The sequence below is a fragment of the Acidocella sp. MX-AZ03 genome (assembly GCF_027626035.1).
In the GTDB taxonomy this organism is placed as follows: domain Bacteria; phylum Pseudomonadota; class Alphaproteobacteria; order Acetobacterales; family Acetobacteraceae; genus Acidocella; species Acidocella facilis.
Map to the genome: position 1 here is coordinate 500,537 of NZ_CP110774.1, position 55,059 is coordinate 555,595.

Here is a 55,059-nt window from a genome sequence, read left to right on the forward strand (position 1 = left end):
CGCTGGCATCCCTTACAGGCTGCGTCGAGAGTCCTGGCGGTTATGGGTACGGCCGTCCGGATGGCGGTTATTATTCGTCCGGCGGCTATTACCAACCGGGTGGCTATTATTACGGCCAGCCCGGTTATGTGTCCGGCGGCGGCGTCTTCATCGGCGGCGGCGATCATGATGGCGGCTGGCATGGCGGCGATCGCGACCATGATGGTGGCTGGCATGGCGGGCCGGATGGGCGTCCTCCGCCGGGCGGCTGGCATGGTGGCGGCCAGGATGGCGATGGGCATGGCGGCCCTGGCGGTCGGCCCGGAGGCCCGCCGGGCGGTCCGGGTGGCGATCATGGCGGTGATCACGGCGGCGGCCCCGGGCATGGCGGTGGACCCGGTGGCGGCGGCCCGGGCGGGGATCATGGCGGCGGGCCGCAAGGCGGCGGCGCCCACGGGAATTCTTTCTTTGGCTTGACCAATCACTAGAGTATCAAGCTTTTAGCTTGATGCTCTAGGTTTTGTTTTAGCGAGCAATTTCATGTGTTTATCTTGACGCTGGCGCGTCAACCTAAACACATATTGCTCTAACGGGGTGCTGCTCTGGGAGAGGAACCATGCGCAAAATGCTGTTGCCACTATTGGTGCTGGCCGGGCTGTCTGGCTGCGTGATGTATGGCGGGGGCGGTGGCCCGAACGGCCAGCCCTATGACCTGAACCAGCCGCCGCCCAACCCGCCCCCGCCGCCTTATCCCGGGCCGGCGCAATAAGCGCGCGAGGAAGGCTTCAGCCCTTTTCCGGGTGACAAAAGCCTGACACAGAGCGATATATGTTTAGAGCCTCACGCTTTTTGCGTGAGGCTCTAAGTTATGTTTTAACAAGCAATTTCATGTGTTTATCTTGACGCTGGCGCGTCAGTCTAAGCCCATATCGCGCGTCAGAACATAAAGAGAGCGAGCGGGTGTAAACCCATCTCGCTCTACGCCGCCTGTTTGCGCACGCCCCGAACACCGTCGGCCAGGGCCCGCACATCGCGCAGCACGGCCTCCTTGCTCTCCTTGCACAGCGTGTCGATCAGCGCCGAGGCGACGATCGCGGCATCCGCATGCGCCACCACGGTGGCGGCCTGCTCGGGCGTGCGCACGCCAAAGCCCACCGCGATCGGCAGGTCGGTGGCGGCGCGCAGGCGGGGGATATCGCGCGCCAGATCCGCGGCCGAGGCGGTGCGGGTGCCGGTGATGCCGGTGATCGAGACGTAATAGACAAAGCCCGACGAGCCTTCGAGCACCTGCTTCAGCCGCGCATCGGAGGTGGTGGGGGCGATCAGGCGGATGATATCCAGCGCGTTGGCCTTGGCATCGTCCAGGATCAGGTCGGCTTCCTCGGGCGGCAGATCGACGATGATCAGCCCGTCCACCCCGGCCTGCGCGGCATCGACGCAGAATTGCGGCACGCCGTAGGAGAGGATGGGGTTGAGATAGCCCATCAGCACCAGCGGGGTGTAGCTATCGGTGGCGCGGAACTCGCGCACCAGGCCCAGCACGCCTCTCAGCGTCGCCCCGGCCTTCAGCCCGCGCAGCCCGGCGGCCTGGATGGTCGGGCCATCGGCCATCGGGTCGGTGAAGGGCATGCCGATCTCGATGATGTCCGCGCCATTGGCGGCCATGCCCTGGAGCAGCGCCAGGCTGGTCGCGCGGTCAGGGTCGAACGCCTCGACGAAGGGGATCAGGGCGCCGCGGCCTTCTTTGCGCAGACCCGCGAATACACCGGCGATGCGGCTCATAGGCTTGTTCCCAGATGTTTGGCGACGGTGAAGATATCCTTATCCCCACGGCCGGAAAGGTTGAGCAGGATGATCTGCTCCTTGCCCATCTCCGGGGCGATCTTGGAGATATGGGCCAAAGCGTGGGCGCATTCGAGGGCGGGGATGATGCCCTCGGTGCGGGCGCAGAGCTGGAAGGCGTCCAGCGCCTCGCTATCGGTGATGCCGACATATTCGACGCGCTTGATGTCGTGCAGCCAGCTATGTTCCGGGCCGATGCCCGGATAATCCAACCCGGCGGAGATGGAGTGGGCCTCCTGGATCTGCCCGTCATCATCCTGCAGCAGATAGGTGCGGTTGCCGTGCAGCACGCCGGGGCGGCCCATATTCAGGCTGGCGGCGTGCTCGTGGCTATGCATGCCCTTGCCGGCGGCCTCGACGCCGATGAGGCGCACATTGGGCTCGTCCAGGAAGGTATGGAACAGGCCGATGGCATTCGAGCCGCCGCCGACCGAGGCGATGGCGATATCCGGCAGGCGGCCTTCGGCCTGCATCAGCTGCTCGCGGGCCTCGGTGCCGATGATGGTCTGGAAGTCGCGCACCAGCTCCGGGTAGGGGTGCGGGCCGGCGGCGGTGCCGATGATGTAGAAAGTGTCGTGCACATTCGCGACCCAGTCGCGCAGCGCATCGTTCATCGCGTCCTTCAGCGTGCCGGCGCCGGATTTCACCGGCACCACCTCGGCGCCCAGCAGCTTCATGCGGAACACGTTGGGCTGCTGGCGCTCGACGTCGGTGGCGCCCATGTAAACCGTGCAGGGCAGGCCGAACAGGGCGCAGACCGTGGCGGTGGCGACACCGTGCTGGCCGGCCCCGGTTTCGGCGATGATGCGGGTCTTGCCCATGCGCCTGGCCAGCAGAATCTGGCCGACGCAATTATTGATCTTGTGCGCGCCGGTATGGTTCAGCTCTTCGCGCTTGAAATAGATTTTCGCACCGCCCAGATGCGCGCTCAAACGCTGCGCATGCCAGAGCGGGCTCGGCCGCCCCACATAATGCGTCAGGTAGTAATCCAGCTCTTTCTGGAATTCCGGGTCGGATTTTGAGGCGCGGTAGGCGCTCTCCAGTTCCAGGATCAGCGGCATCAGGGTTTCGGCGACATAGCGGCCGCCAAATTCGCCGAAGCGGCCGCGTGCGTCGGGCCAGGCGCGCAGGCTGTTGGGGTGTGGTCGTTCATGCCTCTCTTCTAGCGCAGCCGGGCGGCAGTTAAACAGGGCCGAGCCGGCGGCGCGGGGTAAAAAATCATGTCGTGAAGACAGGCCGGACATGAATTCGGCGCGCCAGGGCATCGATCCTGCTTGATCGGGCGGAGGGCAGGGTTTACGTATAAAGTATGAATTGAGAATTATTCTCAATTATCGTGCGAAAAGGGTAGCGCATGTACGAGCAGGCGACCGGAGATAACCATTTTCTTGCCGACGTTCAGCGTTTGCGCGCCACCGCGCAGGCGATGATGGCCAGCGGGGCGGAGCCGGTGGGGCTGTTGCAGGCGGCGATGTCGGCCGAGATCGCCTGCGTGCTGCGCTACAGCTTGATCGCGATTTCCGCCGACGGGCTGGAGAATGAGTGGGTGGCCACCGAATGCGCGGCCCAGGCGGCGGATGAGCGCGACCATATGACGCGGCTGGCGGCGAGGATCACCGAGCTGGGCGGCAAGCCGGATTACTACGCCGCCGGGCTGGCGACGCGCCACATGGCGCCGGAAGCCGCCAAGGGCTGCCTGCCGCGTCTGTTCGCGGAGAATCTGGCCGCCGAGCAATGCGTGATCGAGCTGTACCGGGAGCTGTCCGGGCATTTCGCCGGGCATGATCCGAAGACCCAGGCGCTCCTCAATGAGATCATGGCGGATGAGGAAGCCCATACCAGCGATATGGAAGATCTGCTGACGACGCAGCTGATCTGAAAAAATCGGATTGAGTGACAAAAGGCCGGATCGCCCTGAGGGGCGTCCGGCCTTTTGTCTTGGTGGTCCTTTTTTGAATCTCTTTTTTAAATTTTCAAAAGTTTTTGGGGTTGTGGGGACTTTTTTCAAAAAGTCCCCACAGCGTTCGGGGAGGGCACTGGCGTTGCCACCGCCCCAGACGTTTTTGCCGCCATTTTTGAAAAAAAGGCGGCACCCAAAAAACTTTTAGCCCTCGCCCTGCGGGCGCTCAAACGCGTCCTTGCCGTCAAAACGCTGCAGCTTCTCGATATGCATCCAGGAGAATTTCGCGCCGATGCGCTGCACCAGATAGGAGATCTCCGGCTGGCCCTCGCCGGTATTGCCGGCCAGCGAGATCGGGTGCTTCAGCATGAAGCGGGCGGCGAAATGGTCGACCAGGAAGGTCTGGCCGCCCGTCGGCGGATAGACGGTGACGCCACGGTTGGAAATGCCGGTGAGGGTGAAGGGGCTGTATTCGGAAATCTGCTCCAGCGTCTTGCCCAGCGTCTCGGCGTCCTGGTCGGTTTCCAGGAACACGTCGATGCCGACCAGCTCGCGGGTGGAGGGCTCCATATGCGCGGTCAGCTTCGGCCAGGCGGTGAGTTCCAGCTTCTTGTAGGTGCGGGACTTCATCGCGGAGGTGCGGCCGAGATTGGCGATGACCTGATCCGTATAGGCCTTGGTGCCGACGCCGTGGCCGCGCGGGGCGAGGTCCCCGGTGAGGTTGCGGCCCTCGGCCAGGGTGACGAACAAGGCCTGCTCGACTTTCTCGGCGACATCGAAGGCGCCGATATGGCGCAGCAGCATGATAGAGGCGGAGAGCAGGGCGGTCGGGTTCGCCATGTCCTTGCCGGCGATGTCCGGGGCGGAGCCGTGCACGGCTTCGAACATCGCCACCTGGTCGCCGAGATTGGAGGAAGGGGCGATGCCCAGACCGCCGACCAGACCGGCCGCGAGGTCCGAGATGATGTCGCCATTCATGTTGGAGGTGACGATGACGTCGTAAGTCTCCGGGCGGATGACCAGCTGGTGGGCGCAGTTATCGATGATCACCTGGCTGGCCTTGATGCCGGGATATTCGCGCGCCACCTTCTCGCCCATGCGCTTCATCATGCCCTCGGTGAGCTTCATGATGTTGGCCTTGTGGGCGACGGTGACTTCCTTGCGCTCTTCGGACAGCGCCACGCCGTAGGCGGCGCGGATGATGCGCTCGCAGCCGGCGGCGGTCATCAGCTTCAGGCACTGGGCGACGGTGCTGGTCTGCATATGCTCGATGCCGGCGTAAACGTCCTCGACGTTTTCACGCACGATCACCATGTCGATGCCGCGGCCGGAGAACGGGGTCTGGATGCCGGGCAGCTCGCGCACCGGGCGGATATTGGCGTAGAGCTCGAAATATTTGCGCATCGTCACGTTGGCGGATTTGCCGCCATAGCCGATGGGGGTTTCCAGCGGGGATTTCAGCGCCAGCTTGTTGGCGCCGATGGAGTCCAGCGTTTCACGCGGCACGCCGGTGACCACGCCGCGCTCGAACGCCTTGGCGCCGGCCTCGGCGAAGTCCCATTCGATCGGGGCGTTGGCGGCCTCCAGGATGCGGATGGTGGCGTCCATGACCTCGGGGCCGATGCCGTCCCCCGGCAAAGCTGTGACTTTGGTCTTCGGGGTGGTCGAACCGGTTGCGGTCATGTCTTGGCTCCTGTTTTCTGGATGGCGGCCTTATAGCCTTGTGTTGCGGCGCGGCATATACGTGCCGATGGCATTTCGGATATGGGCTATGGGCGATCCTGGTTAACGCCCCGTGATGATAAACCCACGCGCGGCGGGCGGATAGACGAAGCCTGGCGGCGGCGGGGCCGGGCCGGCCTGGCCGCACCAGCCTTGGCCGCGGGTCCAGGCGCAGATCATCAGCGGGTGTTTGCCGGGAAAGAAACGGTCGCGTACAACGCAGCGATCGCGGGTGAAGCCGGGCGGGATGGGGGTGTCCTCAGGGGCTATGATCGCATCGGCGCGGGCCGCCTCCTGCATGCTTGTGAAATCGGTGCTGGTGAAGAGCGGCGTCATCGGCACGAAATGGCTGTTGACGATGCCGACCGCGACCAGGCAGGGATGCCGCGCCGCGAGGGCGCTGTAGAGGCTGGTGGCGCTGCTATCTTCCAGCAGCGCGTAGGCGGTCACCGGCGAGAGCAGCAGGCCGGAGAGCAGCGCCAGCACCAGCTTCCGGGACAGCGGCCGCTCCGCCAGTCCGACGCCCACCAGTGGCACGATCAGCGCGATGGCCGGGAAGATGAAGCGCAATTCCTTATGGCCGAGCAGATTATGTTCGACCAGGATCACCATCGCCGCCAGAGCCAGCATCGGCAGCCGGCGCGCCCCGCGCCGGGCCAGCCAGGCGATGGGGATGATGGCCCAGAGCCAATCCTCCAGCAGATGCAGCGCATAGAAGCTGACCGGCTCGCCGCCGAAACTCCCGGAAGCGACGCCGAGCACGGCGTTGAGATAGATGTTGAGCCAGAAGGAGCGGAAAGGCTGGCCCCAGGTGAGCCAATCCAGCCCCCGGCGAGAAGCACCGGCAGGCCAGCGGCGGCGAGCGCCAACGCCCAGCGCCGGGGGCTGCGCCCGCACAGCATCAGCCCGATCAGCGCGATCGCCGGGGCGAGCTGTTCGCGCAGCACGAAGCTCAAGCCCAGCAGCGCGCCGGCGGCGAGACTGTGCGCGCGCGCCTCGCTCTGGCGGGCGCGGGTGGCGAAATAACAGGCCGGCACCAGCGCGTAGGCGCTCAGCGATTCCTCCAGCGGGTGCGGCGCCATCAGCCAGAGATCCGGCCAGAGGGCGGCGAGGCCGCCGGCGATCCAGCCGCCGCGCGCGCCATGGAACATCCGGCCCCAGCCATAGGCGCAGCCGACCAGGCTGAGCGAGGCGAGGCAGAGCAGGATCTTGTCGAGGATGAGCCCGGTGATGGGGGCGCCGCCGAGGGCTTTCACCAGCCAGATCGGCCCCGCCAGCAGGCCGGGAAGCAGCCAGGAGCGCATGCCCACCTGGAATTCCCAAGGCACCGGCCCGTGCCCATAGACCAGCCGATGCGCCTGGCCGAAATATTGGATGATCTCGTCCGGGGCGACGATATCCTGGCCCCAGATCGCCAGAGGCAAGCGCAGCGCCAGCGCCAGGGCCAGGACGCAGCCGAGCGGATGGGCGGCGAGGCGTGATCTCATGGCGGCCGGATCCGGAAGGGCTGGGCGGCGGCGGGGAAAGCGAGCTGCAAGGGTGGTACATCGCCAGAGACGGGCAGCGTGGTCTCGGTGCGGGTCCAGGCGCAGATACGCGGATTGGTTGGTCCGGCAGCGCCAGGGTCGCGCGTGACGCAAAGCAAGCGGGTGAAGCCGGAGGGTACACGGGTTGAGCTTGCGGCGGTGACGATGGCATCGGCCTGCGCCGCGCCTTGCGCGTCGGTGAAGGCGGTGGCGGCGAAGAGCGGCGCCAGCGGCATGAAATGCGTGTCGGCATATTCCACCGCGATCAGCCGGGGATGGCGTGCGGCGAGGGCCTCATAAAGCGCGAAGGCGTGGCGTTCGGCACTGAGGGATTGGCCGAAGAAGGGGCTGAGCAGCGGGCCGCTTAGAAGCAGGGTGGCGATGAACAGGGAAATATATCCGCGCCGCAGCCCCGCCAGGCCGATGCCAGCCAGCGGCACCAGCAGGGCGATGGCCGGGAAGATGTAGCGGAACTCCTTATGGGAGATCAGGCTATGTTCCAGGATCAGTGCCACCGCCGCCAGGCCCGCGGCGGGGGCGAGCCGGGCCCGCGCCAGGCCAGCCAGAGCAGCAGCGGCAGCGCCCACAGCCAGTCCAGCCCCAGCCCGGCAATGTAGAGCAGCGGTGGCGATGGGGTGAATAAGCCACTGGCGCTGCGCCCCAGGGCGAGGTTGAGCGCGATATTGAGCCAGAAGGAGCGGAAAGGCTGGCCCCAGCTCAGCCAGTCCAGCCCGCCGACCAGAAACACGGGAAGCGAAGCCGCCCCCAGCCCAAGTACCCAACCGTTCAAGCTTTGGCCGCATAGCGCGATGCCGATGATGGCGATGGCCGGGGCGAGCGGTTCGCGCAAGGCGAAGCTCAGCCCGAGCAAAAAACCCGCGATGAGCAGATGAGACGTGGTGCGGGCAGGCAGGCGAGGCAGGCGGCGGGGACCAGGCAATAGGCGGCCAGCACCTCTTCCAGCGGGTGCGGGGCCATCAGCCAGAGATCCGGCCAGAGGGCGGCCAGCCCCCGGCGATCAACCCGCCGCGTAAGCCCTGCGCCATCCGCCCCCAGACGAAGCCGCTCCAGACCAGGCTGAGCGAGGCGAAGCAGAGCAGCACGCGCACCAGCACTACGCCCGCATAAGGCGAAAGCCCGGCCAGCTTCGCCATTTCCATCGGCCCGGCGAGCAGGCCCGGCAGCAGCCAGGAGCGCAAGCCGACCTGATATTCCCAGGGTACCGGCCCCTGGCCATAGACCAGCCGATGCGCCTCGCCGAGATATTGCGCGATTTCATCGGGCGAGATGAAATTCTGGCCCCAGATCGCCAGAGGCAAGCGCAGGGCCAGGGCCAATAGACAGCAAACCAGGAGCGGGCGCGCATGCAGCAGGCTGCGCCCGGCTGCGATCAACCCGGCACGCCTTTGGTGGTGGAGTATTCGAAATGCAAAGCCGTGTCTGGGTTCACGATCGGGTAGATCGCATGCGCCGCCATTGCCCCTTCGGCGAAGCCTTGCAGGATCAGCTTCAGCTTGCCGGGATAGGTGCAGATATCGCCCACCGCGAACACGCCGGGCAGGGAGGTTTGCATGTTGTAGGGCGTCACCGCGACATGGCTTTTTTCCAGACCCAGGCCCCAGTCATTGATCGGCCCCAGCTCCATCGCCAGCCCGAAGAAGGGCAGCAGCACGTCGGCGGGCAGATGCTTGGTGGCGCCGTCCAGGTCGGCGACTTCCACCGCCTCCAGCGCGCCGCCCGCGCCGTGCAACGCGTGGAGCTGGTAGGGGATCACCATCTCGACCTTGCCTTCAGTGGCCAGCGCATCGAGCTGGGCGGTGCTCTCCGGGGCGGCGCGGAATTTCGGGCGGCGATGCACCACGGCGATGCTGGCGGCGATGCCTTGCAGGGCCAGCGCCCAATCCACCGCCGAGTCGCCGCCGCCGGCGATGACCACGCGCTTGCCGCGCAAATCCTCGCGCTTCTTCACATAATAGCGCACGGCCCCGCTGGCCTCATACGCCTCCAGCCCGTCCAGCGGCGGGCGGTTGGGGCCGAAGGCGCCGGCGCCGGCGGCCAGGATCACGGCTTTGGCCTTCACCTCATCGCCGGCGCTGGTGGCCAGGGTGAAATCCCCCGCCGCCCCGGAGAGGCCGGTCACCTGCCTTCCCAGCAGCTTCGCGCAGTTGAATGGCGCGATCTGCTCTTCCAGCTTGGCGATCAGCGCGCCGCCCTCGATGCCGGGATGGGCGGGAATGTCGTAGATCGGCTTTTCCGGGTAGAGGGCGACGCATTGGCCGCCCAGCTCGTCCAGCGCGTCGATCAGCACGCAGGACATTTTCAACATCCCGCATTCGAACACCGCGAACATGCCGGCCGGGCCAGCGCCTATGATCGCCACATCGGCAGAAATCCGTTCCATGCGCTCTGCTTTGCCCCGGCCCCTTTTCCAATCAAGCCGGTCCCGGCAAAACAATGCAGAGACCATTTCCAAAGCCACTCTGGCGGCCGGCAAGCGGCGTGTTTCTGCGCGCCGGTGCTCACGTACTTAATGTACGCTGCGCGCCGGTGCTCGAAACCCACCACTTGACGACTCACCAGAGTGACTTTTGAAACGGTCTCTTATGCGCCTGAAGCTGAAGGACGAGTCGGAGACGCAGAGCCTGGGGGAGAAGCTGGCCGCGGTCGCGCGCGCCGGGGACGTGCTGCTGCTGGAAGGCCCGCTGGGGGCGGGCAAATCCAGCTTCGCGCGCGCCTTCATCCGCGCCCGGCTGGGGATGCGCGGCTGACCGTGCCCAGCCCAACCTTCACGCTGGTGCAAACATACGACGCCCCGGACGGCACCCAGATCTGGCATTATGATCTCTGGCGGCTGGATGGTCCGGGGGGCTTGAGGAGCTGGGCTGGGACGAGGCGCTGGAGGGCATCGCTCTGGTGGAATGGCCGGAGCGGCTGGGTGAGCTGACCCCGCCCGGCGCCTGGCACCTGCGGTTTTCGCTGGATGGCGACGGGCGGATGGTTGAGATTGCAGGGGATGTGAGAGGTTTCGATGCGACCTGATACGGCCGTGATTTTATGTGCGGGGCTGGGCGAGCGGATGCGCCCGCTCAGCGATTCCATCCCGAAGCCGCTGCTGAACCTCGCCGGGCAGCCGATCCTTGCCCACACCATGGCCCGGCTGCGCGATGCCGGGGTGCGCAAGGTGATCGTGAACGCGTTTCATCTGGCCGAGCAGATCGAGGCGTTTTTCGATCGCTATGAGGGGGTGATCGTGCGGCGCGAGGAGAGCCTGCTGGAGACCGGCGGGGCGCTGGCGGCGATGGCCGCCGAAGCGCTGCTGCCGGATGCGCCCTTCTATATTCTCAATGGCGATTCCTATTGGGTGGACGGCCCTTCGGCGGCGCTGCCGCGTCTGGCCGCCGCGTTCGATCCCAGGCGGGAGGATGCGATGCTGTTGCTGGCCCGCTCGGCCGGGACCATCGCCGAGACCCGCTTTGGCGATTTCGTCTGGGACCGTGAGGCCGGGCTGCGCCGGCGCGAGGAGCGGGAGGTGGCACCTTATCTCTATTCCGGCATCCAGATCGCCACCACGGCGCTGCTGCACAGCGACAAGGTCGAGCGGTTTTCGATGAACCGGCTCTGGGACGAGGCGCTGGCGGCGGGGCGGCTGAATGCCATCGTGCATGACGGGGTCTGGCTGCATATGACCACGCCGGAAGATATACTCCGCGCCGAGGAGCTGCTGGCGGCGCGGGAAGTGGGTAATTCCACGTGAGCTTGCGGATCGGCGCCTTTGCGCCGGAGGCCGCGTTTCTGCCGTCTCTGGCCCGGCTCTGGCTGGCGGAAGGCGGCGCGCATGAGGGGCTGATCATCCTGCCCAGCCGGCGCGCGGCGCAGGCGCTGGGGGCGGCGTTTCTGGAGGCCAATGCGGGCAAGGCGCTGCTGCTGCCGCGCATCGTCGCGCTGGGCAATATCGATGAGGCGGGGCTGCTGCTTTCGGCTGGGTTTTCGCTGCCCCCGCCATCGCCCCCGCGCGGCGGCAGGCGCTGCTGGCGCGGCTGATTCTGCAGAAGCCGCAGGAGAGCGGGGCGCCGCAGAAACTCCCCGCCGCCTGGGCGCTGGCGGCGGAATTCGCGACGCTGCTGGATGAGGCCGACCATGCCGGGGTGGATCTCGCCGCCGCCCTGCCCGGGCTGGCCCCGGCGGAATTCGCGGAACATTGGCAGAAGACGCTGGAATTCCTCACCATCGTCACCCATGCCTGGCCGGCCATTCTGGAGGCCGAGGGGGTGATGAACCCGGCGAAGCGTCTGGCGTTGCTGATCGAGGCGCAGGCGAAGGCCTGGGGCGAAAACCCGCCGGCCGGGCCGGTCTGGATGGTCGCGGCGGAAGGCACGCCCGCCATCGCCCGCATGGCCGAGATGGTGGCGAAGCTGCCGCAGGGGCGGTTGATCCTGCCGGGGTTCGATCCGCATCTGGCACCCGCTGCCTGGGAGGGGGTGGAAGATTCGCACGCCCAGGGCGGCATCGCCCGGCTGCTGGCCGATATCGGGGCGCGGGTGGAGGAGGTTGAGGCACTGCCGGGGGCAATGCCAGGCGGGCGCGGGGCGCTGCTCTCGCGCGCCTTGCTGCCCGCCGCCGCGCTCTCCGCCTGGCAGGAGCCGGCAACGCTGGATCTGGCCGGGCTCTCCCGGCTGGAGACCGGGGATGAGGCGCAGAATGCGGTGGCGATTGCGATGATCCTGCGCGAGGCCTTGCAGATCCAGGGCCAGAGCGCGGCGTTGATCACCCCGGACCGGGCGCTGGCGGCGCGGGTGGGGGCGGCGCTGAAGCGCTTTGGCATCACCGCCGATGACAGCGCTGGGGAGCCGCTCTCCGCCACCCCGCCGGCGGTGTATCTGCGCCTGCTCGCCCGCGCCGCGCGGGAGGGCTACGCGCCGCTGCCGCTCCTGGCGCTGCTGAAACATCCGCTCGCCACCGGCGGCATCGCCCCGCTGGCGTTCCGCAGCATGGCCCGCAAGCTGGAGCGCCAGGCCCTGCGCGGCCCGCGCCCGCCGCCGGGGCTGGAGGGGTTGCGCTTCCGGCTGAAGGACGAGCATCAGGCGGAGCGGGATTTCCTCACCCGGCTGGAAGCGTTGCTGGCCCCTCTGGCGCTGCCGGTGGCGGTTTCGCCGGTGGCAGCGCTCACCGCCTTGATCGAGGCCGGGGAGGCGCTGGCGGCGACGCCGGAGGAGCCCGGCCCGGCCCGGCTCTGGCTGGGCGAGGCCGGCAATGCGCTCTCCTCCCTGCTCTCCGAGAGTCTGGTGGCGCTGGCGGAGATGCCGGAGATGGACCCGGCCGATCTGCCGGAGCTGCTTGACGCGCTGATCGCCGGGCAGAGCGTGCGCAAGCCCCGGGCGAAGGACGGGCATCCGCGCATCGCCATCTGGGGCATCCAGGAGGCGGCGTTGCAAAGCGTGGATGTGGCGGTGCTGGGCGGGCTGGTGGAGGGTGTATGGCCATCGCCGGAAGAGCCCGGCCCCTGGCTCTCCCGGCCGATGCGCCGCGCCGCCGGGCTGCCCAGCCCGGAACGTAAGATCGGCCAGGCGGCGCATGGGTTTTTCTCTTTGGCTTGTGCGTGCAAGCAGGTGGTGCTGGCCGCGCCCAACCGGCGTGAGCGCGCTCCGGCGGTGCCGGCGCGCTGGCTGACCCGTCTGGCCGCGATGCTGGCCGGGCAGGGGCAGAGCCTGCCCGCGCATGAGGCCGGGCTGTGGGCCGGGCAGCTCGATCTGCCGGTGGAGCGCATCCGCCGGGCGAAGCCGCAGCCGCGCCCGCCCGCCCATGCCCGGCCAAAGACCTATTCCATCTCCGATATCGCGACGCTGATGGTCGATCCTTACGCGATCTATTCCCGCAAGATTCTGAAGCTCGCCCCGTTGGAAGCGCTGGATGAGGAGAGCGATGCCAGCCAGTTCGGCGATGTGGTGCATGCAGGTCTGGCGGCGTTTTTCAAAGCTGGCGACATCACCGCGCCGGATGCCCCGCTGCGGCTGCGCCATGCGCTGGAGGTGGCGATGCGCCAGCAACGCCCGCGCGCCGCGCTGGCGCAATGGTGGGGGGCGCGGCTGGGGCGGATCGCCGAATGGCTGGTGGCGGAGGAGCGCGCCCGCCTCGCCGAACATGGCCCGCCCGCCGCGCAGGCGCTGGAGCTGCCGGGCGAATGGCGGATGCCGGGCGGCTTCACGCTGAAGGGCCGCGCCGACCGGATCGAGCGCGATGCGCAAGGCGGGATCAGGATCATCGACTACAAGACCGGCAATGTGCCCTCCGAGAAGCAGGTGAAAGCCGGCATCGCCCCGCAGCTGCCGCTGGAGGCGGCGATGGCGCGGCGCGGCGGCTTTGGTCCGGAATTTGAGGGTGAGGCGGTGGAGCTGCTTTATGTCGCACTCTCCGGCCGCGCGGCGGCCGGGGCGCAGAGTGCCGTGCTGAAAACGCCTGAGGCGCTGCGCGAGGTGGTCGAGCGGGCCGGTGAGCTGCCCGCTCTGTTGGCGAAATTCGCGGACCCGGACACGGCCTTTCTCGCCGCCCCGCATCCGGAGCGGGAAAACCGGTTCGATGATTATGCCGGCCTGTCGCGCCGCGCCGAATGGGGCGGGGAGGATGAGAATGGGGGCGATTGAGCAGGCCAACCAGGAGCAGCTGCGCGCCTCCAACCCGGCGATTTCCGCTTTCGTCGCCGCCTCCGCCGGCAGCGGCAAGACCAAGCTGCTGACCGACCGGCTGTTGCGGCTGATGCTGGCGGGCACGCCGCCGGAGCGCATTCTCTGCCTCACCTACACCAAGGCGGCGGCGGCGGAGATGCGCATCCGGCTCAATCGCCGCTTGGGCGAATGGGTGGCGCTGCCGCAGGAGAAACTGCGCGCCGCGCTGCAGGCGCTGGATGTGGCGGCGGATGCGGCCACACTCGCCCGCGCCCGGCGGCTGTTCGCGGAAGTGTTGGATCTGCCAGGGGGAATGCGGATCGAGACGATCCACGCCTTTTGCCAATCGCTATTGCGGCGCTTCCCGCTGGAGGCGCGGCTCTCGCCGCATTTCACCGTCGCGGATGACGAGGCGGCGGGCTTGCGGCTGCGCGAGGCGCGCGAGCAGGTGCTGGCCAGCCCCGCGGCGCGGGCGGCGGTGGAGGTGCTGGCGGCGGAGATCGACGAGCTGCGCTTTGCCGATCTCAGCGGCAAATTCGTGCAGGGGGCGGAAAAGGCGTTTCTGGACGCGTCGGCCCCGGCACGCGCGGCGCTGCTGCAGGCGGCGCTGGGCGCGCAGGATGAGGATGAAGATGCGCTGCTGACGGCCCTGGTTTCGCCGCCGCGGGAAAGCGTGCTGCGCGACGCCCTCAACGATGTGGCCTCACGCGGCAATGCCAGCGGCCAGAAATGGGCCTGGCCGGGGCTGGATTGGCTGGCTTTGCCGCGGCCTGAGCGCATCGCGACGCGTGAGGTCTGGGCTGGCATCTGCCTTACCACCGCCGGTGAGCCACGCACGCTGAAAGGGTTTTGCGGCAAAAAGCTCGCCGCCGAGGAAGAGCGGATCAAGGCCGAATTCCAGAGAGAGGCCGAGCGTGTGCTGGGTTTGCTGGACCGGCTGAAGCTGATCCGGCTGCTGCGCATCAATGAAGCGCTGCTCGATATTCTCGCCCCGGTGGGTCTGGCGGAGCGGGCGGGAAAGCGTCTGGCCTCTGAGCTGTCCTATGGCGATCTCATCGCGCAGACCTCGGAGCTGCTGATTGATCCTGGTGCGGCCTGGGTGCTGTACAAGCTGGATGGCGGCATCGAGCATCTGCTGCTGGACGAGGTGCAGGATACCGCCCCGGCGCAATGGGACATCGCCAACGCCATCGCCGCCGAGTTTTTCGCCGGTGAAGGCGCGCGGGAGGCGCGGCGCAGCATTTTCGCGGTGGGGGACCCGAAGCAGTCGATCTTCTCCTTCCAGGGCGCGGATCTGAAAAGCTTCGATGCCAACCGGGGAAAATTCCGGCAGGCGGCGCAGCAGGCGGGGCAGGGCTGGCTGGATGGGGCGCTCTCGGTCTCCTTCCGCTCCACCGCGCCGGTGCTGGAACTGACCGATGCCGTGTTTGCCGAGGGCTTTGCCCGGCAGGGCGTGGTGGCGCCGGGTGAGCGGCTGCGCCATGGCGTGGCCAGGCTGGGCCAGGCCGGCGAGGTGGCGCTCTGGCCGCTGAGTGTCGCCGAAGAGGCGCAGGCGGCGCCGGACTGGCAGGTGCTGGATGAGTATCAGAGCGCTGAATCCGCTGTCGCGGCGCTGGCGCGGCAATTGGCGTCCTATATCGAGATGCGGCTGACCCAGCCTCTGCCGGCGAAAGACCGGCTGGCGCGGCCTGGGGATTTTCTGATTCTGGTGCGCTCGCGCGGGGCGATTGTCGGCGCCGTGACCTCGGAGCTGAAGGCGCGCGGCATCGAGGTGGCGGGGCTGGACCGGATGGTGCTGCCGCAGCAGCCGGCGGTGGCCGACATGCTGGCTTTGTGCGACGCGCTGCTGCTGCCCGAGGATGATCTCGCCTTCGCGCAATTCCTGGTCTCGCCTTTGGGCGGCCTGTCCGATGACAGCCTGATGGAGCTGGCGCTGGGCCGCCCCGGCTCGCTCTTGGGCGCGCTCTATGCCCGGGCCGATGAGCGCGCGGAGTGGCAGGCGCCGAAAGCCTATTTCGAGGCGCTGCGCGCCCGCGCGGATTTTGACACGCCCTTCGCGCTGCTTTCTGAGGCGCTGGGGGCGCTGGGCGGGCGGGCGCGGCTGCTGGCGCGCTTCGGCGCCGAGGCGGCGGAGCCGCTGGATGAGTTCCTGGCCGAGGCGCTGCAATTCTCCATCGCCGAGCCGGGCAGTCTGCAGTTGTTCGTGCAGGCGCTGCGGGCGAGCGAAACCGCGATCAAGCGCGAATCCGAGGCCGGGAGCGACGAGGTGCGGATCATGACCGTGCATGGCGCCAAGGGCTTGCAGGCGCCGATCGTGATCATGCCCGACACCACCGGCCTGCCGCAGGCCGAGGGCAGTTTGTTCTGGCTGGATGTGCCACAGGCAGCCTACCGGCTGCCGGTGCTCTGCCCGCGCGCGGCGCTGCGCCCGGCGGTGCTGGCCAATAAGCAGGCGGCGCTGCGCCGTGCCCAGCTCGATGAATATAACCGCCTGCTCTATGTGGCGCTGACCCGGGCCGAGGATGAATTGCTGATCTGCGGGGCTGCCGGGCGGCGGGCATTGCCGGCGGAGTGCTGGTACGAGGCGGTGAGGCAGGGCTTTGAACGGCTGGAGGCGCGCGATGAGGACGGCGTGCTGCTGCATGACTGCCCGCAGACCGCAGCACCGGATGGCGCCTCGCAGATGCGCAGCAAGTTGCAGGCGTCGCTGCCCGCCTGGGCAGGGCGCGCGCCGGACTGGCAGGCCGCCCCCGCGCCGAAGGAAGCGCCAGGCCCGCAGCGAATCGTCCCCAGCCGGGTGGCGGATGAAACCTCGCGCGCTGCCCTCGCCATCAGCCCGCTGGCCGGGCCGCAAAGCCCGGCCTCACGCCGCGCCGCCGCCATGGCGCGCGGGGTGGCGGTGCATGCGTTGCTGCAGCATCTGCCCGGCGTGGCGGTGCCGGCACGGGAGGCGGCGGCTTTGGCCTATCTCACGGCGCAGCCGGAATTGGCCCCGGAGGCGGCGGAAATTTGCGCCTCCGTCCTGAAAATTCTGCATGAGCCGGCGCTGGCGCCGCTATTCGGCCCTGGTTCGGTGGCGGAAATGGAGCTGGCGGGCGTCGTTGGCGGGCGGGAAGTGGCGGGCATCGCGGACCGGGTTTTCATCGGCCCGGAGGAGATCCTCATCGCCGACTATAAGACCGACAGAAATCCCCCCTCGGACCCATCCGGAATCCCGGAAAAATATCTCGCCCAGCTCGCCGCCTATCGCGCTGTGCTGCGCCAGATCCACCCTGGACGCCCCGTGCGCTGCCTGCTGGTCTGGACCGCGCGGGCCGCAACCATGGCGGTGCCGGAGGACAGGCTCGACCAGGTGGGGTTGGGTTGATCGGCATGGCAATCACCGCCATGTTACGAAAAATTCTGTTTTTGACAGGTGTATCATGACCAAGGCTGTAACCGACGCAACGTTTTCGACCGATGTGCTGAAATCCAGCACCCCGGTTCTGGTGGATTTCTGGGCCGAATGGTGCGGCCCGTGCCGGTCCATCGCCCCCTCGCTGGAGGCGCTGGCCGAGGAATATGGCGGCAAGCTGGAAGTGGTGAAGGTGAACATCGATGAGAATCCGATGACACCGACCCAGTATGGCGTGCGCGGCATCCCGACTTTGCTGATCTTCAAGGACGGCCAGGTGGCGGCCCAGCAGGTGGGGGCGGCGCCGAAATCCGTGCTCAAGGCCTGGATCGAGAAAAGCCTCTAATGTCCGACCGCGAGCAGCCGCCGGCGATCATGCCGATGATCCGCACCATCGCCATGCCGGCGGATGCCAACGCCAATGGCGATATTTTCGGCGGCTGGCTGATGAGCCAGATGGATCTCGCGGCCGGTAATCTGGCCCAGCGCACCGCCCATGGCCGCTGCGTGACCGTGGCGGTGGAGGCGATGAGCTTCATCCGCCCGGTGAAGATCGGCGATGAGGTGAGCGTTTATTGTGAGCTGCTGTCCACCGGCCGGACCTCGATGAATATCTCGGTCGAGGCCTGGCGGCGGGAGCGCGCCGAGGAGAATGACGAGCGCGTGACCAAGGCGGTGTTCCGGTTCGTGGCGATCGACTCGACGGGTCGCCCCCGGCCGCTGCCCAAGCGCGGCTAAAAAAAGTTTTTGGGGTTGAAGGGGCTTTTTACAAAAAGCCCCTTCGTCTTATCTGGCCGCCGCCAAAGCCCCAGCTTGGGTATGGCGCGGAATGAAGCTAAGAGGGGGGCGGTTATATCTTTGCACCGGAGAGCGGAGCCATGAGCGTACAGACGGATTCGATCAATCATTCTGAAATTCTTCATGTGAAAACCCGGTCCGTCTCCTGCGATGGCGGCGTTGGCCCGCTGGGCCACCCCAAAGTCTACCTGCAGATCCCGGGCGAGCAAGTCGCCTGCCCTTATTGCTCGCGCATCTTCATCCTCGATGGTGACGGCGCGGGCGAGAGCCATTGAAACTCGTCCTCGTCGACGGCTCGGGTTTCATCTTCCGGGCCTTTCACGCCATCCCTGACATGCAGCGCGCCGATGGCGTGCATGTGAACGCGGTGTTCGGCTTCTGCAACATGCTGGAGCGGCTGCTGAAAAACCATGCCGGGACGCATCTGGCGGTGATTTTCGATGCCGGGCGGCATACCTTCCGCAACCGGCTCTACGACCAGTACAAGGCCCACCGGCCCGAGCCGCCGCCGGAGTTGGTGCCACAATTCGCGCTGATCCGCGAGGCGACCAAGGCGTTTGGCGTGCCCTCGATCGAGCTGGAGGATTGGGAGGCGGATGATCTGATCGCCGCCTATGCCAAGGCAGCACTTGAGGCGGGCGGGGAGGCGGTGATCGTCTCCTCGGACAAGGATCTGATGCAGCTGCTGCGCCCCGGCGTGGAAATGCTGGACCCGATGAAGAACACGCCGATCGGCCTCGAAGAGGTTGAGAAGAAATTCGGGGTGACGCCGGACAAGGTGATCGAGGTGCAGGCGCTGATCGGCGACTCGGTGGATAACGTGCCCGGTGTGCCGGGGATTGGCCCGAAGGGGGCGGCGGCGCTGATTGGCGAGTATGGCACGCTCGAAGCCGTGCTGGAGGCCGCCCCCTCGATGAAGCCCTCGAAGCGGCGGGATGCGCTGATTGAGCATGCGCAGGCGGCAAGGATTTCGCGCGAGCTGGTGATTTTGCGCGACGATGCGCCGCTGCCGCTGCCGGTGGACGAGCTGGGGGTGAAAGCCTGGGACGCCGCGGTGCTGCGCGCCTTCCTGGTTGAGAATAATTTCCGCTCCATCCGCACAAGGCTCGGCCTTGAAGAGGGGCATGCGGAGGAAATGGTGGAGGTTGAGCAGAGTGCTGCCCCCTTCGGGCCGTATCAGCCGGTTTACAAGATCGAAGCGCTGCGAGAGATCATCGAAGCCGCGCATAAAGGCGGGGTGATCGGGCTTTCGGTGCAGACGGATGATCCCTCCGGGCTGCATGGCAGGCTGGTCGGGCTGGGGCTGGCGGTGGCGGCGGGGCAGGGCGTGTATCTGCCGCTGCGCCATCATGTGACGCTGGATGCCGAGCCGCAGCCGGCATGGGACGAGGCGGCGGGCGCGCTGAACGCCTTGTTTGCCGACCCGGCCGTGCTGAAGATTTTCCATGATGCGAAATTCGCGCTGGAGGCGCTGGCGCGGGCCGGGTTGACCGCGCCTGCCCCGTTCGATGACGCGATGCTGATTTCCTACGCCCAGGATGCGGGGAATTTCGCGCATGATCTGGCGACGCTGGCGCGGGTGCATCTCTCCCATAGCGTGAAAACCGCCGATGATGTCACCGGCACCGGGCGCGGGCGGCTGAATTTCGCCGAGGCGCCGGTGGAGAAGGCGACCGCTCTGGGGGCGGAGGCGGCGGATGTGACGCTGCGGCTCTGGAGCCAGCTGAAGCCGGCGCTGCGGGTACATAAATCGCTGGCTCTGTACGAGCTGCTGGAGAAGAAGCTGGTGCCGGTGCTGGCACAGATGGAAGCCGAGGGCGTGCTGGTGGACAAAGCGGATCTCTCCGCCATGTCCATCGAGTTTGGTGAGCGGATGGGCGTGTTCGAGGCGCAGATCCATCAGCTCGCCGGGCATGAATTCAATGTCGGCAGCCCGAAGCAGCTGGGTGAGGTGCTGTTTGAGGAGATGGGGCTTACCGGCGGCAAGAAAGGCAAGAACGGCGCCTGGGGCACGGATTCGTCCGTGCTCGAAGGGCTGGCCGAGCAGGGCCATGAGATCGCGCAGCGTGTGATGGAGTGGCGCCAGCTCTCCAAGCTGAAATCCACCTACGCGGATGCGCTGGTCGGGCAGATCGACGAAAAAACCGGTCGTGTGCATACGAATTTCCAGATGGCGGCGACCACCACCGGCGGCTCTCCTCCACCGATCCGAATTTGCAGAATATCCCGATCCGCACCGAGGAAGGGGCGCGCATCCGCAAGGCGTTTATCGCCGCACCGGGGCACAGCCTGATCTCGGCGGATTATTCGCAGATCGAGCTGCGGCTTCTGGCGCATGTGGCGGATATTCCGGCGCTGAAGCAAAGCTTTGAGACGGGCGAGGATATTCACGCCCGCACCGCTTCCGAAGTGTTCGGCGTGCCGATGGTGGAGATGGATGGGGCGACCAGGCGGCGCGCCAAGGCGATTAATTTCGGCATCATTTACGGGATTTCGGCGTTTGGGCTGGCGCGGCAGCTTGGCATTTCCGCAGGCGAGGCCAAGAGCTATATCGATGCCTATTTCAAACGCTACCCGGAAATCCGCGCCTATATGGATGCGACGAAGGAGCAGGCGCGCACGGACGGCTATGTGCTGACGCCGTTCGGCCGGCGCTGCTGGGTGCCGAGGATCAAGGACAAAATCCCGGCGCTGCGGGCCTATGCGGAACGCCAGGCGATCAACGCGCCGCTGCAAGGCGGGGCCTCGGACATCATCAAGCGCGCCATGGTAAGGTTGCCGAAGGCGCTGGCGGATGCGGGGCTTTCAACCAAGCTGCTGCTGCAGGTGCATGACGAATTGCTGTTCGAGACGCCGGATGATGAGGCGGAGAAGGCGGCGGCGCTGGTGAAAGAGGTGATGCAGGGGGCGGCGACGCTGTCCGTGCCGCTGGTGGTGGAGACGGGCGTGGGCAAGAATTGGGGAAGGCGCATTAGGCATCCAACTATAAGTTGTTTTTTTGTTTTTCGTAAACGAAACGGCAGTTCAAGAGTCATTCAATTAGGTGGGTTTTTATGTGTTCTGATGATTCGCTGCCGCAGACAAAGCAAGAGATCGAGCTGAACAGGGCAGTTTATTTGGGGCTGCTGGCCTCTGCTTTTCCTCTCTTTTGCAGGTCCTTAGCTGTGTGCACGATTCAGGTTTACGCGTTGGGATGTTTTTTTCGGCGGCATGTTTGATTTTGGCAGGAGTTTTTTTTGCCACCGGAGCAGCAATTTACGAATTGAATTTGAAATATTTTGATGAATTGATTTGTTGCGAACAAAAACAAAAAAAGATCAACAGTAGAATTCGTAGACGAATTATGTGCGTTTCAATGATTGGTTTGGTTTTCGGAAGCTTTGGCGCAGGTCTTGATTTCCTCGGTGTGTTTGGAAATGCAACTTGGTTTCCTAAAATTATTGGTTTTATCAATTCGGAGGTGGTTTTGATTTTCGGCAACGTAATCGCAGTTTTGGTGTTGTTGTCGATAGCTGACCGTATTCTAGCAGCGTGCAAAGATGATTTTAAAAATCATTTGCGTACAAAAGCCAAATAAGCCCTAAATCGGCAACGCCCCTTCCTTCATCCGCTCCATCGCAAAGCGGCTCGAAACATTTCGCAGCGGCACCATCTCGATCAGCTTGCGGTAGAAGGAATCATACGCGGCGATGTCCGGCACCACGACGTGCAGCAGATAATCCACATCGCCGCTCATCCGCCACGCCCCGACGATCTCCGGAATATTTTTGACAGCCTGATGAAATTTATCCAGCCAGGCGGCAGAGTGGTCGCTGGTTTCCACCGAGACGAAGACCGAGACCGGCAGGCCGAGCTTGTCGGCGTCGAGGATCGCGACGCGGGATTTGATGATGCCGTTTTCCTCCATGCGCTTGATTCGCTTCCAGCAAGGCGTCGCGGTGAGCCCCACCTTGTCGGCGATCTCGTTGAGCGAGAGGGAGGCATCCGAGGCCAGCAGCCGCAGGATGGAACGGTCGATCTGATCCAGCTCGATCATGGTCTAGGGTCGGCTTTCGTCAATAAAGTTGCATCAATGCCGGCGGGGGATGCGGCAGGCGGCTCTTGCGGCGGCGAAAGAAACGCAGTACAGGCCTCCTCGGGTCACGCCCCCCCACCGGGGCGCTTTTCTTCTGTAAGGGAGAGTTTTAATGGCAGATTTTTCTCCGGCCGCCAAGCCCGCGCTGCGTCCGAACAACCCGAATTTCTCCTCCGGCCCCTGCGCCAAGCGCCCCGGCTTTTCGCTGGCGGCCCTGGAAGGCGCGCTGCTCGGCCGTTCGCACCGCGCGAAGGAGCCGAAAGCCCGGCTCGCGGAGGTGATCACCCTTTCCAAATCCATCCTGGGCATGCCGGAAGGCTGGCGGCTGGGCATCGTGCCGGCCTCCGATACCGGGGCGGTGGAGATGGCACTGTGGTCCCTGCTGGGGGCGCGTCCGGTGGATGTGCTGGCGCATGAAAGCTTCTCCGAGGCCTGGGCGACCGACGTGCTGAAGCAGCTGAAGCTGGCCGATGCCCGCGTGATCAAGGCCGATTACGGCCAGCTGCCGGATGTGGCGCAGATCGATTTCAGCCATGACGTGGTTCTGGCCTGGAACGGCACCACCTCGGGCGTGCGCTTCCCGAATGGCGATTTCATCCCGGATGACCGCGAGGGTCTGGTGATCGCGGACAGCACGTCCGCCGCTTTCGCGATGGATCTGCCCTGGGCCAAGCTCGATGTCGTCACCTGGTCCTGGCAGAAGGTGCTGGGCGGTGAGGCAGGCCACGGCATGCTCGCCCTCTCGCCGCGCGCGGTGGAGCGGCTGACCAGCTACACACCGTCCTGGCCGCTGCCGAAGATTTTCCGCCTGACCTCCAAGGGCAAGCTGACCGAGGGCGTGTTTGTCGGCGAGACGATCAACACCCCGTCGATGCTGTGCGTGGAAGACGCGCTGGATGGTCTGCGCTGGGCGCAGGGCGTTGGCGGTCTGCAGGGGCTGATTGCGCGCTCCGAAGCGAATTTGAAGGCGATTGCCGATTGGGTTGAGGGCAATGAGCGGGTGCGCTTCCTGGCGGAAGATTCGGCGGTGCGCTCCTGCACCTCGATCTGCCTGGTCATCGACGCGCCCTGGTTCAAGGCGCTGGATGCGGAAGGCCAGGCCAAGGCCGCGAAGGCGGTGGCGAGCCTGCTGGAGAAGGAAAACGTGGCGCTGGATGCTGGTGCGTATCGCGACGCGCCGCCGGGCCTGCGCATCTGGGGTGGTGCCACGGTTGAGACGTCCGACATCCAGTCCTTGCTGCCCTGGATCGACTACGCCATCGACACGGTCGCCCAAGCTTAATTTTGTCCTGAGGCGTTGGCAGCGCCACGCCCCAGGCCCCAGCGAGCAAAAGTTTTTGGTGCCGCTTTTTTCAAAAAGCGGCGAAAAATCCTCTTAGGAATCCCATCACATGGTCAAGGTTCTGATCTCGGACAAACTGTCCCCCGCCGCCATCGAGATTTTCAAAAACCGCGGCGTCGAGGTTGACGTGAAGACCGGCCTCACCCCGGCGGAGCTGCGTGAGATTATCGGCCAGTATGACGGGCTGGCCATCCGCTCCGCCACCAAGGTGACGAAGGAAGTGCTGGATGTGGCGACCAATCTGAAGGTCGTGGGCCGGGCCGGCATCGGCGTCGATAATGTGGACGTGAAATCCGCCACCTCGCGCGGCGTGGTGGTGATGAACACCCCGAACGGCAACGCCATCACCACGGCCGAGCATGCGATTGCGATGATCTTCGCGACCGCCCGGCAGCTCCCCGAGGCGACGATTTCGACCAAGGCCGGGAAGTGGGAGAAGAACCGCTTCATGGGCGTGGAAGTCACCGGCAAGATCCTGGGGCTGATCGGCTGCGGCAATATCGGCTCGATCGTGGCGGACCGCGCGGTTGGCTTGAAGATGAAGGTGCTGGCCTATGATCCGTTCCTGACGGAAGCGCGCGCGGTGGAGCTGGGCGTGGAGAAGGCGGATCTGGAGACGATCTTCGCCAAGGCCGATTTCATCACCCTGCACACGCCGCTGATCGAGGCGACGCGCAATCTGATCTCCGCCGAGGCGATCGCGAAGATGAAGAAGGGCGTGCGCATCATCAATTGCGCGCGTGGGGCCTGGTGGATGAGAAGGCGCTGTATGAGGCGCTGAAATCCGGCCATGTCGCCGCCGCCGGGCTGGATGTGTTCGAAATTGAGCCGGCCAAGGAAAACCCGCTCTTCGAGCTGGAGAACGTGGTGTGCACCCCGCATCTGGGCGCCTCCACCTCCGAGGCGCAGGAGAATGTGGCGCTGCAGGTGGCCGAGCAGATCTCGGACTTCCTGCTGACCGGCTCCGTCACCAACGCGCTGAACATGCCGAGTGTCACCGCCGAGGAGGCGCCGCGGCTGCGCCCCTATATGGAGCTGGCCCGCCTGCTGGGCGGCTTTGCCGGGCAGATGACGCAGGCGCAGGACGGCACCATCCAGCGCATCCTGATCGAGTATGAGGGCGCGGCTTCGCTGCTCAACCACCGCCCGCTGAACGCCACGGCCCTGGCCGGGCTGCTGACGCCGGTGATGGACGGGGTGAACATGGTCAATGCCCCGGTGCTGGCGCGCGATCATGGCATCGAGGTTTCCGAGGCCTCGCATGACCGCACCGGCGATTACCAGACGCTGCTGCGCATCACCGTGACCACCGAGAAGGGCACGCGCTCGGTCGCCGGCACGCTGATCGGCAATGGCAAGCCGCGTTTGGTCGAGATCAAGGGCATCAAGGTGGAGGCGGATTTCGCCCCGCACATGCTGTATGTGACCAACAAGGACAAGCCGGGCTTCATCGGCCGCTTCGGCACCACGCTGGCGGAGGCGGGGTGAACATCGCCACCTTCCATCTCGGCCGCGCGGCCGAGGGCGAGGACGCGATCTGCCTGGTCTCCACCGATGGCGAGACGCCGGAAGCGGTGCTGCAGGCGGTGCGTGCGCTGCCGCTGGTGATGCAGGCGACCAATCTGGCGTTCTGAGAGCTGACCTGACGAAAAAAGCCCCTTCGCCGAAGGGGCTTTTTTGATTCCGGGCGGGTTTTTGGTATGGAGATATGCCATAATTACGCTGGGATGAAGACGCTGCCGACGCAAGCCTTTCGCCACCGCACCCTGATTCTGCTGCTGGTTCTGTTGCCCTTGTTCGGCAATGCGGCGTCGATATGGTTCAACGCCGATCCCACATTGCAATTATCGTTGATCGGCGTGGGGTTGCGGGGCGGTGTGTATGCTGGGCCGCCCGGGTGGATCGACCCGTCCGCGGCTTATATCACCCAGCCGCTTGGGTTTCTCGCGGCATCGGACTGGCTGCACGGCATCATTCCCTGGTGGAATCCTTATGCTGGTGTCGGCATGCCGCTCGCGGCGGAAATGCAAACCGAAGCCTTTTTCCTGCCCTTTGTTTTCCTGCTGCATTTCAAGGCCGGATGGTTGTGGCTGCGTATCGTTTTGCAAGCCATGTGTGGCGTGTTTCTGTACGGGTTTCTGGCCGAGATTGGGCTGGCGCGACGGGCGGCGTTTCTGGGCGCGGCTCTGTTTGAATTTACGCCGGAGTTTTTTCTCTGCCCCAGCGCGCCAATCGCGCCGCTGCCCTTCCTCCCGCTGCTGCTGCTGGGAATCGAGCGGGCGGCGGTGGCGAGTGCCGGCGAGCGGCGGGGCGGGTGGTCGCTGATCGTCATCGCCTGTGCCTATTCATTTTATGCTGGCAATCCTGAGGTCGCCTATTTTGATGGCATGCTCGCCGGGCTCTGGGCCATCTGGCGCTGGTTCGGCTTGGCCTGGCCGCAGCGGCTGCGCTTCACGCTCAAGCTCTGTGCCGGGCTTCTCGTCGCGATTTGCCTGAGCGCGCCGTTGCTGATCCCCGCCGCGATGTACACGGCGAAGGCCTATGTCGGGCTGCATGACGGCGTGTTCGCGCTGGTGCATATGCCGTTGCAGATGTTGCCGTTGCAGCTCTTTCCGCAGGCGCTCGGGTTTATGGGGTTCCGGTGCCCACGGCGCTGACGCCGTCGCAACTGGGCTCATATAACCTGACGCGTCTGCCGGAATGGGTGACGCTGCCGGTTCTGGCGTTGGCGCTGGCCGGGCTGGTTCGCGGCCGTGCGGCAAGGTTCTATGGGTTTCGGCTGATCCTCGCGGGATGGGTGGTGGTGTGGGAGGCCCGGTATCTCGGTGTCCTCCCGGTGCGCTGGCTGTTCAACCATGTACCCGGCGTTTCGGTCATGGATGCCACACGTTATAGCGGCCCTGCCGTCGATCTCGCGCTGATCCTGCTGGCCGCTTTTGCCCTGGATGATACGCTGCGCCAGAAGCGTCTTTCCCGCTGGCGCCTGGGGCTGGTCGGGTGGTGGTGGGGCTGCTTTGTGCCGGCGCCATTCTGCCCGGTTTGCCGTTGCTTACGCATTGGTATCACGCCCGCCCCGCGGCGGCTGTGCAAGCGCTGGGTTTTTCCTTTTGGCTGTCATTCTCACGCTTGCGGTTCTGGCCGGGCTGAACCGGCCGGCGCGGCGCTCGGCCATCATCGCCGGCGCGCTCTGTCTGCCGGTTTGCAATTTTGTCCTGCCGCAGCTCTCAGGGCTGAGCAAAGGCCATCTGGATACGGGGCTGATCGGCTTCCTGAAGCAGACTACCGGTCTGCAGAGAATGGCCAGCACGGGGCCGTTCGGGCTGAATTTTCCAGACCGCTATGGCATCGCCAGCGTCAATTACAACGCCTTGCCCGCCCCGGCGCTTTGGACGTCTTTCGCGCATGAGGTTCTCGACCCGCGGGCGGACCTGAACAGTTTCGACATGTCCGGCCCGCCGCGTGATATTCTGCCGCATCTGGCGGCTTTCCCGTCCCTTGGCGTGAAATATCTCGTCGTCGGCGATGCGCTGGCGTTCGCGCCCCATAGCTTCGCGATGGTGCCGGAGGCAGCGGCGACGACGGCCAACCCCTTGCGCCAAGGCCAGGACATGAGTGGCGAGATTGATGACGATCTGGGCTTTGGGGAGATTGGCGAAGCCTCGTTGAAGTTGGGAACCTACAGCGATACGGCGCGCGGCGTGCTGACGCTGCGGATTTGCGCCGGGGCTGACAATTGCCGGCAAAGCGACGTGTCGCTCGCCAATGCCAAGGATAATACGCCGACATTATTCGTGTTTGACCCGCCGCTTATCACGCATGGCCGGGCGCTGACCTATGATATTCTGCGCCGCGCCGGTGACAACGCGTTTGTGGTATGGACGGGGCGACGAGGCGGACAGGATGTGCCCGCCCTCCGCCTCGCCGCGCCCTGGCAGCCGCCCCTCAAGGGGCTGGCCTATCAGGGAATAACCGCGGATGTTCTGGAATTCGCCGCGCCCGCGCGATATGCCGGAACACTGGCTGGGCAATGCAAGATCGAAATCGAGACCAGGAGGGCCATGCGCGCCGATTGCGCGCGGCCGGACACGCTGATCAGGCGGGAAATGTATGCAAGCGGCTGGCATGTGCTTGTCGATGGCAAGCCCGCCGCAATCGGGCAATTGGCTGTCTTCCAGACGGTGGGGCTGGCGGCTGGGCAGCACGTCATCCGTTTCTATTATAAGCCCCCGCATATCGGACTGGCCTGCCTTGTCGCCGGCTTTGGCTTGCTGCTCTGGGGTGCGGCTTGTTTCTGGCCGCTGAGGCGGCCTGCGGCGCGGTTGGGCCGGCCCTGATCCGCACGGCTCAGCCGTGTTTTATCAGCCTTGCCAGCCAAAACGCGCCGCCCTCGGCCGCGAGCGTAGCGCCCGGGGGCAGCAGGGCGGCGTCCAGCGGCGCCAGGCTGGTGCCGTTCAGCCTCAGCGGGCCAGGGCCAGAACCAGATGCAGGGCGGGGGATGCGGGCAGGGTGAGGGGGGTAGGCTGAAACGCCAAGGTCGCGGTGAAGCAGTCCGGGTCGAACATCAGGTTCACATCCCGTACCATCTTGCCTTGCGGCGTGCCGAAGGCCGGCACTTCGCCAGGAAAGGCGTGGGCCGGGCCATCCGGGCGCAGTAGGGCCACGGGATAGCCCTGCACCTCCAGCAGGAGCCGCCCTTCCAATATCCCCATCAGCCGGGAGATGCCGGGAAACACCGAGAACGGCCCTGCCTGCGCGACATCGGCGAGGCTGAGGCGCCAGCCAAACTCCCTGTCCTTGCCCGGCGCCTCGGCCACCGGCCAGGTGATGCCGCCGCCATTCTTCCATTGCGTGGCCATGCGTTGTGTCGCGGGGAAAAGCTGCATTATTTCACCTTCAGGAAGCGCGGTCCCTCGGCGCGCAGCGTGTCGATATCCGGGCAGCCCATCAGCGCCATCGCCACCTCGATCTCGCGCGCCAGTGCGGCGATGATGGTGGAAACCCCGCGCTCGCCATCGGCGGCCAGCGCGAAGGCGGTAGCGCGGCCCAGCATCACCCCGGAGGCCCCCTGCGCGATCGCCTTCAAAATATCCGCGCCGCGCCGGAAGCCACCATCGATTGTCACCTCGATCCCGCCGGCGGCGGCGACGATCTCGGCCAGGCGGGAGATGGTGGAACTGGCGCCATCGAGCTGCCGGCCGCCATGGTTGGAGACAGTGATGCCGTCCATCCCGGTCTCGCGGGCCCAATGCGCGTCCTCGGGGTGCATGATGCCCTTCAGCACGATCCGCCCCGGCCATTGGGTGCGCACCCAGTCCAGATCCTTCCAGGACAAAGTCGGGTCGATCCGCGCGGAGAGGGCGGCGGCCTGGGCCAGCACGTTGCGTCCGAACGCCTTGCGCCCGGCCAGCGCCTCCACTTGCGGGCGGCCCTGGCGCAGCATGTCCCAGCACCAGCCCGGCCGCTCCAGCAGTTTCAGCGCCAAGGATGGGGTGAGGCGGGTGAGGGCGCGGAAGCCGTTGCGGGCATCGCGCTCGCGGATGCCGGTGATGGCGCAATCCACGGTGAGAAACAAAGTCTCCACCCCCGCTCCCCGCGCCGCCCCCATCATGTCCAGCGCCAGGCTGCGGTCCTTCAGCATATAGAGCTGGAACATCGGCTGCGCCTGCACCTGCCTGGCCAGCCGGGTGATGGAGGCGAGGGAGAAGCTGGACAGGCAAAAGCCGATTCCCGCCTTGGCGGCGGCGCGGGCAGCCTGGATCTCGCCATCGCGTGCATAGAGCCCGAGGAACCCGACCGGCCCAAGCATGAAGGGCAAAGCCTGCTTCTGGCCGAGGAATGTCGTGCCCAGCCTGGGCGCGGTGATGCCGCTCAGGGCGCGCTGCTCCAGCTCATAGCGGGCGAAATCCGCCTCGTTGGCGCGCATCGTCGCCTCGGATGCCGCGCCGCCATCGATATAATCGAAGAAGATTTTCGGCAGGCGGCGCTGCGCCTCGGCCCGCGCATCAGCGACGTTGAGCAGCCTCATGCGCTGTGCGCGGCGCCGCGGGGCGCGTAAACATCCGCTTCTTTCATGTGGATTTGATAAAAACGCGGTGCAGGCGGGTCAAGGGGACGGTGCTGTTCCGACAGATGCTGCGCTGCGGAAAATTGCGCGCGCACGCTGCGATCATTCAGCTTGACAGGGGCAAAGGGCGTCTTTACGTATGTTTATACGAGGGTAAAAATAATTCGGGTGGAATGTCGATGTGGCCGCGCAAGGATGCCATACGCTCCAGCCGAAATCGAGAAACAGTTCACAAAGGGAGAAAATCGAATGAAATCCACCAAGCTTTACGGTGCCACGGCGCTGACCATGATGCTCGCCGGCGCGCTGCCGGCCATGGCGCAGACCATTACGCCGCCGCAGGTGAGCCAGATGAGCACCAAGAAAATCACCATCGGCTTCCTGCTGCCGGAAAATTCCTCGCCGCGTTATGAGCAGATGGATCGCCCGGAATTCACCAAGCTGGTGAAGCAGGCTGACCCCAACACCACGCTGATCGTCACCAACGCCAACTCCAACCCGGATTCGCAGCTCAACCAGGCGCAGTCCGCGATCACCAACGGCGCCAACGTGCTGGTGGTGGACCCGGTGGACGGCAAGGCGGGTGCGGCCATCGTGGCCTACGCGGCGCGCAACCATGTGCCGGTGATCTCCTATGATCGTCTGATCCAGGATTCCAAGCCGGCCGGCTATGTCTCGTTCGACAATCTGCGGGTTGGCGAGCTGCAGGGCCAGTATATCGCCGACCATGTGAAGCCGGGCGGCTCGATCATCATGATCAACGGCGCGCCGACCGATTCGAACGGTCTGGAATTCAAGCGCGGTGCGCTGAATGTTCTGAACCCGCTGGTTAAGGCTGGCAAGTTGAAGATCGCCTACTCGGTGATGACGCCGAGCTGGAGCCCGGAGAATGCCTTCCAGGAGACCCAGCAGGCGCTGACCCGGCTTGGCAACAACGTCGATGGCGTGCTTGCCGCGAATGACGGCACGGCTTCGGGCGCCATCCGCGCGCTGCAGGCGGTGGGCCTCGCCGGCAAGATTCCGGTGACCGGTCAGGATGCGACGAATGGCGGCCTGACCTACATCCTTGAAGGTCTGCAGTCGATGACCGTGTTCAAATATGTGCCGCAGGAAGCCGCGGCCGCGGCGCAGTTCGCGGTTGGCATCGCCGCCGATGGCAAGGCGCCGGCTGGGCTGGTGAACGGGAAGGTCAATAACGGCAAGATCAACGTGCCGTCGGTTCTGCTCACCCCGCTCGTCGTCACCGCCGACAATATGAAGGACACGGTGATCAAGTCCGGCTACGCGACGCTGCCTTCGATCTGCGTCGGCGACGCCGCCAAGGCGCCACTCTGCCAGAAATAACCAGACTATAACTCAAGGAGATGAAACGCGTTGCGTTTCATCTCCATATTTTTTCGGAGACTTCCATGAATTCAGCCAGCTCGCATGATTTGTTGAGCGTGAAAGGCCTGCACAAGAAATACGGGGCCGTCACGGCGTTGCGCGATGTGAGTTTCACCGTGCGGCGCGGCGAGGTTACTGCGTTGCTGGGCGATAACGGCGCGGGCAAATCCACCACCATCAAGGCGATCGCCGGCGTGGCGCCGGCCGATAGTGGCAGCATCATGCTCGAAGGCCAGGAGGTGCAGATCCGCCGCCCCGCCGATGCGACCGGGCTTGGCATCCAGACCGTGTATCAGGATCTGGCGCTGTGCGATAATCTCGGCATCTGCGCCAATTTGTTCCTGGGCCGTGAGCGGGTGAGCGGGCCGTTCGGCATGCTGCGCGATGTGGACATGGAAGAAGAGGCCAGGAAGGTTCTGAAAACCTTGCGGGTCAATCTGCCGGCTTTGGATACGCCGGTGGCAGCACTCTCCGGCGGCCAGCGCCAGGCGGTCGCCATTGCGCGCGCCGTGCTCTGGGGCAAGAAAATCGTCATCATGGACGAGCCGACGGCTGCCCTTGGCGTGGCGCAGACGGCGGAAGTTCTCCGCCTGGTGCGCGACCTGGCCGAGCAAGGCTTCGGCGTGATCCTGATCACGCATAATATGCAAAACGTCTTCGAAGTGGCCGATAGCGTGGTGGTGCTGCGCCTGGGCCAGACCGTGATGGAAGAACGCAAATCCGACCTGACTCCGGAGGAAGTGGTGGGCTGCATTACCGGCTCGCGCACCACCATCGGGGGCATGGCCTGAACATGAGCGCGGTGAACCAAATGACAACAGCACAGAACAACACCAAGGCACCCGGCTGGACGCAGAGACTCGTAAGCTCCACCGATCTTGGCATGATGCCGGTGATCGCGGCGCTGATCGCGATCTGGATCGTCTTCGAAATTCTCAACCCGCATTTCCTCACCCCCGCAATCTCAGCAATCTCTCGGCGCAGATTGTGGTGACGGGCACGTTGGCGCTGGCGGAAACGCTGGTGATCCTGCTCGGGATGATCGATCTTTCGATCGGCTGGAGCAGCGTGGTCGCCGCCTCGGTCTTCTCCGTCGGCACGGTGTTCTTCAACCTTCCGGTCTGGCCCTGCGTGTTTCTCGCCATCGGCGCTTCGGTGGTGATCGGCTTCTTGCAGGGCATTCTGGTTTCGCGCGTCGGCGTGCCGAGCTTCGTGGTCTCGCTCGGCGGGGCGATGATCGCAGAAGGCTTGGTGCTGGCGATGCTGACCCAGCATGGCGGTTCCGTGCCGCTTTCTGATGATCTCTCCACCGCTGTCGGCACGCTGGATGTGCCCGCGCTGTGGAGCTGGATTATTTCGCTGGCCTTGTTTGCGCTGTTTGCCATTGTCTCGCTGCGCCGCCATACGGACCGGCGCCGGCGTGGGCAGGGGAGGCGCATAGCCTGTTCTTCGCCAAGCTGGCCTTCATGCTGGTGGTGCTGGTCATCGGCATCGGGTTGCTCTGCGCCTATCAGGGTGTGCCGGTGCTGCTGGTGATCTTCCTCGCGGCTCTGTTCGCCTGCGCCTTCCTCACCAAATCCATGCGCTTCGGCCGGCATCTTTACGCGGTGGGCGGCAATGTTGAGGCGGCGCGGCGTTCTGGCATCAATGTTCGCTTCGTGCAGCTCGCGGCCTTCACCTTGGCCGGCGCGCTGGTCGGGCTGGGCGGCTTGCTGGATGCGGCGCGGCTTGGCGTGGCCTCCGCCACGGTGGGTGATTCCGACATCATGCTGAACGCCGTTGCCGCGGCGGTGATCGGCGGCACCAGCCTGTTTGGCGGGCGTGGCTCGGTCTATGGCGCCTTCTTCGGCGCGCTGGTGATCGCCTCCGTCACCAACGGCATGGATCTGATCGGCGCGCCCTCTTCCGTGCGCTTCGGGGTGGAGGGTGTGATTCTTCTCGCCGCCATCACCATCGATACGATCCTGCGCCAGCGCCGGATGCGCTCCGGCCGCGCCTGAGCGCGACATTCCCGACCAAAAGAAAGGGGCCTTGCGGCCCCTTTTTTCATGGAGATTTTTTGGCGACGGCCTGGGTGTAATTCACCGTGGCATGGGTGAGAGCTTTTAGAGGCGCAGCCCCTTGAGCGGCACAAGAGCCATATGAATGTACGCTGACGCGCCAGCGTCAGGATGTGCAGATCAAAGCGTGCGATAAAAAAAGAGCATCAAGCTGAAAGCTTGATGCTCTAAAAAATCATGCATCTGTCAGGCTGTTTCTTGGCGTCACTGCAACGCCCGCCCGACTTCCGCATTCCAGAGCTTCGCTCCGCCGGTCAGCCCTGCCTCGTTGCGCGCGAGGATGACGCCTTCGGGCAGTTCCTGCAGGCTGAACAGCCTGGCATTGCCGCCGCCGAGATAGAGCACATCAAAATTCACCAGGCTATGGATCCGCCCGATCGTTTCCTGCACGCGCGCTTTCCAGCGCATCTCGCCGACACGCTTCAGCGCCGCATCGCCGACGAAATCGTCATAGCTCGGCTCCTCACCAGCAACATGCCGGCCCAGCTCGATCTGCGGTGCCGGCACGAAATCGCGGAACAAGGCAAAGCCCATGCCGGTGCCCAAAGTCAGCACCACCTCAATTCCCTCACCGGCGATGATGCCCAGCCCATGCATCGTCGCGTCATTCGCCAGCCTTGCCGGGCGGTTGAAGCGTGCGGTGGCGAGGGCGGCGAGATCCGTGCCATGCCAGTTTTTGGTGCCGAGATTAGGCGCCGTGAGAACGATATTGTGCTTGATGGCGCCCGGAAAACCGATGGAAATAAAATCGAATTCGCCAAGCGGCGCGATCAGCGTCGCCACGGTTTCCAGCAATTGCGTGGGGCTGGCGCCGGGCGGTGTCGGGCAGCGCGCGGCTGGTGCCAGCATCTCTCCGGCATGGTTCAACAACGCTGCCTTCAGCCCGGTACCGCCAATATCCAGAGCCAGGATTCGCTCGGGATGTATGTCTGCCGTCATGTCATTCCCCAAATAAAAAGAGGCCAGCCTGGGCAAAACCGGGCATGGCCTCTGTGGTGTTTCCAATCGGTCCGGACGGGCCGGGACCTCTCCGCAGCCTGCCGAACAATGCCGCCCCAGCGCCGGTGGCGTGGAGCGGCATCGCGATCAGAAGGCGTATTTCAGATAAAAGCGGCTGCTGAAATACGGATTGTCGTAATGCGCGTTGGTCTGCGAGCTATCGTTCTGCGCGAAGGCCGCATCCGTATCCCACGCCACCGAGAGACCCTTCAGCACATCCGAAAGATTGTAGCTGAAGCCGGCATCGATGACATGGATCGCTTCATTGTGGATCGGCGCGACGCCCGCCGGGAAGCCATAGGCACCGCCATAGCTGTAGGTGCTGCCGCCGAAGCCGTAATCGGCGTTATACTCGACATAGGTCGGGTCGATTTCGAGCTTGCCGCCCATCGCCTTGATCGTGCCGGTGATACCGTAGGCATAACCCGGCCCCATATCCTCGATACCGTTCTGCATCGTATCGGTGAAGATCGTGCCGGACAGATCGTTGTAAGGATGGACCATTCCGCCATGGTGGAAGGAGCCGTAGGAGGACGGGCTGTAATCGCCGATCACCGCGATCTTGTCGTCACCGAAGGTCATGCCGAGCTTGCCGCCATAGACATGCGCGTCGACATTATAGGTCACGCCGGCCGGGTTGAAGCCGGAGCCGGAATTGCCTTCGCTGACCATCTGCGCGGAGCCGAACAGGTTGGAATTCGCGTTCATCGGCGTCACGAAATCCGCCTGGCCGTAGAACATCTGCGCCTGGCCGTAGAAATTATAGTACCAGCCCTGCGCCGTGTAATCGACATTGTCGTAACGGTTCTGGAACTTCGCACCGAAGGCGATGAAGCCGTTGGTGTGGGTGAGATAGCGGTCACCGCTGACAAAGTCGCTGCTATAACGCGAATTATAGTTGAACATGCGCGTCGCCATGACCGACAGGGTCGCGGTGTCGGTGTTCAGGCTCAGCGGTCCGGCATCGGCGGCGCCGTTATTGCCGCCAATCACGTTGGCGACACCGGCGAAGCCCATGAAGGCGCGCGGGTTGAAGGTGTAGAGATCCTGATTGGCGAACGGGGTGTTGATGAATTGCCGGCCGCCGCGCACTTCCAGATAGCGATTCTCGTACTGCAGGAAGGCCTCGCGCAGCGATTGTTCGCTATGGGTATGGCTGGTCAGCTCGGAGCTGTCATCATGATTCGGGTTGCGCGAATAGAGACCGAGAGACTGGCCGGTATAGCCGCCCAGCCCGACGCTGAAGCCCTCGAAGGCGCCGGTGTGCAGATTGAGATTGCCGCCGACGGCGAAGGCGTTCTGTGTGTTCTTCCCGACTTCCCCCTTGTTAGCGTAGGTGAAGTCATACACGCCGGCCATGCCGGAAATCGTGGTCTGCCGCAGCGCATCCTGCAGGCTCTGCGCGTGCGCCGGCATCGCCAGCCCGGCCAGTGGCAGCATGCCGGCGGCGAAAAACGCGGCTTTGCTGCAGGAATTTTTCATGCCTGCGAGGCTCTTGATCAGTTTGGACATTCCGTCCTCCTCCTGTTGTTCTGATGATTTTCGGCTCTTCTGCGTTCAGGCTGCACCGCAACATGGCGCCGCAACGAGATGCGCGTGTGTTGTAGCCTGAACACGCATGTTCAAGAAGTCTGTTTTTTGATCTATGTCGTTCCTCTTCCCACAGGCGTTCTGCTTTGTTTTCGGGAGAATTATTTTAGCCCCGAATAAAATAGGAATATGAAGGCTCCGGGGCGCTGTCAAATAAAAATTGCCGGGCCGTTGCGGTTACGCTAAGGCTGTGGCGCCATGAACACACGTCGGATCAATTCCAACATCATCCGCAAGATCAACGCGGCGCGCGTGTTTCACGGGATTCGCAAAAACCCCTCTATTTCACCGCAAGGTCTGTCAAAAGACACAGGCATTGACCTTGCCACCATCTCCATCATCCTGGCCTCTCTGGAACAGGACGGGCTGGTCGAGCGCACCCAGGGCGAACGCACCGGGCGCTCCGGGCGGCCCAACAGCCAGCTCAGCATCAATGAGAAAACCGGCGTGTTGGCGGGAGTCGCGGTGGATGTTGATGAAAGCGAGCTGGTGCTGTGCAGTTTCGCCGGCACCATTCTGGCCAATCTGCATGTTCCTGGCAGTAAGGATCAGGAAATGGTTATCGGTTCGATCAAATCCGGTATCGCCACGCTGCTGAAACAAACGGGCTACCCGCGCAAGGCGCTGGCCGGGGTCGGGGTGGGTGTGCCAGGCCTGGTCGGGCTGGATGGCAAATTGGCGCTGGCGCCGAATCTGGATTGGCATGATGTCGATTTCGGCGCGGCGCTGGCCGCATCTCTCGCGGTGCCGGTGCAGTTGGAGAACGACATCAAGGCGGCCGCCGCGGCGGAGCATCTGTTCGGGCAAGGCGCGCCGGATGCGGATTTCATCTATCTCTCCGGCCGCTCCGGCGTGGGTGGCGGGTTGTATCTGGGTGGGGCGATCTATCGTGGTCCGCGCGGCATGGCGGGTGAGGTCGGGCATATGAAGCTGGTGCCCAATGGCCGCCCTTGCGCCTGCGGCGGTTTCGGTTGCTTTGAGGCCTATATATCTGAGCGCGCGATTTTCGAGCGCTTGCGCGATGCCAAATTGAACTTCCCGGACATCGCCGCGGTGCGCGAGGCCGCCTTGCGCGGCGAGGCCGGGGTGCGCGCGGTGCTGGCTGAATGTGGCCAGCATCTCGGGCTGGGGCTGGCCAATCTCGCCAATATTTTCGCGCCTGGACGCATCGTGCTGGGTGGGGCGATGGCGGTGCTGGCGGAGTATCTGCTGCCCGCCGCGCAACCGGTGTTCGAGGCGAATGCGCTGCGCGAAATCGGTGGCGAGATCGCGATCAGCGTCTCCACGCTCGGCGAATTCGCGGTGCCGATGGGCGGCATTGCGATCGCGTTGCAACATTTTCTGGAAGAGCCGCACGTTGCCATGCTGCGCCCGGGCAGTCAGGCATGACGCGCCGCGTGGCCCCTTGTCGCGGCCGCCATTTAAGACAAACTAGGGGAAGATGCCGGGCGCATCTTCGGAAGGAGAGAGTATGACCAGCCGTGTGATCCCAGTTGAGCCGTTTGTTCTCGTCGTGTTTGGCGCCACGGGTGATCTCTCCCGCCGCAAATTGATCCCCGCCATGTTCCAGCGCGATGCGGATGGCCAGCTGCCGGATGCGGCGGAGATTTTCGGCGTCTCGCGCGGGCAGCTCAGCGATGACGAATTCGTCGCCCAGGCGAAGGCGGCGGTGGAGGAGCATGTGCCCGCCAGCGAGCGCCCGGCGGAGATTGTCGAGCGGTTCTTGAAGCGCATTCATTACATCGCGGCGGATGCCACCGGCGATGAAGGCTGGGCGGAGCTCGCCACCGCGCTGAAGCCTTATCAGGACCGGGTGATCGTGTTCTACCTCGCCACCGGTCCGGCTTTGTTCGGGCCGATCTGCGAGCGGCTGGGGCGCTTCAACCTGGCCGGTGAGAATGCCCGGGTGGTGGTGGAAAAGCCGGTGGGCAAGGATGGCGAGAGCGCGCATGCGGTGAACCAGGCGATTGCCCAGGTGTTCCCGGAAGACCGCGTCTATCGTATCGATCATTATCTCGGCAAGGAGACGGTGCAGAACCTGATGGCGCTGCGTTTCGCCAACGGGCTGTTCGAGCCGCTGTGGAATGCCGCCCATATCGACCATGTGCAGATCACCGTGGCGGAGTCGCTCGGCGTTGAGGGCCGGGCCGGCTATTACGACACCGCCGGGGCGCTGCGCGACATGGTGCAGAACCATATTCTGCAGCTGCTCTGCCTGGTGGCGATGGAGCCGCCCGCCCATCTCGCCGCCGATGCAGTGCGCGACGAGAAGCTGAAAGTGCTGCGGGCGCTCAAGCCGATGGAGTCGCAGGATTGGGTGCGCGGCCAGTATCGCGCTGGCGCCTCCGCCGGTGGGCCGGTGCCCGGCTATCTGGAGGAGCTGGGCCAGCCTTCCAGCCAGACCGAGACCTTCGTGGCGCTGAAAGCCGAGATCGAGAATTGGCGCTGGGCGGGGGTGCCGTTTTATCTGCGCACCGGCAAGCGGCTGGCGGAGCGTGTTTCGGAAATCGTCATCACCTTCCGCCCGGTGCCGCATTCAGTGTTCGGCAAGGCGGCGGGGCCGGTGATGGCGAATCGGCTGGTCATCCGGCTGCAGCCGGATGAGGGCGTGAAGCTCTGGCTGATGATCAAGGATCCCGGCCCGGGGGAATGCGTCTGCGCCCGGTCTCGCTGGATATGAGTTTTGCTTCGACGTTCAATGTCCGCAATCCGGATGCCTATGAGCGGCTGGTGCTGGATGTGGTGCGTGGCAACCAGACCTTGTTCATGCGCCGCGACGAGGTGGAGGCCGCCTGGGCCTGGGTCGACCCGATCCTGGAGGCCTGGAGCATCGCCCCGGATGCGCCGAAGCCCTACACCGCCGGGACCTGGGGGCCGAGCGCGGCGATCGCGCTGATCGAGCGCGATGGGCGTACCTGGGCGGATGGTGCGCCGTGACGGCGCACTGGGCGGATGGTGCGCCCTGATGCTGATTTTCTCCACCCGCGATGCTTTGGCGGAAAAGCTGGCTGAGGATACCGCGCAGGCTTTGCGCAACCGCTTGCAATTGCAGGTGGAAGCGGTGCTGGCCGTCTCCGGCGGCAGCACGCCCGGCGCCTTTTTCGCGGCGCTGAGCCAGGTGGAGCTGGATTGGTCGCGGGTGGTGGTCACTTTGGTGGATGAGCGCTGGGTGCCCGAGGACAGCCCCCGCTCCAACGCCGCCATGGTGCGCCGGGCGCTGCTGCAGAACCGCGCCGCCCAGGCCCGGTTCCTGCCGCTTTATAACGGTGCGCCGACGCCGGCGGCCGGGCTGAAGGCGCTGGAGGCGGAGCTGGCTGCCTTGCCCTTGTCCCTGGCGGCGGCGATCTTAGGTATGGGAGAGGATGGGCATACGGCCTCCTTCTTCCCCGGCGGCGACAATCTGGCCGCCGCCCTGGCCCCTTCCAACGGGCAGAAGGTGGAGACGATGCAGGCGCCGGGCGCCGGCGAGCCGCGTGTTACCTTGACGCTACCGGTTCTGGCCCAGGCGGATCTGCTGGCCCTACATATTGAAGGCGCGCGCAAGCGCGAGGTTCTGGAACAGGCCTTGGCCGGCGGGCCGGATGAGGAGATGCCCATCCGCGCCGCCTTGCGTCATGATCCGCAGATTTATTGGAGTGCGTAACATGCTTCACCCTGTCATTGCCGAGGTCACGGCCCGGATCATCGAGCGCAGCCGTGGGTCGCGCTCGCGCTACCTACAGCGCGTGGCGCAGGCCGCCAGCCACAAGCCCAAGCGCCATGCCTTGGGTTGCGCCAACCAGGCGCACGGCTTCGCCGGCTGCGGCGCGGGCGACAAGGCCGTGCTGCGCGACGGCGATGGCGGCAGCCTCGCCATCGTCACCGCTTATAACGACATGCTCTCGGCGCATCGCCCCTACGAAACCTACCCGGAGCAGATCCGCGAGGCGGCGCGCAAGGTTGGTGGCGTGGCGATGGTGGCGGGCGGCGTGCCGGCCATGTGCGATGGGGTGACGCAGGGCGAGGCCGGCATGGAGCTGTCGCTGTTCTCGCGGGACGTGATCGCGCTGGCAACCGGCGTGGCGCTCTCCCACAACACCTTCGATGCCGCTTGTTTCCTGGGGATTTGCGATAAGATCGTGCCCGGGCTGGTGATCGGCATGCTGAGCTTCGGGCATCTGCCCTCGGTGCTGATCCCCGCCGGACCGATGCCCTCCGGCCTGCCCAATTCCGAAAAAGCCAAGATCCGCCAGCTTTATGCGGAAGGCAAGATCGACCGCGCGGCGCTGCTGAAGGCGGAAGGCGAAGCCTACCACGCGCCGGGCACCTGCACCTTCTACGGCACCGCCAACACCAACCAGATGCTGGTCGAGATCATGGGGCTGCATGTGCCAGGCGCGGCCTTCGTGAATCCCGGCACGCCTTTGCGCGACGCGCTGACGGATTTCGCGGTGCAGCGTGTGATGAGCCAAACGGCACTGGGCGAGAATTTCCAGCCGGTGGGCCGGATGATCGATGAGCGCAGCTTCGTGAATGCGATCGTCGCGCTGCACGCCACCGGTGGGTCGACCAACCATACCATCCATCTGCTGCCGATGGCGGCGGCGGCGGGGATCACCATCACCTGGCAGGATCTTTCGGATCTGGCGGCGGTGACGCCTTTGCTGTGCCGCATCTATCCCAATGGCCAGGCCGATGTGAATCATTTCCACGCCGCCGGCGGCACCGGGTTTTTGATCCGCGAGCTGATCGAGGCCGGGCTGCTGCATGAGGATGTGGACACCATCATGGGCAAGGGGCTCTCCGCCTACATCAACGAGCCCTATCTGGAAGACGGCAAGCTCAACTGGCGCGAGGCGCCTGCATCCAGCGGGGATGAGAAAGTGCTGCGCCCGGCCGCCAACCCGTTCCAGCCGACCGGCGGGCTGAAGCTGCTCAGCGGCAATCTCGGCCAGGCGGTGGTGAAAACCTCCGCGGTGGCGGAGGAACGGCATGTGCTGGAGGCCCCCTGCCGGGTGTTCCACAGCCAGGAGGCGGTGCAGGCGGCGTTCAAGGCTGGGGAGCTGAACAAGGATGTTGTCGTGGTGGTGCGCTTCCAGGGGCCGAAGGCGAATGGCATGCCGGAATTGCACAAGCTGATGCCGCCGCTTGGGGTGTTGCAGGATAAGGGCTTCAAGGTGGCGCTGGTCACCGATGGCCGAATGTCCGGCGCCTCGGGCAAGGTGCTCTCCGCCATCCACGCCACACCGGAGGCGCTGGCCGGCGGCCCGCTCGCCAAGCTGAAGGATGGCGACATCGTCCGCGTCGATGCCAAGGCCGGCACGTTGAGCGCGCTGGTGGATGCGGCTGAATGGGAGGCGCGCGCAGAGGCGCTGGCGGATCTCGATGACAGCCATCACGGCACCGGGCGGGAGCTGTTCGCCCCCTTCCGCCATCTGGTCAGCCGCGCCGATCTTGGCGCTAGCATTTTCGCCTACGAGGAGTCGCACGCATGATCCAGGAGGGTTTGGAAACCATCATGAAGCTCGCCCCGGTGATCCCGGTGGTGATCATCGATGATGTCGCGGATGCGGTGCCGCTGGCCCGCGCTTTGGTGCAAGGCGGGCTGAAGGCGATCGAAATCACGCTGCGCACGCCTGTAGCGTTGGAGGCGATCCGCGCTGTGGCGAATGAGGTTGAGGGGGCGGTGGCCGGGGTCGGCACCGTGCTCACCGCCAAGCATTACAAGCAGGCGGCGAAGGCCGGCGCGCAATTCGCCGTCTCGCCAGGGGCGACGCGCAAACTTCTGGATGCGGCGGAGGATGCGGATCTGGCGCCGCTGCCCGGCATCGCCAGCGCCTCGGAGGCGATGGTGCTGATCGAGCGCGGCTATCGGTTTGCGAAATTCTTTCCGGCCGAGGCGGCGGGCGGGGCGCCATTCCTCTCCTCCATCGCCTCGCCGCTGCCGCAGCTGCAATTCTGCCCGACCGGCGGCATCACCCCGGAGATCGCCCCGCGCTATCTGAAGCTGCCCAACGTGCTCTGCGTCGGCGGCTCCTGGATGGTGAAGAAGGAGCTGGTGGCGGCGAAGGATTGGGCCGCCATCACCAAGCTGGCGGCAGAGGCCGCGAAACTCAAAGCATAAGTCGCAAAAGTTTTGGGGGTGTGTGGGCTTTTTTCAAAAAGCCCCCACGACGCCCTCACGCCGGCGTAAACCCCAACGCCAGCCCGTTCATGCAGTAGCGCAACCCGGTCGGGCGCGGCCCATCCGGGAACACATGCCCCAGATGCCCGCCGCATTGGCTGCAATGCACCTCGGTGCGGTCCATGCCGAAGCTGGTATCGTTCTGCTCATCCACCGCATGCGGCAGCGGCGCGTAAAAGCTGGGCCAGCCGGTGCCGCTGTCATATTTGGTGGCGGAGGAGAACAGCGGCAGCGCGCAGCCGGCGCAATGGAAAATGCCTTTGCGATGCTCGTTCAGCAGCGCCGAGCTAAAGGGCGGCTCGGTGCCTTGCTGGCGCAAAATCTCATATTGCGCCGGGGTGAGCAGCCGGCGCCATTCGGCGTCCGTGTGCGTCACCCGGTAGGCGGCGCGGGCCTTCGCGCCCAGCGCCAGGGCGCTGGCGCCGGCCAGCAGGAACATACGGCGGATCATGTGTTGCCTTTCAGAACCGTCACCGGATCGGTTTCATACAAAGCCGGGAATTGCGCCTTCAGCGCTTCCACCTTCGGGATGTCGTTGAAGACGATATAGGGATTATCCGGATGGCGGATCAGGAAATCCTGATGATAGCCCTCGGCCGGATAGAACGGCATCGCCGCATCCACGCGGGTGACGATCGGCGCCGGGAAGGCATGATCCGCGCCAAGCTGCGCGATATAGCGTGTGGCGATCTCCTTCTGCTGCGGCGAGGTCGTCCAGATCTCCCCGCGATATTGGGTGCCATGGTCCGGGCCCTGGTAGTTCAGCTCGGTCGGGTCGGTGGTGACGGCGAAATAGATCTGCAGGATCTGGCCATAGGAAATCACCCGCGGGTTGAAGGTGATCTTCACCGATTCCGCGTGGCCGGTGCTGCCAGTGCTCACCGTCTCGTAATCCGCCGTGGCTTTCTGCCCGCCGGTATAGCCCGACAGCGCCTGGCTGACACCCTTCACATGCTCGAACACGCCCTGCACCCCCAGAAGCAGCCGCCGGAGAGAATGGCGGTTTCGCTGCTGGCGGTATCGGGCGGGTTGTAGGCGGGGGCGGGCAGGGCGGCCTGCGCAGCGCCGGCGAGGCCGAGAAAGACCGGGACGAGAGAGAGGCGACGCATCACAAGCTCCTTCAACGCTTCTGCGGAACGGCAAACTGCGCTCTGGCACCCCATCGCGTCCAGGCATGGTTTTGATGCCTGACTTTTATGCTACTCTGCGCCAACCAGGAGGGCAGGCCGATGAGCATAGACAAGGATACCATTATCTGCATTTCGCTCGCGGCGCGGCCCAGCAATTTCGGCACACGCTTCCATAATTATCTCTACCAGAATTTGGGGCTGAATTATATTTACAAAGCCTGCACCACGGAGGATCTGGAAGGCGCCATTCGTGGCCTGCGCGCCCTGAAAATCCGCGGCTGCGGCGTCTCCATGCCGTATAAGGAAGCCTGCATCCCGCTGCTGGATGAGCTCACCCCCTCGGCGGCGGCGATCCAGTCGGTCAACACCATCGTCAATGAGCATGGAAGGCTGGTGGCTTATAACACGGATTTCATCGCGGTGCGGGATCTGTTGCGCCAGGCCGGTCTGCCCCCAGCGCGCGGGTGGCGCTGCGCGGCAGTGGCGGCATGGCCAAGGCGGTCGCCTATGCGCTGAAGCTCTCAGGCTATGAAAACGGCATCATCATCGCCCGCAATGAGGCGCAGGGCAGGGCGCTGGCGCAAGGTTGCTCCTATGAATGGGCGGCCAGCACGGACGGGGTGGAGGCGGATTATCTGCTCAACGCCACCCCATCGGCATGGCGGGCGGGCCGGAGGAGGGGCATTACGCCTTCCCGGAGCCGATGATCGAGCGCGCCTTGGCGGTGATGGATGTGGTGGCGGTGCCGGCCGAGACGCCCTTGGTCCATGCCGCTCGGCAACTGGGCAAATCCGTGGTCACCGGCGCTCAGATCGTGGCGCTGCAGGCGCTGGAGCAATTCGTCCTCTATACCGGCCAGCATCCGGATGCCGAACTGTTCGCCGCCGCCACCGCCCATGCGCGGGCCGGATAGAAGCTTCGGAATTCTGGAGACGCGGTTACGATTTTTCTGGTTGAAAACGCCAAAACGGTCTTAAATCAAAAGAAGAAGAAAATTTGCCCGCCCAAAAGGGGCAAGACCCGAAATGGGCAAAAATTGGGAGAAGACCGATGGCTGCTACGCTGATTAAGGCCGTGCATGATACAGACTATCCCGGTGGACAGCCTTACCCCACGACGACCCATCCGGAAGCCGATACCAGCCCGGTAACGGTGCAGAAGATCGGCTTTGGCGATCTGCGTGCCGCCTTGCGCGAGGGTGTGCAGGACTGGCTGGCCTGCCGGACCGATGTGCTGGTGATGGTCGTCATCTATCCGCTGGCGGCGTTGTTTATCGCCATTGCCTTGATCGACCGGCATTTTTTGCCGCTGCTCTTCCCTGTCGCGAGCGGCATGGCGCTGGTTGGTCCGGTGGCGACGATCTGGTTCGGCGCGCTGAGCCGGCAGCGTGAGCGCGACGGAGTCGCGACCGTGGATGCCGCCGGGGCGATCTTCGAGTCGCCGCGTGGGAGCGTCATCAAGCGCCTGGCCTTGCTGTTGATCGGGCTGTTCGCGGTCTGGATCGCGGTTGCCGGTGTGATTTACCACACAACGCTGGGTAGCGCTCCCGGAACCGGGAGCTTCCTGCACGGGACTTTCGCTACCGCCCCCGGCCATGAGATGATTCTGATCGGGGTGTTGGTCGGCGCGGTGTTCGGGGTGGTGGCACTGGCCACGGCGCTGGTTTCCTTTCAGCTGGCGCTTGACCATGAAATTGGGGTTGCCGAGGCAGTGTCAGTCTCGGTGAGGGCGGCTCTTGCCAATCCCGCGGTAACGCTGATTTGGGGGCTTCTTATTGCCGGTTTGCTGCTGATCGGGGCGATTCCTGGGCTGATCGGCCTAGCGGTGACGATTCCCATCCTCGGACATAGCGCCTGGCATCTCTATCGGCGGATGATTCGCAACGGTTGAGGCGCAAAAGGCACGCTTCCGGCATATAAGGCGTCGCGAATAGGTGTTGAAGCCTGTCATGTCAGATTTCTGATATGTCATGTCAAAATGTGACAATGGCTTTCCGTTTGCGACCAATCAATATAAAGGCTGTCTATGTTCAACCGCGCGGCGTGAATATGCCGCGCGGTTGAACGTGAAGTGCCGTCCGGGCCGGTTTGCGCTGGTGCGGGAGGTGGAAATCTTAGACGCGAGGCAGCCTTGAGACTGAAACCCTATCTCGCTCTGCTCCCCATGCTGGCGCTGGCCGCCTGCGCCTCGAGCGGAGACTACCTGCTGTTCCACCCGGAGAATCTGATCGCCACCCAGGAATGGCACGCCACGATCGTCGATACGGTCGTGATGATGCTGGTCATTCTGCCGGTGCTGCTGGTGATTGTCTGGTTCGGCTGGCGCTATCGCGCCGGCGCCAACGCCAAGCACGACCCGGATTGGTCGCACAACACGGCGCTGGAATTGCTGGTGTGGGGCGTGCCGCTGCTCATCGTCGGCGGGCTTGGCTGGTACACGGTGAAAACCTTGTACGCGATCGAGCCGTACAACCCCGGGTTGCTGCAGAAGCAGATCGCCGCGGACCCGCAGAATGTCCTGCATGTCGATGTCATCGCCACCGACTGGCAGTGGATTTTCGTCTATCCGCAGCAGAAGATCGCCACCATCGACCAGCTGGTCGTCCCGCAGGGTGCCGTGGTGAAGTTCAACCTGACCTCCGCCTCCGTCTCAAACGACATCTATGTGCCGCAGCTGCTGCCGATGATCGCGGTGATGCCGGGCATGCGCACCAAGGACACGTTCGACGCGCCCAAGCTCGGCCAATGGACCGGCTTCGCCGCCGATTTCTCCGGTGCCGGCTTCTCCTGGATGCAGTTCGACACCAAGATCGTCTCCCCGGCTGATTTCACCGCCTGGGTGCAGAAAGCGGCCGCCAGCCCGGATCAGCTGAGCTATGCCACTTTCCAGAAACTGGCCCAGCCGCACGCCAATATCGGCGCCAAGATCTCCTATTTCTCCAACCCCGATCCGCAACTCTTCGACAAGGTCGTGGCCGCGGCGCAGGCCGGCGTGGTCTATCCCGTCTCGGCCGCTCTCACCAAGAGCATCGCCTCCAACGAGACCGAGAAGTAGCGCGAAGGAAGGTTAGATCATGCAAGTACACGTTCCCGGTCCTTGGTCGCCGCTCTTCGGCCGCCTCACGCTGGATCAGATCCCGTATAATATCCCCATCCTGCAATATACCTTCGCGGGCGCCATGCTGGCCGCCATCGTGGTCATCGGCGCGGTGCTCTACTTCAAGAAAGTCGGGTATTTCTGGCGCGAATGGCTGACCACGGTCGATCATAAGAAGATCGGCGTGATGTATATCGTCATCGGCCTGGTCATGCTCTTCCGCGGCTTCGCCGACGGTTTGCTGATCCGCACCCAGCAGGTGCTGGCCAACGGCCCGAATGCCCCTGGCTATATGGGCGCACAGCACGGCTTCCTGCCGCCCTTCCATTTCGACCAGGTCTATTCCGCGCACGGGACCATCATGATCCTGTTCGCCGCCACCCCCATCCTCACCGGCTTCCAGAATATCGTGGTGCCGTTGCAGCTGGGCGCGCGCGACATGGCCTTCCCTTACATGAACGCGCTGTCGCTCTGGCTCACCGCCGGGGCCGCCGGGCTGGTCATGCTCTCGCTGTTCGTGGGTGACTTCTCGGCCGCCGGCTGGGTCGGTCTGATCCCGCTGACCGAGCTGCCCTATTCCCCCTCCACCGGTGTCGATTACTGGATGTGGGCGATTCAGATCTCCTCTGTCGGCACCACGCTGAACGCGATCAATATGATCGTCACCATCGTGGAAATGCGCGCCCCGGGGATGACCTGGTTCCGCATGCCGATTTTCAGCTGGACGACGCTCTCCACCAACATCATCGGCCTCACCGCCTTCCCGGTGTTGGGTGTTGCGTTGGCGCTGCTGGGTGCGGACCGTTATCTGGGCACGCATTTCTTCACCGCCGGCATGGGCGGCAACCTGATGCTGTATACCAACCTGTTCTGGCTCTGGGGCCATCCGGAGGTGTACTTCCTGATTCTGCCGGTGTTCGGCATCCTCTCCGAGGTCGTGCCGACCTTCTGCGAGAAGCCGCTCTTTGGCTATGTCACCATGGTCGCGGCCTCCTTCGCCATCGCCGGCGTATCCTGGGTGGTGTGGCTGCATCACTTCTTCACCATGGGGGCGGGGCCGGACATTAACGGCTTCTTCTCCGTCGCCACCATGCTGGTCGGCATCCCCACCGGCGTGAAGGTGTTCAACTGGGCCTTCACCATGTATCGCGCCCGCATCACCTATACGGTGCCGATGCTGTGGGCGATGTTCGGGCTGTTCCTGCTGCTGGCCGGCGGCCTCACCGGCATGATGCTGGCGATCCCGGCGGTGAACTATACGGTGCATGACTCGGTGTTCGTCATCGCGCATTTCCACTGCATGGTGCTGCTGGTCGTCGCCGCCGCCTTCGCTGGCGTCTCCTACTGGTTCCCGAAAGTGTTCGGTTTCAGGCTCGATGAGAGCTGGGGCAAGGCCTTCTTCTGGACCTTCTCCATCGCCACGCTCATCGTCTTCACCGCGATGTTCGCGCTGGGCTTCGAGGGCGAAACCCGCCGTCTGGACTGGACCTTCAACACGGCCTGGAAGCCGATGCTGGTGGTCGAGGAAATCGGCATGATCCTGTATGTGATCTCGCTGGCCTGCTTCGCGCTGATGCTGGTCTTCTCCATCGTCAACCGCAAGAAGAACGCGGCCGGCGCGGATGCCTGGGGCACCTCGCGCACGCTGGAATGGCTCACCCCCTCGCCGGTGCCGTTCTATAATTTCGCGGTGACGCCGCAGGTGAACACCCGCGACGAGCTGGCCTGGCGCCGCAAGCACGGGCTGGACAAGGCGCAGCCCGAACATTTCGAGGCCATCCATATGCCGAGCAATACCGGGATGCCGTTCGTCATCGGCATGCTGGCCGCGGTCTGGGGCTTCGCGATGATCTGGCGCATCTGGTGGCTGGCGGCGATTTCGCTGACGGCGCTGATCGTCTGCGTGATCATCCGCTCCTTCTACAAGAATGAGGGCTATCATCTGCAGCCGGAAGAGATCGCGGCGATGGAGCGTGACCTCGCTCTGGGCTCGGTTGTCTCCGAACAGCCGGACCGTTCCCACCACCATTATTCTCACGTGGAGGCGCATTAATGGCCCACCAAGCGGCACCTGACGCGAATACGCGCCTCTTCGCGCCCGGCTTTGCGGGGCATAGCCAGATTTCCGCCCGTACGCTGGGCTTCTGGCTCTATATGCTCAGCGACGCGCTGCTGTTCACGGCGTTGTTCGCCGCCTATGCGGTGCTCGACACCCCGATGAACGCCGCCGGCGGGCCGATCGCCACCCAGATCGTCAACCCGGTCGAGGGCTTCTGGCAGACCATCGCCATCCTCGGCTCCGTCACCGCCTACAGCCTTGCCACCGTGGCGCTGAAAACCGGCAACCGCGCCGGTGTCATGCTCGGCATCGTCGCCGCGATGGTGCTGGCGGTGGTGTTCCTGGGTTTTGGCTTCAACGATCTGGCGACGCTGACCGCCCAGGGCAACGGCATGGACCGCTCGGGCTATCTCTCGGCCTATTTCGTGCTGATCCTGACCCATGCCATCCACATGCTGTTCGGGCTGCTCTGGATGCTGGTAATGCTGGTGCAGATCCCGCGCGACGGCTTCAATGAGATGGTGGTGGCGCGGCTTTTGAACCTGCGCATGTTCTGGCAGTTCCAGGCCACCGTCTGGGTTTGCGTTTACATCTATGTCTATATGATTGGAGCCTGATCAGATGGCTGGTTCTCATTCCGATCCGCTGGCGCATCCGGAAGTCCGCATGGGCGGTGCGATGCGCTATATCGCCGGCTTCATCAGCACAGTGGCGCTGATGGGGGCGGCCCTCATCGTCACGCTGCGTCACGACATGGGCTATGAAACCTATGTCGAGGTCGTCGGCGGTCTGGCGGCGCTGGCGCTGCTCTCCCAGGCGGTGCTGTTCTACGGGCTGGATATTTCCCGGGCGCAGATCTGGAAGAGCGTCTCGCTGATCCTCACCGTGCCGCTGTTCATCATCACCGTTGGCCTGACCGTGTGGATGTTCCAGTCTCTGGATCAGCGCACCATGGTGATGCCCAACAGCGCGGCCGCCGCCACCCAGCCGACGCTGCTGCAGTAACCCCGGACATTTCCGGTCGATCAAACCCCGGCGGGCGAAGGCCCGCCGGGGTTTTTTCATGCGCGCAGGGGCGCGGGAGAGCGATTTTGCCGCCTTCGCTTGCATGAGCCGGCCGCACGCCTACCTGTAGGGGCAAGCGAAATGTCAGGAGGAGCAGATGCCCTGGACCGCGAAAGACGCCGAACGCCATACCCATAAGGCCAATAGCGAAACGCTGCGCGCCCTCTGGGTAAAGATCGCGAATGAGACATTGGAGCGCACAGGCGATGAAGGACGGGCGATCCGCGAAGCCAACGCGGTGGTCGCCCGCCAGTCAGACGAGACGAAATAGAGCGAGACGGGCCTGCACCCGCTCGCTCTATTTATGGTTTAGCCAGAAATTTTGTGCGTGCTTTAGAAGGCTTCATCCTCCAGCGCCATCATCGCGGCCTTACCGGATTTGATGGAGGCCAGCAGGGCGCCAACTTGCGGCAGGATGCGCTCGATGAAAAACCGCGCCGTCACCAGCTTGGTCTTGTAGAAACCGGCATCCGCCCCGGCATCGGCCAGCTTGCCGGTGGCGATCTTGGCGCTGCGCAGCCACATGAAGCCCAACGCCACCAGCCCGAACAGGCGCAGATATTCGGTGGCCGCCGCCCCGGCTTCCTCAGGATCCTTCAGCGCCTTTTCGGCGATGAAGGAGGTGGCGAGCTGCAACGCCCCGAAGCCGCGGGCAAAGCCCTGCACCAGCTTGCCAATGCCCGGATCATTCTGGTTTTCATCAATGAATTCCTGCACCGGATGGAAGAAGCGGCGCAGGCCGCGGCCCATATTCGCCGGCATCTTGCGCCCCACCAGATCCAGCGCCTGGATGCCGTTGGTGCCTTCATAGATCATCGCGATACGCGAATCCCGCACCAGCTGCTCCATGCCATGGTCGCGGATATAGCCATGGCCGCCATAGGTCTGCACTGCCAGATTGGCGCTTTCGAAGCCGAGATCGGTAAACAGCGCCTTCACGATCGGCGTCATGACCGCGATGAATTCCTCAGCCTCCGCCTTGGCTTTTTCATCGCCCGAACGCTCGGCGATATCCATGACCCCGGCCACCCAGACGCCCAGCGCCCGGCAGCCTTCATTATAGGCGCGCATGGTCATCAGATTGCGGCGGATGTCCGGATGCACGATGATCGGGTCGGCCGCCTTCTCGGGATATTTCGCCCCTGCGAGGGAGCGGCCCTGCAACCTGTCCTTCGCGTAGGCGACCGCGCCCTGGTAGGCGGCCTCGCCAATCCCCAGACCTTGCGTGCCGACCGAGAGACGTTCGGAATTCATCATCACGAACATCGCCTGCATGCCCTTATGTGGGGCGCCGACGAGCCAGCCTTTGGCATCGTCGAAATTCATCTGGCAGGTGGCGGAGGCCTTGATGCCCATCTTATGCTCGATGGCGGCGCAGGAGACGCCGTTGCGCGCCCCCGGCTTGCCGTTTTCATCCGGCAGGAATTTCGGCACCAGAAACAGCGAGATGCCCTTCACCCCGGAAGGCGCATCCGGCAGCCTGGCCAGCACCAGATGGATGATGTTCTCCGCCATATCATGCTCGCCGGCGGAGATGAAGATTTTCGATCCCGTCAGGCTGTAGCTGCCATCCTCCTGCGGGATGGCTTTCGTGCGCAGCAGCCCGAGATCGGTGCCGCAATGCGGCTCGGTCAGGCACATCGTGCCCGCCCATTCGCCCGAAACCATCTTCGGCAGGTAGAAATCCTTCAGCTCATCCGAGGCATGGCTCTTCATCGCCAGATAGGCGCCATGGGTGAGGCCGGGATAGAGGCCGAAGGAGATATTGCAGGCGCAGATCATCTCCTCCACCAGCTTCGCCACCGTCTCCGGCAGGCCCTGGCCGCCATAGGCCGGGTCGGCGTTCAGCGCGCCCCAGCCGGCCTCGTTGAAGGCGGCGTAGGCTTCCTTGAACCCCTTCGGCGTGCGCACCACGCCGTTTTCATAATGGCAGCCTTCCTCATCGCCGGAGGCGTTGAGCGGCAGCAGCACTTCGGAACAGAATTTTCCGGCTTCCTCCAGCACGGTGTCCAGCAGCTCGGGCGTGAATTCCTCATGGCCGGGCAGGGCAGGGGCGGGGTGCAGCTCGTGCAGCACAAAGCGCATGTCCCGCAGCGGGGCGGTGTAAGTTTGCATGGCTCGTCTCCTTAGTTGCGCAGCGGCTTGCCGGTGGTGAGCATCGTTTCGATGCGCGCCAGCGTGCCGTCCTTGCGGATCAACCGGGTGAAGGCGCCGCGTTCCAGCGCCAGAATATCGGCCTCGCTCGGCCGGTCGATGATGTCCGCCTCGCCGCCGCTGAGCACGGTGGCAAGCTCGCCCGCCACCACCTCGTCATACGGTGTGGCCAGGCCCTTCTTGCGGAATTCCTTCACCGCCATGCCAAAGCCGACACGCCCATCCTCGCCGGGGAGCTGGTAGGTTGGCGGCTCCGGCGCGGCGTAGGCTTCCACCAGTGTCAACGCCTTGGCCTTGGCATCGGCCAGCAGCCGGTAGCGGTTCATGGTGATGCCGTCGCCCTCGCGTAGGAACAGAAGCTCCTTGGCATTGGCAGCGGATTTGCTGACCGTGGCGGTGGAGACCATCTCGAACACCTTGGCCGCCGCCGGCATCGGGCCTTTCGGCATGGTCTTGGCGCCCTGATAGCGCGCCAGCATTTCCGTGCAGCCGCCCCAGGCCGGCACCAGCCCGACGCCGCATTCCACCAGTCCTATATAGGTCTCCGCATGCGCCTGCACCGCCGAGGCATGCAGCACGATCTCGCAGCCGCCCCCAGCGCCATGCCGAACGGTGCGGCCACGCTGGGGAAGGGGGCGTATTTCAGCGCCTTGAAAGTCTTTTGGCCACTGGCCACGAGTTTCTCAATCTCGCCCCAGGCGGCGATGTTGGCGGCAAACAACGCCAGCCCCAGATTGGCGCCGACAGAGAAATGCGCGCCTTCATTATAGATCACCAGCGCCTTGTGGTTCTGCGGCACCAGCTCGATCGCCTTGCCGAGCAGTTCGAGATTCTGCGCATCCCAGCTATTGCTCTTCGAGGTCAGCTCGAAGCATAGCACGCCATTGCCAATATCCCACAGGCTGGCCGAGGCGTTCTTCAGCAGCGGCTTCGTCGCGCGCTTGATGTCTTCGAGCATCAGCACGCCTTCGGGGCGGTGCAGCTCATGGTAGGCATCATCCAGCCCGAGATACAGCCGTTTGGCGCCATCCAGCTTGTAAAAGCTCTGGCCGCGCGCGGCATCCAGCAAAGCCGGCAGCTTCATGCCATCCTTGGCCAGCTTCTCCGCCAGCCAATCCGCGCCGATCTTGTCGATCAGCTCGAACGGCCCCAGCTTCCAGTTATAGCCCAGCCGCATCGCCTCATCGATGGCGTGCACATCATCGGCCGCCTCCGGCAGCAGCGACGCCGCGTAGGCGAGCGTCGGCCCCATCACCCGCCAGGCATAGGCCGAATTTTCCAGCAGCTTGCGCAGATCCCGCCCGTCCGGCGTCGCCGCCTTGCGCACCGGCCGGTAGGCGCCGCTGGCGAGGTCGATCGCCTCGCGCCCCTTCGCGCCTTTGCGGTAGAACCCGCCTTTGCCCTTGCGGCCGATATTGCCCTCCGCGATCATCGTCTTGATCAGCGGAATATCCTTGTTGGTGGCGTGAAAGGCGTCGCTCTTTGGCAGGCTGCCGGCGAGGCTGGCATTGATATGCGGCATCAGATCCAGCCCGACCAGATCGATCAAGCCGAACACACCGGTCTTCGGAATCCCGAAGGGCCGGCTCATGATCGCGTCGGCCTCCTCCACGGTCAGCCCCAGCTCCATCGCCTCGACCACGCCGGTCTGCAGCCAGAACACGCCGAGCCGGTTGGCGATGAAGCCCGGTGAATCTTTCGCGCTCACCACGCTCTTGCCCAGCATCAGATCGGCAAAACGCGCCACGGCCTGCGCCAGCTTCGCATCCGTCTCAGGCCCGCTCACCAGCTCCAGCAACCGCATATAGCGCGGCGGGTTGAAGAAATGCGTGATCAGGAAGTCGCGCTTGAAACTCTCTGGCATCCCCTCGGTGAGTTTGGCCAGCGGAATGGTGGAGGTGTTGGAGGAGACAGCACTTCCCGGTTTGCGCACCGCGTCGATTTTCTTATAGAGCGCCTGCTTCAGATCCAGCCGCTCGATGATCGCCTCGACGATCCAGTCGCAGCTCGCAAGCTGCGCCAGATCATCCTCCAGATTGCCCGGCGTCACCAGCTTCGCGGCGCGGCTGGACATGAACGGCGCCGGATCCGTCTTCAACATTTTCGCAATGGCGCCTTCGGCCAGCGCGTTGCGGTTGGGTGTGCCCTCTTTCACGATATCCAACAGCAATACCGGCACGCCGGCATTGGCGAATTGCGCGGCAATCGCCGCCCCCATGGTTCCGGCGCCGATGATTGCGGCCTTGCGGATGCTCTCCATCACACGCGCTCCAGCACGGTGGCGATGCCCTGGCCGCCGCCGATGCATTGCGTCGCCAGCGCATAACGCCCGCCAGTGCGCACGAGCAATGATGCCGCCTTGCCGGTGATGCGCGCCCCGGTGGCGCCCAGCGGATGGCCAAGGGCGATGGCGCCGCCATCGATATTCACTTTCGCCGCATCCAGCCCGAGATCCCGGATACAGGCCAGAGACTGCGAGGCGAAGGCCTCATTCAGCTCCACCACATCGAGATCGCTCACGGAAATCCCCGCCCGCGCCAGCGCTTTTTTCGAGGCCGCGACAGGGCCGATGCCCATGATCTCCGGCGCGCAGCCAGCGGTGGCGCTGGCGAGAATGCGCGCCAGCGGCTTCAGCCCATGCTTGGCGGCGTAATCCGCGCTGCACACCAGCACGGCGGAGGCGCCATCGGTCAGCGGCGAGGAGGTGCCGGCGGTGACACTGCCCTCGGTGCTGAAGGCTGGTTTGAGCCCGGCCAGGGTCTCGGCGCTGGTCTCCGGCCGCGGGCAGCCATCCCGCTCCACCATGCCGGCCTTGGAGGTGATCGGCACGATCTCCTCGCGCAACCGCCCTTCGGCGATGGCGGCGGCGGCGCGCTTCTGGCTCTCCACCGCGAAGGCTTCCTGCTCAGCCCGCGAAATATTCCATTTCGCCGCGACATTCTCGGCGGTCTCGCCCATGCCCATATAGGCGGCGGGCAGCTTGGCATAGAGGCCAGGGTTGGGCAGCGGGTTATAGCCGCCCATCGGCACCCGGCTCATGCTCTCCACCCCGGCGGCGATGAAGGCCTCGCCCGCCCCGGCAGCGATATGCCCGGCGGCGATATGGATCGCCTGCATCGAGGAGCCGCAGAAATGATTGACCGTATAGCCGCCGACCGATTGCGGCAGGCCGGCATTCAAACCCACCAGCCGCGCCAGGTTCAGCCCCTGCTCGCCTTCCGGGAAGGCGCAGCCGAGAATCACGGCTTCCAGATCCGCCGTATTCAGCGAGAGCCGTGCCACCAGACCGGCAATGGTCTCGGCGGCGAGATCGTCCGGCCGCACGCGCGCCAGCGCGCCTTTGGCAGCCAGGGTAAAGGGCGAGCGGGCGTAGCCCGCGATGACGGCTTGGGTCAATTTGATCTCCCGATCGTTTTGGCGGCGCGGGCCGGTTTCCTGGCCACGCCTGATTTGGGTTCGGTTTTCGGCGCCGGCGGCGGGGCCTGGATCGTCCCCAGCCTCTCCAGCACCGTCTGGCATTGCAGCTCGATGCCGCGCAGCTCATTCAATGTCTGTTCCAGCGCCACGCGCTGATCCTCAAGCTTCTGGATGCGATGATGCACGGCCTTCAGCAGCTGCTTGGTTTGCTGGCCCTGGGTCGGATCGACATCGTAAAGCTCGATATATTCCTTGATCTCCTTGATCGAGAAACCCAGCCGCTTGCCGCGCAGGATCAGGATCATGCGGGCCCGGTCGCGCTGGGAATAGACGCGGTTATTGCCGATGCGCCGCGGCGTGAGCAGCCCCTGCGCCTCGTAGAAATGCAGCGTGCGCACGGTGATCCCAAGCTCGGCGCCGAGTTGCGTGACGGTATAGAGCGGATCCTGGTGCGACATGGGCCTCCATCACGCCGGACACCTGGAAGGGCCGGTCGTCATTTTGTCTCGGTTGCGCCCGGGCGGCGTTTTGCCGCCCGGTGAAACTCAGAACTTCATCGTCACGCCAGCGGTCACGGAATTATCCGAGGCGCTGTAATTGCCGACCAGCGTGCCGCTGGGGTGGGCAGCGAGCTTGACG

At 64.6% G+C, this 55,059-nt stretch carries 56 protein-coding genes and 5 pseudogenes (1 of these 61 running past the window's edge); 38 read left to right on the forward strand and 23 right to left on the reverse strand.

Going from position 1 to position 55,059, the window contains the following annotated elements:
• Positions 1–60 precede the first annotated feature (60 nt).
• Positions 61–456 (forward strand): hypothetical protein, encoded by a 396-nt coding sequence (locus GT370_RS02855; protein WP_270183860.1) that lies wholly within the window; start codon positions 61–63, stop codon positions 454–456.
• A 139-nt stretch (positions 457–595) separates the two neighbouring features.
• Positions 596–748 (forward strand): lipoprotein, encoded by a 153-nt coding sequence (locus GT370_RS02860; protein WP_008493312.1) that lies wholly within the window; start codon positions 596–598, stop codon positions 746–748.
• Between the two features lie 209 nt (positions 749–957).
• Here the strand turns inward: GT370_RS02860 and trpA are convergent, their stop codons facing one another.
• Positions 958–1,761 carry a tryptophan synthase subunit alpha gene (gene trpA, locus GT370_RS02865; protein WP_008493310.1) on the reverse strand — a complete coding sequence of 268 codons (804 nt, stop codon included), beginning with the start codon at positions 1,759–1,761 and terminating at the stop codon, positions 958–960.
• On the reverse strand, positions 1,758–3,086 hold the full coding sequence (gene trpB, locus GT370_RS02870) for a tryptophan synthase subunit beta (protein WP_270183861.1): 1,329 nt from the start codon (positions 3,084–3,086) through the stop codon (positions 1,758–1,760). The genes trpA and trpB overlap by 4 nt, the downstream gene beginning before the upstream one ends.
• Before the next feature lie 89 nt (positions 3,087–3,175).
• Between trpB and GT370_RS02875 the strand changes: the two genes are divergently transcribed.
• Positions 3,176–3,700, forward strand: coding sequence for a ferritin-like domain-containing protein (locus GT370_RS02875; protein WP_008493308.1), 525 nt, complete (start codon positions 3,176–3,178; stop codon positions 3,698–3,700).
• Between the two features lie 225 nt (positions 3,701–3,925).
• On the opposite strand, the gene GT370_RS02880 is transcribed toward GT370_RS02875, so the two are convergent.
• The 7 genes and pseudogenes from GT370_RS02880 to GT370_RS02910 all read right to left on the reverse strand — a co-directional run bounded on the left by GT370_RS02880 (position 3,926) and on the right by GT370_RS02910 (position 9,370).
• On the reverse strand, positions 3,926–5,404 hold the full coding sequence (locus GT370_RS02880; RefSeq protein WP_008493307.1) for an NADP-dependent isocitrate dehydrogenase: 1,479 nt from the start codon (positions 5,402–5,404) through the stop codon (positions 3,926–3,928).
• Positions 5,405–5,506: 102 nt separating this feature from the next.
• Positions 5,507–6,340 carry a hypothetical protein gene (locus tag GT370_RS02885; protein WP_270183862.1) on the reverse strand — a complete coding sequence of 278 codons (834 nt, stop codon included), beginning with the start codon at positions 6,338–6,340 and terminating at the stop codon, positions 5,507–5,509.
• 41 nt (positions 6,341–6,381) lie between these two features.
• Positions 6,382–6,930 (reverse strand): annotated as a pseudogene (locus tag GT370_RS02890) (mannosyltransferase); the annotation flags it as partial.
• Positions 6,927–7,484, reverse strand: a complete 558-nt coding sequence (locus GT370_RS02895; protein ID WP_270183863.1) for a hypothetical protein — start codon at positions 7,482–7,484, stop codon at positions 6,927–6,929. The pseudogene GT370_RS02890 and the gene GT370_RS02895, both read right to left, overlap by 4 nt.
• Positions 7,475–7,840, reverse strand: coding sequence for a hypothetical protein (locus tag GT370_RS02900; RefSeq protein WP_270183864.1), 366 nt, complete (start codon positions 7,838–7,840; stop codon positions 7,475–7,477). The genes GT370_RS02895 and GT370_RS02900 overlap by 10 nt, the downstream gene beginning before the upstream one ends.
• A 106-nt stretch (positions 7,841–7,946) precedes the next feature.
• Positions 7,947–8,363: a hypothetical protein gene (locus GT370_RS02905; RefSeq protein WP_270183865.1), complete on the reverse strand. Its 417-nt coding sequence runs from the start codon at positions 8,361–8,363 to the stop codon at positions 7,947–7,949.
• Complete coding sequence (locus tag GT370_RS02910) at positions 8,360–9,370, reverse strand: NAD(P)/FAD-dependent oxidoreductase (RefSeq protein WP_008493303.1); 1,011 nt, start codon at positions 9,368–9,370, stop codon at positions 8,360–8,362. The genes GT370_RS02905 and GT370_RS02910 overlap by 4 nt, the downstream gene beginning before the upstream one ends.
• Positions 9,371–9,572: 202 nt before the next feature.
• Here GT370_RS02910 and tsaE point away from each other — a divergent pair.
• The 10 genes and pseudogenes from tsaE (at position 9,573) to GT370_RS02960 (ending at position 21,397) form a co-directional block, all read left to right on the forward strand.
• Positions 9,573–10,008, forward strand: a pseudogene (tsaE, locus tag GT370_RS02915) (tRNA (adenosine(37)-N6)-threonylcarbamoyltransferase complex ATPase subunit type 1 TsaE).
• Positions 9,998–10,723 (forward strand): nucleotidyltransferase family protein, encoded by a 726-nt coding sequence (locus GT370_RS02920; RefSeq protein WP_039884763.1) that lies wholly within the window; start codon positions 9,998–10,000, stop codon positions 10,721–10,723. The pseudogene tsaE and the gene GT370_RS02920 overlap by 11 nt, the downstream one beginning before the upstream one ends.
• Positions 10,720–11,010 (forward strand): hypothetical protein, encoded by a 291-nt coding sequence (locus tag GT370_RS02925; protein WP_270183866.1) that lies wholly within the window; start codon positions 10,720–10,722, stop codon positions 11,008–11,010. Before GT370_RS02920 ends, GT370_RS02925 begins: the two co-directional genes overlap by 4 nt.
• 2 nt (positions 11,011–11,012) lie before the next feature.
• Positions 11,013–13,607, forward strand: a complete 2,595-nt coding sequence (gene addB / locus GT370_RS02930) for a double-strand break repair protein AddB (protein ID WP_270184346.1) — start codon at positions 11,013–11,015, stop codon at positions 13,605–13,607.
• Positions 13,594–16,995 (forward strand): double-strand break repair helicase AddA, encoded by a 3,402-nt coding sequence (gene addA, locus GT370_RS02935; RefSeq protein ID WP_270183867.1) that lies wholly within the window; start codon positions 13,594–13,596, stop codon positions 16,993–16,995. Before addB ends, addA begins: the two co-directional genes overlap by 14 nt.
• A 55-nt stretch (positions 16,996–17,050) precedes the next feature.
• On the forward strand, positions 17,051–17,368 hold the full coding sequence (trxA, locus tag GT370_RS02940) for a thioredoxin (RefSeq protein ID WP_008493297.1): 318 nt from the start codon (positions 17,051–17,053) through the stop codon (positions 17,366–17,368).
• Entirely contained in the window at positions 17,368–17,760 is a 393-nt protein-coding gene (locus tag GT370_RS02945; protein ID WP_008493296.1) for an acyl-CoA thioesterase, read from the forward strand. Before trxA ends, GT370_RS02945 begins: the two co-directional genes overlap by 1 nt.
• 140 nt (positions 17,761–17,900) lie before the next feature.
• Positions 17,901–18,095, forward strand: coding sequence for a zinc-finger domain-containing protein (locus tag GT370_RS02950; protein WP_008493295.1), 195 nt, complete (start codon positions 17,901–17,903; stop codon positions 18,093–18,095).
• 59 nt (positions 18,096–18,154) lie between these two features.
• A pseudogene (gene polA / locus GT370_RS02955) lies at positions 18,155–20,781 on the forward strand (DNA polymerase I); the annotation flags it as partial.
• A gap of 232 nt (positions 20,782–21,013) precedes the next feature.
• The gene (locus tag GT370_RS02960; protein ID WP_270183868.1) at positions 21,014–21,397 is read left to right on the forward strand and encodes a hypothetical protein; all 384 of its coding nucleotides are present in this window, start codon (positions 21,014–21,016) and stop codon (positions 21,395–21,397) included.
• Between the two features lie 3 nt (positions 21,398–21,400).
• Here GT370_RS02960 and GT370_RS02965 read toward each other — a convergent pair whose 3' ends face one another.
• On the reverse strand, positions 21,401–21,856 hold the full coding sequence (locus GT370_RS02965; protein WP_008493293.1) for an Lrp/AsnC family transcriptional regulator: 456 nt from the start codon (positions 21,854–21,856) through the stop codon (positions 21,401–21,403).
• Positions 21,857–22,007: 151 nt separating this feature from the next.
• Here GT370_RS02965 and GT370_RS02970 point away from each other — a divergent pair, with 151 nt between their 5' ends.
• The 6 genes and pseudogenes from GT370_RS02970 (at position 22,008) to GT370_RS02985 (ending at position 27,571) form a co-directional block, all read left to right on the forward strand.
• The gene (locus GT370_RS02970) at positions 22,008–23,177 is read left to right on the forward strand and encodes a phosphoserine transaminase (RefSeq protein WP_008493292.1); all 1,170 of its coding nucleotides are present in this window, start codon (positions 22,008–22,010) and stop codon (positions 23,175–23,177) included.
• Between the two features lie 109 nt (positions 23,178–23,286).
• Positions 23,287–24,065: pseudogene (locus GT370_RS21165) on the forward strand (hydroxyacid dehydrogenase); the annotation flags it as partial.
• Positions 24,066–24,305: 240 nt separating this feature from the next.
• Positions 24,306–24,725 (forward strand): hypothetical protein, encoded by a 420-nt coding sequence (locus GT370_RS21170; RefSeq protein WP_442865528.1) that lies wholly within the window; start codon positions 24,306–24,308, stop codon positions 24,723–24,725.
• Positions 24,722–24,871, forward strand: coding sequence for a hypothetical protein (locus GT370_RS21175; RefSeq protein ID WP_442865481.1), 150 nt, complete (start codon positions 24,722–24,724; stop codon positions 24,869–24,871). The genes GT370_RS21170 and GT370_RS21175 overlap by 4 nt, the downstream gene beginning before the upstream one ends.
• Before the next feature lie 93 nt (positions 24,872–24,964).
• Complete coding sequence (locus GT370_RS02980; protein WP_270183869.1) at positions 24,965–25,894, forward strand: hypothetical protein; 930 nt, start codon at positions 24,965–24,967, stop codon at positions 25,892–25,894.
• A gap of 450 nt (positions 25,895–26,344) precedes the next feature.
• Positions 26,345–27,571 (forward strand): hypothetical protein, encoded by a 1,227-nt coding sequence (locus GT370_RS02985; RefSeq protein ID WP_270183870.1) that lies wholly within the window; start codon positions 26,345–26,347, stop codon positions 27,569–27,571.
• 123 nt (positions 27,572–27,694) lie between these two features.
• On the opposite strand, the gene GT370_RS02990 is transcribed toward GT370_RS02985, so the two are convergent.
• Positions 27,695–28,120, reverse strand: coding sequence for a HutD/Ves family protein (locus GT370_RS02990; protein ID WP_270183871.1), 426 nt, complete (start codon positions 28,118–28,120; stop codon positions 27,695–27,697).
• Entirely contained in the window at positions 28,120–29,262 is a 1,143-nt protein-coding gene (locus tag GT370_RS02995) for an alpha-hydroxy acid oxidase (RefSeq protein ID WP_270183872.1), read from the reverse strand. Before GT370_RS02995 ends, GT370_RS02990 begins: the two co-directional genes overlap by 1 nt.
• Before the next feature lie 288 nt (positions 29,263–29,550).
• Here GT370_RS02995 and GT370_RS03000 point away from each other — a divergent pair, with 288 nt between their 5' ends.
• The 5 genes from GT370_RS03000 (at position 29,551) to GT370_RS03020 (ending at position 32,687) form a co-directional block, all read left to right on the forward strand.
• Entirely contained in the window at positions 29,551–30,645 is a 1,095-nt protein-coding gene (locus GT370_RS03000) for a sugar ABC transporter substrate-binding protein (protein WP_008493284.1), read from the forward strand.
• A 65-nt stretch (positions 30,646–30,710) separates the two neighbouring features.
• On the forward strand, positions 30,711–31,478 hold the full coding sequence (locus GT370_RS03005) for an ATP-binding cassette domain-containing protein (protein ID WP_026439584.1): 768 nt from the start codon (positions 30,711–30,713) through the stop codon (positions 31,476–31,478).
• A 2-nt stretch (positions 31,479–31,480) separates the two neighbouring features.
• Entirely contained in the window at positions 31,481–31,681 is a 201-nt protein-coding gene (locus tag GT370_RS03010; RefSeq protein WP_270183873.1) for a hypothetical protein, read from the forward strand.
• Positions 31,678–32,223: an ABC transporter permease subunit gene (locus GT370_RS03015; RefSeq protein ID WP_270183874.1), complete on the forward strand. Its 546-nt coding sequence runs from the start codon at positions 31,678–31,680 to the stop codon at positions 32,221–32,223. Before GT370_RS03010 ends, GT370_RS03015 begins: the two co-directional genes overlap by 4 nt.
• A complete protein-coding gene (locus GT370_RS03020) occupies positions 32,154–32,687 on the forward strand; it encodes an ABC transporter permease subunit (RefSeq protein WP_270183875.1) in 534 nt (177 codons plus the stop codon). Before GT370_RS03015 ends, GT370_RS03020 begins: the two co-directional genes overlap by 70 nt.
• A gap of 264 nt (positions 32,688–32,951) precedes the next feature.
• On the opposite strand, the gene GT370_RS03025 is transcribed toward GT370_RS03020, so the two are convergent.
• Together GT370_RS03025 and GT370_RS03030 are read right to left on the reverse strand one after the other, a co-directional pair.
• A complete protein-coding gene (locus tag GT370_RS03025; protein WP_039884759.1) occupies positions 32,952–33,686 on the reverse strand; it encodes an ROK family protein in 735 nt (244 codons plus the stop codon).
• Positions 33,687–33,833: 147 nt separating this feature from the next.
• Positions 33,834–35,258: a hypothetical protein gene (locus GT370_RS03030; RefSeq protein ID WP_008493280.1), complete on the reverse strand. Its 1,425-nt coding sequence runs from the start codon at positions 35,256–35,258 to the stop codon at positions 33,834–33,836.
• Positions 35,259–35,534: 276 nt separating this feature from the next.
• Here GT370_RS03030 and GT370_RS03035 point away from each other — a divergent pair, with 276 nt between their 5' ends.
• The 5 genes and pseudogenes from GT370_RS03035 to eda all read left to right on the forward strand — a co-directional run bounded on the left by GT370_RS03035 (position 35,535) and on the right by eda (position 41,439).
• On the forward strand, positions 35,535–36,725 hold the full coding sequence (locus GT370_RS03035) for an ROK family transcriptional regulator (RefSeq protein ID WP_008493278.1): 1,191 nt from the start codon (positions 35,535–35,537) through the stop codon (positions 36,723–36,725).
• Between the two features lie 82 nt (positions 36,726–36,807).
• A pseudogene (gene zwf / locus GT370_RS03040) lies at positions 36,808–38,273 on the forward strand (glucose-6-phosphate dehydrogenase).
• Positions 38,274–38,301: 28 nt separating this feature from the next.
• On the forward strand, positions 38,302–38,979 hold the full coding sequence (pgl, locus tag GT370_RS03045; protein ID WP_270183876.1) for a 6-phosphogluconolactonase: 678 nt from the start codon (positions 38,302–38,304) through the stop codon (positions 38,977–38,979).
• Position 38,980: 1 nt separating this feature from the next.
• Positions 38,981–40,810, forward strand: a complete 1,830-nt coding sequence (edd, locus tag GT370_RS03050; RefSeq protein WP_008495817.1) for a phosphogluconate dehydratase — start codon at positions 38,981–38,983, stop codon at positions 40,808–40,810.
• On the forward strand, positions 40,807–41,439 hold the full coding sequence (gene eda / locus GT370_RS03055; RefSeq protein WP_270183568.1) for a bifunctional 4-hydroxy-2-oxoglutarate aldolase/2-dehydro-3-deoxy-phosphogluconate aldolase: 633 nt from the start codon (positions 40,807–40,809) through the stop codon (positions 41,437–41,439). Before edd ends, eda begins: the two co-directional genes overlap by 4 nt.
• Positions 41,440–41,494: 55 nt before the next feature.
• On the opposite strand, the gene msrB is transcribed toward eda, so the two are convergent.
• From msrB to GT370_RS03070, 3 genes are read right to left on the reverse strand one after another with little or no spacing between them, the layout of a single operon-like run.
• Positions 41,495–41,950 carry a peptide-methionine (R)-S-oxide reductase MsrB gene (msrB, locus tag GT370_RS03060; protein WP_008493275.1) on the reverse strand — a complete coding sequence of 152 codons (456 nt, stop codon included), beginning with the start codon at positions 41,948–41,950 and terminating at the stop codon, positions 41,495–41,497.
• A complete protein-coding gene (gene msrA / locus GT370_RS03065) occupies positions 41,947–42,462 on the reverse strand; it encodes a peptide-methionine (S)-S-oxide reductase MsrA (RefSeq protein WP_270183877.1) in 516 nt (171 codons plus the stop codon). The genes msrB and msrA overlap by 4 nt, the downstream gene beginning before the upstream one ends.
• A complete protein-coding gene (locus GT370_RS03070; RefSeq protein ID WP_270183878.1) occupies positions 42,447–42,608 on the reverse strand; it encodes a hypothetical protein in 162 nt (53 codons plus the stop codon). The genes msrA and GT370_RS03070 overlap by 16 nt, the downstream gene beginning before the upstream one ends.
• Before the next feature lie 120 nt (positions 42,609–42,728).
• Here GT370_RS03070 and GT370_RS21180 point away from each other — a divergent pair, with 120 nt between their 5' ends.
• From GT370_RS21180 to GT370_RS03115, 9 genes are all read left to right on the forward strand, one after another.
• A complete protein-coding gene (locus GT370_RS21180; protein ID WP_270183879.1) occupies positions 42,729–43,145 on the forward strand; it encodes a hypothetical protein in 417 nt (138 codons plus the stop codon).
• On the forward strand, positions 43,118–43,336 hold the full coding sequence (locus tag GT370_RS21185) for a hypothetical protein (protein ID WP_270183880.1): 219 nt from the start codon (positions 43,118–43,120) through the stop codon (positions 43,334–43,336). Before GT370_RS21180 ends, GT370_RS21185 begins: the two co-directional genes overlap by 28 nt.
• On the forward strand, positions 43,288–43,542 hold the full coding sequence (locus GT370_RS21190; protein WP_270183881.1) for a hypothetical protein: 255 nt from the start codon (positions 43,288–43,290) through the stop codon (positions 43,540–43,542). The genes GT370_RS21185 and GT370_RS21190 overlap by 49 nt, the downstream gene beginning before the upstream one ends.
• 137 nt (positions 43,543–43,679) lie before the next feature.
• Positions 43,680–44,519, forward strand: a complete 840-nt coding sequence (locus GT370_RS03090; protein WP_008493271.1) for a DUF2189 domain-containing protein — start codon at positions 43,680–43,682, stop codon at positions 44,517–44,519.
• Between the two features lie 240 nt (positions 44,520–44,759).
• Positions 44,760–45,683, forward strand: a complete 924-nt coding sequence (locus tag GT370_RS03095; protein WP_026438881.1) for a ubiquinol oxidase subunit II — start codon at positions 44,760–44,762, stop codon at positions 45,681–45,683.
• A 19-nt stretch (positions 45,684–45,702) separates the two neighbouring features.
• On the forward strand, positions 45,703–47,778 hold the full coding sequence (locus GT370_RS03100) for a cbb3-type cytochrome c oxidase subunit I (protein WP_008493269.1): 2,076 nt from the start codon (positions 45,703–45,705) through the stop codon (positions 47,776–47,778).
• Positions 47,778–48,401: a cytochrome c oxidase subunit 3 gene (locus tag GT370_RS03105; RefSeq protein WP_008493268.1), complete on the forward strand. Its 624-nt coding sequence runs from the start codon at positions 47,778–47,780 to the stop codon at positions 48,399–48,401. The genes GT370_RS03100 and GT370_RS03105 overlap by 1 nt, the downstream gene beginning before the upstream one ends.
• 4 nt (positions 48,402–48,405) lie before the next feature.
• Positions 48,406–48,789: a cytochrome o ubiquinol oxidase subunit IV gene (locus GT370_RS03110; RefSeq protein ID WP_008493267.1), complete on the forward strand. Its 384-nt coding sequence runs from the start codon at positions 48,406–48,408 to the stop codon at positions 48,787–48,789.
• A gap of 157 nt (positions 48,790–48,946) precedes the next feature.
• On the forward strand, positions 48,947–49,120 hold the full coding sequence (locus GT370_RS03115) for a hypothetical protein (RefSeq protein ID WP_008493266.1): 174 nt from the start codon (positions 48,947–48,949) through the stop codon (positions 49,118–49,120).
• A 62-nt stretch (positions 49,121–49,182) separates the two neighbouring features.
• Here GT370_RS03115 and GT370_RS03120 read toward each other — a convergent pair whose 3' ends face one another.
• The 6 genes from GT370_RS03120 to GT370_RS03140 all read right to left on the reverse strand — a co-directional run.
• Complete coding sequence (locus GT370_RS03120; RefSeq protein WP_008493265.1) at positions 49,183–50,964, reverse strand: acyl-CoA dehydrogenase C-terminal domain-containing protein; 1,782 nt, start codon at positions 50,962–50,964, stop codon at positions 49,183–49,185.
• 11 nt (positions 50,965–50,975) lie between these two features.
• The gene (locus GT370_RS21195; RefSeq protein ID WP_442865482.1) at positions 50,976–51,581 is read right to left on the reverse strand and encodes a hypothetical protein; all 606 of its coding nucleotides are present in this window, start codon (positions 51,579–51,581) and stop codon (positions 50,976–50,978) included.
• Positions 51,536–53,263 carry a 3-hydroxyacyl-CoA dehydrogenase NAD-binding domain-containing protein gene (locus GT370_RS03125; RefSeq protein ID WP_442865483.1) on the reverse strand — a complete coding sequence of 576 codons (1,728 nt, stop codon included), beginning with the start codon at positions 53,261–53,263 and terminating at the stop codon, positions 51,536–51,538. The genes GT370_RS21195 and GT370_RS03125 overlap by 46 nt, the downstream gene beginning before the upstream one ends.
• On the reverse strand, positions 53,263–54,399 hold the full coding sequence (locus GT370_RS03130; protein WP_008493263.1) for a thiolase family protein: 1,137 nt from the start codon (positions 54,397–54,399) through the stop codon (positions 53,263–53,265). Before GT370_RS03130 ends, GT370_RS03125 begins: the two co-directional genes overlap by 1 nt.
• The gene (locus GT370_RS03135; protein ID WP_008493261.1) at positions 54,396–54,878 is read right to left on the reverse strand and encodes a MerR family transcriptional regulator; all 483 of its coding nucleotides are present in this window, start codon (positions 54,876–54,878) and stop codon (positions 54,396–54,398) included. The genes GT370_RS03130 and GT370_RS03135 overlap by 4 nt, the downstream gene beginning before the upstream one ends.
• Positions 54,879–54,991: 113 nt before the next feature.
• On the reverse strand, positions 54,992–55,059 hold the 3' portion of the coding sequence (locus tag GT370_RS03140) for an OmpP1/FadL family transporter (protein WP_270183882.1). Its footprint extends 256 nt past the window's final position; only the last 68 of its 324 coding nucleotides appear in the window; its start codon lies off the right edge, out of view; the stop codon is at positions 54,992–54,994.

What these genes read in the sequence shown, in the direction of transcription:
- GT370_RS02855 (WP_270183860.1), top strand. Translation starts at nt 61, where the DNA reads ATGGCGGTTATTATTCGTCCGGCGGCTATTACCAACCGGGTGGCTATT.
- GT370_RS02860 (WP_008493312.1), top strand. Translation starts at nt 596, where the DNA reads ATGCGCAAAATGCTGTTGCCACTATTGGTGCTGGCCGGGCTGTCTGGC.
- trpA (WP_008493310.1), bottom strand. Translation starts at nt 1,761, where the DNA reads ATGAGCCGCATCGCCGGTGTATTCGCGGGTCTGCGCAAAGAAGGCCGC.
- trpB (WP_270183861.1), bottom strand. Translation starts at nt 3,086, where the DNA reads ATGCCCTGGCGCGCCGAATTCATGTCCGGCCTGTCTTCACGACATGAT.
- GT370_RS02875 (WP_008493308.1), top strand. Translation starts at nt 3,176, where the DNA reads ATGTACGAGCAGGCGACCGGAGATAACCATTTTCTTGCCGACGTTCAG.
- GT370_RS02880 (WP_008493307.1), bottom strand. Translation starts at nt 5,404, where the DNA reads ATGACCGCAACCGGTTCGACCACCCCGAAGACCAAAGTCACAGCTTTG.
- GT370_RS02910 (WP_008493303.1), bottom strand. Translation starts at nt 9,370, where the DNA reads ATGGAACGGATTTCTGCCGATGTGGCGATCATAGGCGCTGGCCCGGCC.
- GT370_RS02920 (WP_039884763.1), top strand. Translation starts at nt 9,998, where the DNA reads ATGCGACCTGATACGGCCGTGATTTTATGTGCGGGGCTGGGCGAGCGG.
- addA (WP_270183867.1), top strand. Translation starts at nt 13,594, where the DNA reads ATGGGGGCGATTGAGCAGGCCAACCAGGAGCAGCTGCGCGCCTCCAAC.
- trxA (WP_008493297.1), top strand. Translation starts at nt 17,051, where the DNA reads ATGACCAAGGCTGTAACCGACGCAACGTTTTCGACCGATGTGCTGAAA.
- GT370_RS02945 (WP_008493296.1), top strand. Translation starts at nt 17,368, where the DNA reads ATGTCCGACCGCGAGCAGCCGCCGGCGATCATGCCGATGATCCGCACC.
- GT370_RS02950 (WP_008493295.1), top strand. Translation starts at nt 17,901, where the DNA reads ATGAGCGTACAGACGGATTCGATCAATCATTCTGAAATTCTTCATGTG.
- GT370_RS02960 (WP_270183868.1), top strand. Translation starts at nt 21,014, where the DNA reads ATGTTTTTTTCGGCGGCATGTTTGATTTTGGCAGGAGTTTTTTTTGCC.
- GT370_RS02965 (WP_008493293.1), bottom strand. Translation starts at nt 21,856, where the DNA reads ATGATCGAGCTGGATCAGATCGACCGTTCCATCCTGCGGCTGCTGGCC.
- GT370_RS02970 (WP_008493292.1), top strand. Translation starts at nt 22,008, where the DNA reads ATGGCAGATTTTTCTCCGGCCGCCAAGCCCGCGCTGCGTCCGAACAAC.
- GT370_RS21170 (WP_442865528.1), top strand. Translation starts at nt 24,306, where the DNA reads ATGACGCAGGCGCAGGACGGCACCATCCAGCGCATCCTGATCGAGTAT.
- GT370_RS02980 (WP_270183869.1), top strand. Translation starts at nt 24,965, where the DNA reads ATGAAGACGCTGCCGACGCAAGCCTTTCGCCACCGCACCCTGATTCTG.
- GT370_RS02990 (WP_270183871.1), bottom strand. Translation starts at nt 28,120, where the DNA reads ATGCAGCTTTTCCCCGCGACACAACGCATGGCCACGCAATGGAAGAAT.
- GT370_RS02995 (WP_270183872.1), bottom strand. Translation starts at nt 29,262, where the DNA reads ATGAGGCTGCTCAACGTCGCTGATGCGCGGGCCGAGGCGCAGCGCCGC.
- GT370_RS03000 (WP_008493284.1), top strand. Translation starts at nt 29,551, where the DNA reads ATGAAATCCACCAAGCTTTACGGTGCCACGGCGCTGACCATGATGCTC.
- GT370_RS03005 (WP_026439584.1), top strand. Translation starts at nt 30,711, where the DNA reads ATGAATTCAGCCAGCTCGCATGATTTGTTGAGCGTGAAAGGCCTGCAC.
- GT370_RS03010 (WP_270183873.1), top strand. Translation starts at nt 31,481, where the DNA reads ATGAGCGCGGTGAACCAAATGACAACAGCACAGAACAACACCAAGGCA.
- GT370_RS03020 (WP_270183875.1), top strand. Translation starts at nt 32,154, where the DNA reads ATGCTGGTGGTGCTGGTCATCGGCATCGGGTTGCTCTGCGCCTATCAG.
- GT370_RS03025 (WP_039884759.1), bottom strand. Translation starts at nt 33,686, where the DNA reads ATGACGGCAGACATACATCCCGAGCGAATCCTGGCTCTGGATATTGGC.
- GT370_RS03030 (WP_008493280.1), bottom strand. Translation starts at nt 35,258, where the DNA reads ATGTCCAAACTGATCAAGAGCCTCGCAGGCATGAAAAATTCCTGCAGC.
- GT370_RS03035 (WP_008493278.1), top strand. Translation starts at nt 35,535, where the DNA reads ATGAACACACGTCGGATCAATTCCAACATCATCCGCAAGATCAACGCG.
- pgl (WP_270183876.1), top strand. Translation starts at nt 38,302, where the DNA reads ATGCTGATTTTCTCCACCCGCGATGCTTTGGCGGAAAAGCTGGCTGAG.
- edd (WP_008495817.1), top strand. Translation starts at nt 38,981, where the DNA reads ATGCTTCACCCTGTCATTGCCGAGGTCACGGCCCGGATCATCGAGCGC.
- eda (WP_270183568.1), top strand. Translation starts at nt 40,807, where the DNA reads ATGATCCAGGAGGGTTTGGAAACCATCATGAAGCTCGCCCCGGTGATC.
- msrB (WP_008493275.1), bottom strand. Translation starts at nt 41,950, where the DNA reads ATGATCCGCCGTATGTTCCTGCTGGCCGGCGCCAGCGCCCTGGCGCTG.
- GT370_RS03070 (WP_270183878.1), bottom strand. Translation starts at nt 42,608, where the DNA reads ATGCGTCGCCTCTCTCTCGTCCCGGTCTTTCTCGGCCTCGCCGGCGCT.
- GT370_RS21180 (WP_270183879.1), top strand. Translation starts at nt 42,729, where the DNA reads ATGAGCATAGACAAGGATACCATTATCTGCATTTCGCTCGCGGCGCGG.
- GT370_RS21185 (WP_270183880.1), top strand. Translation starts at nt 43,118, where the DNA reads ATGGCCAAGGCGGTCGCCTATGCGCTGAAGCTCTCAGGCTATGAAAAC.
- GT370_RS21190 (WP_270183881.1), top strand. Translation starts at nt 43,288, where the DNA reads ATGGCGGGCGGGCCGGAGGAGGGGCATTACGCCTTCCCGGAGCCGATG.
- GT370_RS03090 (WP_008493271.1), top strand. Translation starts at nt 43,680, where the DNA reads ATGGCTGCTACGCTGATTAAGGCCGTGCATGATACAGACTATCCCGGT.
- GT370_RS03100 (WP_008493269.1), top strand. Translation starts at nt 45,703, where the DNA reads ATGCAAGTACACGTTCCCGGTCCTTGGTCGCCGCTCTTCGGCCGCCTC.
- GT370_RS03105 (WP_008493268.1), top strand. Translation starts at nt 47,778, where the DNA reads ATGGCCCACCAAGCGGCACCTGACGCGAATACGCGCCTCTTCGCGCCC.
- GT370_RS03110 (WP_008493267.1), top strand. Translation starts at nt 48,406, where the DNA reads ATGGCTGGTTCTCATTCCGATCCGCTGGCGCATCCGGAAGTCCGCATG.
- GT370_RS03115 (WP_008493266.1), top strand. Translation starts at nt 48,947, where the DNA reads ATGCCCTGGACCGCGAAAGACGCCGAACGCCATACCCATAAGGCCAAT.
- GT370_RS03120 (WP_008493265.1), bottom strand. Translation starts at nt 50,964, where the DNA reads ATGCAAACTTACACCGCCCCGCTGCGGGACATGCGCTTTGTGCTGCAC.
- GT370_RS03125 (WP_442865483.1), bottom strand. Translation starts at nt 53,263, where the DNA reads ATGGAGAGCATCCGCAAGGCCGCAATCATCGGCGCCGGAACCATGGGG.
- GT370_RS03135 (WP_008493261.1), bottom strand. Translation starts at nt 54,878, where the DNA reads ATGTCGCACCAGGATCCGCTCTATACCGTCACGCAACTCGGCGCCGAG.